Annotated in this window: 57 protein-coding genes and 2 pseudogenes (1 of these 59 running past the window's edge); 21 read left to right on the top strand and 38 right to left on the bottom strand. The window is 61.5% G+C overall.

Annotated features, from left to right (window positions below; all coding sequences use genetic code 11):
• The 10 genes from MJ643_RS12840 to MJ643_RS12795 form a co-directional block, all read right to left on the bottom strand.
• A protein-coding gene (locus tag MJ643_RS12840) for a TIGR03756 family integrating conjugative element protein (RefSeq protein WP_247726829.1) crosses the window boundary here: on the bottom strand, positions 1 to 83 show its 5' end (the start). The gene continues 889 nt to the left of window position 1, outside the view; the window shows 83 of its 972 coding nt (coding positions 1–83); the start codon lies at positions 81 to 83; its stop codon lies beyond the left edge, outside the window.
• A 222-nt stretch (positions 84 to 305) separates the two neighbouring features.
• On the bottom strand, positions 306 to 3,047 hold the full coding sequence (locus MJ643_RS12835; RefSeq protein ID WP_247726828.1) for a conjugative transfer ATPase: 2,742 nt from the start codon (positions 3,045 to 3,047) through the stop codon (positions 306 to 308).
• Entirely contained in the window at positions 3,047 to 3,466 is a 420-nt protein-coding gene (locus tag MJ643_RS12830) for a TIGR03751 family conjugal transfer lipoprotein (RefSeq protein ID WP_247726827.1), read from the bottom strand. Before MJ643_RS12830 ends, MJ643_RS12835 begins: the two co-directional genes overlap by 1 nt.
• On the bottom strand, positions 3,429 to 4,937 hold the full coding sequence (locus MJ643_RS12825; protein WP_247726826.1) for a TIGR03752 family integrating conjugative element protein: 1,509 nt from the start codon (positions 4,935 to 4,937) through the stop codon (positions 3,429 to 3,431). The genes MJ643_RS12830 and MJ643_RS12825 overlap by 38 nt, the downstream gene beginning before the upstream one ends.
• Positions 4,927 to 5,733 carry a TIGR03749 family integrating conjugative element protein gene (locus tag MJ643_RS12820; RefSeq protein WP_103469189.1) on the bottom strand — a complete coding sequence of 269 codons (807 nt, stop codon included), beginning with the start codon at positions 5,731 to 5,733 and terminating at the stop codon, positions 4,927 to 4,929. The genes MJ643_RS12825 and MJ643_RS12820 overlap by 11 nt, the downstream gene beginning before the upstream one ends.
• Entirely contained in the window at positions 5,730 to 6,371 is a 642-nt protein-coding gene (locus MJ643_RS12815; RefSeq protein ID WP_103469188.1) for a PFL_4703 family integrating conjugative element protein, read from the bottom strand. Before MJ643_RS12815 ends, MJ643_RS12820 begins: the two co-directional genes overlap by 4 nt.
• The gene (locus MJ643_RS12810) at positions 6,368 to 6,769 is read right to left on the bottom strand and encodes a TIGR03750 family conjugal transfer protein (RefSeq protein ID WP_103469187.1); all 402 of its coding nucleotides are present in this window, start codon (positions 6,767 to 6,769) and stop codon (positions 6,368 to 6,370) included. Before MJ643_RS12810 ends, MJ643_RS12815 begins: the two co-directional genes overlap by 4 nt.
• A gap of 7 nt (positions 6,770 to 6,776) precedes the next feature.
• Complete coding sequence (locus tag MJ643_RS12805) at positions 6,777 to 7,154, bottom strand: TIGR03745 family integrating conjugative element membrane protein (protein ID WP_247726825.1); 378 nt, start codon at positions 7,152 to 7,154, stop codon at positions 6,777 to 6,779.
• A 15-nt stretch (positions 7,155 to 7,169) separates the two neighbouring features.
• Complete coding sequence (locus tag MJ643_RS12800) at positions 7,170 to 7,409, bottom strand: TIGR03758 family integrating conjugative element protein (RefSeq protein ID WP_247726824.1); 240 nt, start codon at positions 7,407 to 7,409, stop codon at positions 7,170 to 7,172.
• Entirely contained in the window at positions 7,396 to 7,731 is a 336-nt protein-coding gene (locus MJ643_RS12795; RefSeq protein WP_103469185.1) for an RAQPRD family integrative conjugative element protein, read from the bottom strand. Before MJ643_RS12795 ends, MJ643_RS12800 begins: the two co-directional genes overlap by 14 nt.
• Before the next feature lie 347 nt (positions 7,732 to 8,078).
• On the opposite strand from MJ643_RS12795, the gene MJ643_RS12790 reads away from it, so the two are divergent.
• Positions 8,079 to 8,588: a TIR domain-containing protein gene (locus tag MJ643_RS12790; RefSeq protein ID WP_103469184.1), complete on the top strand. Its 510-nt coding sequence runs from the start codon at positions 8,079 to 8,081 to the stop codon at positions 8,586 to 8,588.
• Positions 8,589 to 8,658: 70 nt separating this feature from the next.
• Here MJ643_RS12790 and MJ643_RS12785 read toward each other — a convergent pair whose 3' ends face one another.
• The 15 genes from MJ643_RS12785 to MJ643_RS12715 all read right to left on the bottom strand — a co-directional run bounded on the left by MJ643_RS12785 (position 8,659) and on the right by MJ643_RS12715 (position 22,177).
• Positions 8,659 to 9,582 carry a macro domain-containing protein gene (locus MJ643_RS12785; protein WP_247726823.1) on the bottom strand — a complete coding sequence of 308 codons (924 nt, stop codon included), beginning with the start codon at positions 9,580 to 9,582 and terminating at the stop codon, positions 8,659 to 8,661.
• Positions 9,564 to 10,685, bottom strand: coding sequence for a DUF3800 domain-containing protein (locus MJ643_RS12780; RefSeq protein ID WP_103469182.1), 1,122 nt, complete (start codon positions 10,683 to 10,685; stop codon positions 9,564 to 9,566). The genes MJ643_RS12785 and MJ643_RS12780 overlap by 19 nt, the downstream gene beginning before the upstream one ends.
• Positions 10,686 to 10,914: 229 nt before the next feature.
• A complete protein-coding gene (locus MJ643_RS12775) occupies positions 10,915 to 11,643 on the bottom strand; it encodes a TIGR03747 family integrating conjugative element membrane protein (protein WP_103469181.1) in 729 nt (242 codons plus the stop codon).
• A 38-nt stretch (positions 11,644 to 11,681) separates the two neighbouring features.
• Positions 11,682 to 13,805 carry a type IV conjugative transfer system coupling protein TraD gene (traD, locus tag MJ643_RS12770; RefSeq protein ID WP_103469180.1) on the bottom strand — a complete coding sequence of 708 codons (2,124 nt, stop codon included), beginning with the start codon at positions 13,803 to 13,805 and terminating at the stop codon, positions 11,682 to 11,684.
• A gap of 9 nt (positions 13,806 to 13,814) precedes the next feature.
• The gene (locus MJ643_RS12765) at positions 13,815 to 14,234 is read right to left on the bottom strand and encodes an integrating conjugative element protein (protein ID WP_103469179.1); all 420 of its coding nucleotides are present in this window, start codon (positions 14,232 to 14,234) and stop codon (positions 13,815 to 13,817) included.
• The gene (locus MJ643_RS12760) at positions 14,231 to 14,785 is read right to left on the bottom strand and encodes a transglycosylase (protein WP_103469178.1); all 555 of its coding nucleotides are present in this window, start codon (positions 14,783 to 14,785) and stop codon (positions 14,231 to 14,233) included. Before MJ643_RS12760 ends, MJ643_RS12765 begins: the two co-directional genes overlap by 4 nt.
• Complete coding sequence (locus tag MJ643_RS12755; RefSeq protein WP_103469479.1) at positions 14,767 to 15,486, bottom strand: TIGR03759 family integrating conjugative element protein; 720 nt, start codon at positions 15,484 to 15,486, stop codon at positions 14,767 to 14,769. Before MJ643_RS12755 ends, MJ643_RS12760 begins: the two co-directional genes overlap by 19 nt.
• 10 nt (positions 15,487 to 15,496) lie before the next feature.
• Positions 15,497 to 16,168: a hypothetical protein gene (locus MJ643_RS12750; protein WP_103469177.1), complete on the bottom strand. Its 672-nt coding sequence runs from the start codon at positions 16,166 to 16,168 to the stop codon at positions 15,497 to 15,499.
• Positions 16,165 to 16,674 (bottom strand): PilL N-terminal domain-containing protein, encoded by a 510-nt coding sequence (locus tag MJ643_RS12745; protein WP_177410016.1) that lies wholly within the window; start codon positions 16,672 to 16,674, stop codon positions 16,165 to 16,167. Before MJ643_RS12745 ends, MJ643_RS12750 begins: the two co-directional genes overlap by 4 nt.
• A 130-nt stretch (positions 16,675 to 16,804) precedes the next feature.
• The gene (locus tag MJ643_RS12740) at positions 16,805 to 17,521 is read right to left on the bottom strand and encodes a hypothetical protein (protein ID WP_103469176.1); all 717 of its coding nucleotides are present in this window, start codon (positions 17,519 to 17,521) and stop codon (positions 16,805 to 16,807) included.
• Between the two features lie 65 nt (positions 17,522 to 17,586).
• Positions 17,587 to 18,081 (bottom strand): JAB domain-containing protein, encoded by a 495-nt coding sequence (locus MJ643_RS12735; protein ID WP_103469175.1) that lies wholly within the window; start codon positions 18,079 to 18,081, stop codon positions 17,587 to 17,589.
• A gap of 66 nt (positions 18,082 to 18,147) precedes the next feature.
• Entirely contained in the window at positions 18,148 to 18,405 is a 258-nt protein-coding gene (locus MJ643_RS12730) for a hypothetical protein (RefSeq protein ID WP_103469477.1), read from the bottom strand.
• 67 nt (positions 18,406 to 18,472) lie between these two features.
• On the bottom strand, positions 18,473 to 19,012 hold the full coding sequence (locus tag MJ643_RS12725) for an STY4534 family ICE replication protein (RefSeq protein WP_103469174.1): 540 nt from the start codon (positions 19,010 to 19,012) through the stop codon (positions 18,473 to 18,475).
• Between the two features lie 742 nt (positions 19,013 to 19,754).
• On the bottom strand, positions 19,755 to 21,722 hold the full coding sequence (locus MJ643_RS12720; protein WP_247726822.1) for a DNA topoisomerase III: 1,968 nt from the start codon (positions 21,720 to 21,722) through the stop codon (positions 19,755 to 19,757).
• 110 nt (positions 21,723 to 21,832) lie between these two features.
• The gene (locus tag MJ643_RS12715; protein WP_247726821.1) at positions 21,833 to 22,177 is read right to left on the bottom strand and encodes a helix-turn-helix transcriptional regulator; all 345 of its coding nucleotides are present in this window, start codon (positions 22,175 to 22,177) and stop codon (positions 21,833 to 21,835) included.
• Between the two features lie 139 nt (positions 22,178 to 22,316).
• On the opposite strand from MJ643_RS12715, the gene MJ643_RS12710 reads away from it, so the two are divergent.
• The gene (locus MJ643_RS12710) at positions 22,317 to 22,544 is read left to right on the top strand and encodes a hypothetical protein (protein ID WP_247726820.1); all 228 of its coding nucleotides are present in this window, start codon (positions 22,317 to 22,319) and stop codon (positions 22,542 to 22,544) included.
• A 92-nt stretch (positions 22,545 to 22,636) separates the two neighbouring features.
• Here the strand turns inward: MJ643_RS12710 and MJ643_RS12705 are convergent, their stop codons facing one another.
• The 9 genes from MJ643_RS12705 to MJ643_RS12665 form a co-directional block, all read right to left on the bottom strand.
• Positions 22,637 to 23,065 (bottom strand): single-stranded DNA-binding protein, encoded by a 429-nt coding sequence (locus MJ643_RS12705; protein ID WP_247726819.1) that lies wholly within the window; start codon positions 23,063 to 23,065, stop codon positions 22,637 to 22,639.
• Positions 23,066 to 23,070: 5 nt separating this feature from the next.
• Positions 23,071 to 23,565 carry a DUF3158 family protein gene (locus MJ643_RS12700; RefSeq protein WP_103469170.1) on the bottom strand — a complete coding sequence of 165 codons (495 nt, stop codon included), beginning with the start codon at positions 23,563 to 23,565 and terminating at the stop codon, positions 23,071 to 23,073.
• Positions 23,562 to 24,317 (bottom strand): PFL_4669 family integrating conjugative element protein, encoded by a 756-nt coding sequence (locus tag MJ643_RS12695; RefSeq protein ID WP_103469169.1) that lies wholly within the window; start codon positions 24,315 to 24,317, stop codon positions 23,562 to 23,564. The genes MJ643_RS12700 and MJ643_RS12695 overlap by 4 nt, the downstream gene beginning before the upstream one ends.
• A 151-nt stretch (positions 24,318 to 24,468) precedes the next feature.
• Positions 24,469 to 25,686, bottom strand: a complete 1,218-nt coding sequence (locus tag MJ643_RS12690) for an STY4528 family pathogenicity island replication protein (protein ID WP_103469168.1) — start codon at positions 25,684 to 25,686, stop codon at positions 24,469 to 24,471.
• The gene (locus tag MJ643_RS12685) at positions 25,680 to 26,231 is read right to left on the bottom strand and encodes a DUF2857 domain-containing protein (RefSeq protein ID WP_103469167.1); all 552 of its coding nucleotides are present in this window, start codon (positions 26,229 to 26,231) and stop codon (positions 25,680 to 25,682) included. The genes MJ643_RS12690 and MJ643_RS12685 overlap by 7 nt, the downstream gene beginning before the upstream one ends.
• Positions 26,232 to 26,247: 16 nt before the next feature.
• Positions 26,248 to 27,786 (bottom strand): ParB family protein, encoded by a 1,539-nt coding sequence (locus MJ643_RS12680; protein ID WP_103469166.1) that lies wholly within the window; start codon positions 27,784 to 27,786, stop codon positions 26,248 to 26,250.
• A 14-nt stretch (positions 27,787 to 27,800) separates the two neighbouring features.
• Positions 27,801 to 28,679, bottom strand: coding sequence for a ParA family protein (locus MJ643_RS12675; protein WP_103469165.1), 879 nt, complete (start codon positions 28,677 to 28,679; stop codon positions 27,801 to 27,803).
• A 2-nt stretch (positions 28,680 to 28,681) separates the two neighbouring features.
• Positions 28,682 to 28,897, bottom strand: coding sequence for an AlpA family transcriptional regulator (locus MJ643_RS12670; RefSeq protein WP_103469164.1), 216 nt, complete (start codon positions 28,895 to 28,897; stop codon positions 28,682 to 28,684).
• A 113-nt stretch (positions 28,898 to 29,010) separates the two neighbouring features.
• The gene (locus MJ643_RS12665; RefSeq protein WP_103469163.1) at positions 29,011 to 29,748 is read right to left on the bottom strand and encodes a hypothetical protein; all 738 of its coding nucleotides are present in this window, start codon (positions 29,746 to 29,748) and stop codon (positions 29,011 to 29,013) included.
• Positions 29,749 to 30,049: 301 nt separating this feature from the next.
• Here MJ643_RS12665 and MJ643_RS31565 point away from each other — a divergent pair.
• Positions 30,050 to 30,239 (top strand): annotated as a pseudogene (locus MJ643_RS31565) (aldehyde dehydrogenase family protein); the annotation flags it as partial.
• A gap of 324 nt (positions 30,240 to 30,563) precedes the next feature.
• Here the strand turns inward: MJ643_RS31565 and scpB are convergent.
• Both scpB and MJ643_RS12655 read right to left on the bottom strand, forming a co-directional pair.
• Positions 30,564 to 31,364 (bottom strand): methylmalonyl-CoA decarboxylase, encoded by an 801-nt coding sequence (gene scpB, locus MJ643_RS12660; protein WP_103469162.1) that lies wholly within the window; start codon positions 31,362 to 31,364, stop codon positions 30,564 to 30,566.
• A gap of 35 nt (positions 31,365 to 31,399) precedes the next feature.
• A complete protein-coding gene (locus MJ643_RS12655) occupies positions 31,400 to 32,587 on the bottom strand; it encodes a CoA transferase (protein WP_103469161.1) in 1,188 nt (395 codons plus the stop codon).
• Between the two features lie 267 nt (positions 32,588 to 32,854).
• On the opposite strand from MJ643_RS12655, the gene MJ643_RS12650 reads away from it, so the two are divergent.
• From MJ643_RS12650 to MJ643_RS12630, 5 genes and pseudogenes are all read left to right on the top strand, one after another.
• Positions 32,855 to 33,766: a LysR substrate-binding domain-containing protein gene (locus tag MJ643_RS12650; RefSeq protein ID WP_103469160.1), complete on the top strand. Its 912-nt coding sequence runs from the start codon at positions 32,855 to 32,857 to the stop codon at positions 33,764 to 33,766.
• 318 nt (positions 33,767 to 34,084) lie between these two features.
• On the top strand, positions 34,085 to 35,155 hold the full coding sequence (locus MJ643_RS12645) for a carbon-nitrogen hydrolase family protein (RefSeq protein WP_103469159.1): 1,071 nt from the start codon (positions 34,085 to 34,087) through the stop codon (positions 35,153 to 35,155).
• 80 nt (positions 35,156 to 35,235) lie between these two features.
• Complete coding sequence (locus MJ643_RS12640) at positions 35,236 to 35,526, top strand: hypothetical protein (RefSeq protein WP_103469158.1); 291 nt, start codon at positions 35,236 to 35,238, stop codon at positions 35,524 to 35,526.
• Complete coding sequence (locus tag MJ643_RS12635; RefSeq protein ID WP_103469157.1) at positions 35,516 to 37,081, top strand: cation acetate symporter; 1,566 nt, start codon at positions 35,516 to 35,518, stop codon at positions 37,079 to 37,081. The genes MJ643_RS12640 and MJ643_RS12635 overlap by 11 nt, the downstream gene beginning before the upstream one ends.
• A 397-nt stretch (positions 37,082 to 37,478) precedes the next feature.
• Positions 37,479 to 37,811, top strand: a pseudogene (locus MJ643_RS12630) (OprD family outer membrane porin); the annotation flags it as partial.
• 64 nt (positions 37,812 to 37,875) lie between these two features.
• Here MJ643_RS12630 and MJ643_RS12625 read toward each other — a convergent pair.
• The gene (locus MJ643_RS12625) at positions 37,876 to 39,441 is read right to left on the bottom strand and encodes an IclR family transcriptional regulator C-terminal domain-containing protein (RefSeq protein ID WP_103469155.1); all 1,566 of its coding nucleotides are present in this window, start codon (positions 39,439 to 39,441) and stop codon (positions 37,876 to 37,878) included.
• Between the two features lie 175 nt (positions 39,442 to 39,616).
• Between MJ643_RS12625 and MJ643_RS12620 the strand changes: the two genes are divergently transcribed.
• The 10 genes from MJ643_RS12620 to MJ643_RS12575 all read left to right on the top strand — a co-directional run bounded on the left by MJ643_RS12620 (position 39,617) and on the right by MJ643_RS12575 (position 49,222).
• The gene (locus MJ643_RS12620) at positions 39,617 to 40,426 is read left to right on the top strand and encodes a ribonuclease activity regulator RraA (protein ID WP_103469154.1); all 810 of its coding nucleotides are present in this window, start codon (positions 39,617 to 39,619) and stop codon (positions 40,424 to 40,426) included.
• 3 nt (positions 40,427 to 40,429) lie between these two features.
• Positions 40,430 to 40,876, top strand: a complete 447-nt coding sequence (locus MJ643_RS12615; protein WP_103469153.1) for a nuclear transport factor 2 family protein — start codon at positions 40,430 to 40,432, stop codon at positions 40,874 to 40,876.
• Positions 40,877 to 40,987: 111 nt separating this feature from the next.
• Positions 40,988 to 42,394, top strand: coding sequence for an aldehyde dehydrogenase (NADP(+)) (locus MJ643_RS12610; protein ID WP_103469152.1), 1,407 nt, complete (start codon positions 40,988 to 40,990; stop codon positions 42,392 to 42,394).
• A 13-nt stretch (positions 42,395 to 42,407) separates the two neighbouring features.
• Complete coding sequence (locus MJ643_RS12605) at positions 42,408 to 42,701, top strand: Dabb family protein (protein ID WP_103469151.1); 294 nt, start codon at positions 42,408 to 42,410, stop codon at positions 42,699 to 42,701.
• An 86-nt stretch (positions 42,702 to 42,787) separates the two neighbouring features.
• The gene (locus MJ643_RS12600; protein WP_103469150.1) at positions 42,788 to 44,077 is read left to right on the top strand and encodes an MFS transporter; all 1,290 of its coding nucleotides are present in this window, start codon (positions 42,788 to 42,790) and stop codon (positions 44,075 to 44,077) included.
• 34 nt (positions 44,078 to 44,111) lie between these two features.
• A complete protein-coding gene (locus MJ643_RS12595; protein WP_103469149.1) occupies positions 44,112 to 44,921 on the top strand; it encodes an NAD(P)-dependent oxidoreductase in 810 nt (269 codons plus the stop codon).
• The gene (locus tag MJ643_RS12590) at positions 44,918 to 46,006 is read left to right on the top strand and encodes a mandelate racemase/muconate lactonizing enzyme family protein (protein WP_103469148.1); all 1,089 of its coding nucleotides are present in this window, start codon (positions 44,918 to 44,920) and stop codon (positions 46,004 to 46,006) included. Before MJ643_RS12595 ends, MJ643_RS12590 begins: the two co-directional genes overlap by 4 nt.
• Positions 46,007 to 46,087: 81 nt before the next feature.
• Complete coding sequence (locus MJ643_RS12585) at positions 46,088 to 46,957, top strand: aldose 1-epimerase (RefSeq protein ID WP_103469147.1); 870 nt, start codon at positions 46,088 to 46,090, stop codon at positions 46,955 to 46,957.
• 39 nt (positions 46,958 to 46,996) lie between these two features.
• Positions 46,997 to 48,277 carry an OprD family porin gene (locus tag MJ643_RS12580; protein WP_103469146.1) on the top strand — a complete coding sequence of 427 codons (1,281 nt, stop codon included), beginning with the start codon at positions 46,997 to 46,999 and terminating at the stop codon, positions 48,275 to 48,277.
• A gap of 15 nt (positions 48,278 to 48,292) precedes the next feature.
• A complete protein-coding gene (locus MJ643_RS12575; protein WP_247726818.1) occupies positions 48,293 to 49,222 on the top strand; it encodes an alpha/beta hydrolase in 930 nt (309 codons plus the stop codon).
• Positions 49,223 to 49,234: 12 nt separating this feature from the next.
• Here the strand turns inward: MJ643_RS12575 and MJ643_RS12570 are convergent, their stop codons facing one another.
• On the bottom strand, positions 49,235 to 50,272 hold the full coding sequence (locus tag MJ643_RS12570; RefSeq protein WP_103469145.1) for a LacI family DNA-binding transcriptional regulator: 1,038 nt from the start codon (positions 50,270 to 50,272) through the stop codon (positions 49,235 to 49,237).
• A 281-nt stretch (positions 50,273 to 50,553) separates the two neighbouring features.
• Here MJ643_RS12570 and MJ643_RS12565 point away from each other — a divergent pair, with 281 nt between their 5' ends.
• The 3 genes from MJ643_RS12565 to MJ643_RS12555 all read left to right on the top strand — a co-directional run bounded on the left by MJ643_RS12565 (position 50,554) and on the right by MJ643_RS12555 (position 54,741).
• On the top strand, positions 50,554 to 51,939 hold the full coding sequence (locus MJ643_RS12565; protein ID WP_103469144.1) for an MFS transporter: 1,386 nt from the start codon (positions 50,554 to 50,556) through the stop codon (positions 51,937 to 51,939).
• A 16-nt stretch (positions 51,940 to 51,955) separates the two neighbouring features.
• Entirely contained in the window at positions 51,956 to 53,143 is a 1,188-nt protein-coding gene (locus MJ643_RS12560) for a mandelate racemase/muconate lactonizing enzyme family protein (RefSeq protein WP_103469143.1), read from the top strand.
• A gap of 65 nt (positions 53,144 to 53,208) precedes the next feature.
• The gene (locus tag MJ643_RS12555) at positions 53,209 to 54,741 is read left to right on the top strand and encodes an altronate dehydratase family protein (RefSeq protein ID WP_103469142.1); all 1,533 of its coding nucleotides are present in this window, start codon (positions 53,209 to 53,211) and stop codon (positions 54,739 to 54,741) included.
• Positions 54,742 to 54,805: the final 64 nt, after the last annotated feature.

The following is a 54,805-nucleotide window of genomic DNA, read 5'->3' as shown; positions in this document are numbered from 1 at the left end:
ATGAGCAACGCGATCGCGAGGAAGGTGCGACCTCGGCCAGGTTTGCTCGGCTGTGGCGTTCGGTATGGGGCGGTCAGGTTCATCGGCAGCGCTCGGCAAGGGGCAACGGTGTGCATCCATGCGCCGAGTTGCAGCATCGCGGATCAGGCAGCGGAGAGGGACGGACAAACCGAGGCTGGTGCCTTCGGTTTCTGCAACGGCCGGGATAAGGGCTGCGACCTGTCTAAAATCACTGCGGGAGTACAAATGTACTCCTGTCGATTTTTATGCATCGGCCGGCTGCAGAGCATCATGGGCTACGAGGTTCAGGACATGCCGCGCAGGCGATCGATTTCCGCTGCAATCTGCAGCGCAGCCTCCAGTTCGGATAACTGATGCGCTTCCATCAACCGCCAGCGCTGGGCTTTCTCCTCGGGCTCGGTCATGGCCAGGGCGAGGTACAGGCTCGGTGGTACCGCGCGAAACAGCGTCTCCAGCTGCTTCGACAAGACCACGCCCTCGGTGTATTTGCCCGAGGCCTTACTCGCCGACAGGAGCAGAGTCTTCTGTGCCGGCGTGAGCTTCTTGAAGCGCGCGATTTCTTCGATCTCCGCCGGCGGCATGTTCAGGCAGATCCACCACTCGATCATGTTGAGCATGGTCTGCGCCGCATCGGGGAAATCGGCCAAGTTCTGCGTTGCCAACCAGAACCAGGCACCGAGCTTGCGCCACATCTTGGTGCCCTTGACCACGAAGGGCGCCAGCAGCGGGTTTTTGGTGATGATGTGGCCTTCGTCCGTGACCATGATGATCGGGCGACCAAGATACTGGTCGCGTTCGGCAATATTGTTCACCGTGTTCATCAGGCTGATGTAGCTGATCGACATCTGCGCCTCATAGCCCTCGCGGGCATAGGTGGCGAGGTCGACGATCGTGACATCGCTTTCCGGCCAAGGCGTGCCTGGTCGGTCGAACAGCGCACCTTCGAAGCCTTGGCAGAACAGATCGATGGACTCGGCCATTTCCTGCGCCCGCTCGCGACGCTTATCCGGCAGGTGGGTGTCGCTGGCCACAGCTCGAAGGGCATCACGGACATGGCGCGTCATGACCTGCTGGTCGTTGGCCGCACAGTGCCTGGCCGCGTCGAGAATGCACTCGCGAATCAGGCTGCGGTCTGCCCGGGTGAGGCGTGCTTCCTCCTTGGCTTCGCCGCCGGTGATCATCAGGCGGGCGGTGATCTCCAGCTCGCCCAGCACATCGCGTTGCTCGTCACTGCCCGAAGTGTCTTCATCCAGGTCCTCGGTCGACAGACTGGCGTCCTGGTCGGGGCGCTCGATCAGCCGGCGGGCATCGGCGAAGGGGGCCAGGCTCAAGCCGCTGCCCGGTTTGAGCTGGACCTTGTTGACGGTCAGGCCAAGAGTGGCGAAGTAGTCGCCCTGCAGGCCAAAGGAGTTGCCGGCCTCGACGATAAATAGCCGCGGCCGATACACCGCCATGACCTGCATCAGGATCGAGACCAGGGTGGCCGACTTGCCAGCTCCAGTCGGGCCGAACAACAGCAGGTGGCCATTCATGGAGCGGTCGAAGCGTGACAGCGGGTCGAACGACAGCGGCGCTCCACCTCGGTTGAAAAAGGTGATGCCCGGGTTGCCAGTACCGATGCTGCGTCCCCACAGCGGCAGCAGGTTGGCAACATGCTGGGCAAACAACAGCCGGGTATACCAGTTGCGTTTATCCCGCGCGGGGTTGTAGACCATTGGCAGCCAGCGCAGGTAGCTGTTGCACGCGGCGACTTCATCGCCCTCGCGCACCGGCTGCAGGCCGGCACCGAGCAGCACATTGGCCGCCTGGATCGAGCGTTGGCGCAATTGCTGTTTATCAGCGCCGCGCAGGTAAAGGGCCAAGGTGCCGCGGTACAGCTTGTGCTGGCGACCGATCAGCGCGCGGGCTTCTTCCACGTCCTGGCGGGTCTGGGTCGAGGCTAGGTTCTCGCCGATGGCTTTGCGCGCCAGGCGGTTGAGCTGCTCCTCGAGCACATCCTGGGGCGTGATGACTAAGGTCAGGCTCAGGACGGCCTGCTCGGGCAACTGGTCGAACAGGGCGTTAAGCGCCTCGCCTTTGCGGGTTTCGCCGGTCAGCTGGCCGATATGGGGTGGCCTGCGCAGTTTGTCGACCACCATCACCGCGTGCGGCTGCTGATCGAAGTACCACAGCCCCTGTTCGCTCTCCGAGCGTGGCTCGTGGAAGAACAGCCGTTCGGCAAAGTCGTGGTCGAACGGCAGCGACAGCCCATCGCCGTCATCGGTCTCCGGGTAGGGCACGCGTCGATAGAATGCCGCTGGTGAGTCGTCCGTGAGGGTGGGGGCTGGGTTGAACCAAGGCAGCAACCAGGCGTAGAAGTCTCGACCGTTCAGCCGACGAGGATTGACCCCGCAGGCCTGCAACGATGTCATCAGGCGATCACAGGTTCTTTCCAACAGCTGAGCGGGGTTTTGCCCGTCGTCGTCGGCCTGGTCACCGAGCCAGCGATAGACCACCAGGCGAATCCGTCGATTGCTGCCGCGCCAGGGCAGGTGCGACACGACATGGTCGTCGAACAAGCCGCCGGGCTTGGCAATGGCATCGAGGTGCTGCTGCATCGACGCGATAAAGGCGGTGGTGAAGGGTGTGCCTGTCGCCCGCGGTGCGACGTACAGTGCCAGGCGCTCCAGGTACGGCGAAAAATCACTGTCGTCCTGACAGAAGAACTGCACCACCCAGGGTGCCTGGTCGAGTTCGTCGAAGCTGTCCTGCAGCGCATCTTCCAACGCGTCGCGCGCCGCCATCAGCCATTCGGGCTCACGACCTTCGGTGCCGATCGGCTGCAACTCGAACACGGCGCCAACCGAGCGATTGTCGTCGAGCAGAAAACACTGCTCCTCCTCGAGGTATTCGACCCAGGGCAAGTGGTCGGTGAAGCTGGGGTTGGGTGCGTACTGGGCGGCCTCATCCGCATACGTGGCGCGCTGACGCTGTGCCGCGCGCCAGGGCTGCCAGTGTGGCGGGACTCGATCTGCATCATCGTCCATCACAAATCGTCCAGGCGTTCGCCGGGCAGTGCGTACTGGACCTTCTCGTACAACGGGAACACGGTCGAATAGCCGGGCACCGGCGACTGCTGGGTGCCGGCCAGGTGCGGGTAGACGTACATCACCAGATCAGGATTGGGCAGGCGCGGGAACTGGGTGCGGATCTCGTTGGCGGCCGTGCGGGTGTAGGCGCTCTGGTCCTTGATCAGGCGTTCGGGATCGAGCACCGGCCGGCGCAGTTCGCCGCGAGCCTCCTGCAACTGCTGCTGCGCGCCGACCGCGCCGCCGCTGTTCCAGATATCTAGCATGGTGTGATCGCCGTGGGGCAGCATTTCGTCCTTGCGGGTGGTGCAGCCTGCCAGGTGTAGGCACAGCAGCAGGCTAATCCAGGTCCAGTACCGAAACGGATGGGCGTTCATGATTCACTCTCCGGCCTTTGGGTTTGTAGTCGATGCTGATTTCGTGATCCAGGTGCAGGGCCACCTTGGCCCCAGGGGGCACGTAGATGGCGGCGAAGGCTTCGCCGTAGAGCTTGTTGATCCACTCACGGATGTCGCCAATGCCACCGCTGATCACCGAGTTCAGCGCGCTGTTGCCGCTGTTCTGGCTCAAACCCAGGCTGCCGCTGGCCGAATTAATGAAGGAGGTGTTGGTTTGCTCGCTGCCCAAGGCCGCGGCGAAGCCGGCGCCGGCCGCAGTGATCAGACTCTGGCTGCCCAGGTACTGCTGGGCGTTGGAGCGGCGCTCACCGGAAATGCAGGGGATGCCGTAGGGGTCGGAAATGTAGCCCAGGCCGCCGCGGATCTTCTCGGTGTCAGAGGTCTGGGTGCTGCTGCGATTGCGGCTGACGACCTTCTGCGGCTGCGGCACCGTGCGAACGGTGCCGTCGCCGAAGACAAAGGTGATCGACTCGACCTGACCACGCACGCAGGACAGCGTCCAGTCACCCGCAGCGGTGCCGCTCATTACCGCGCCGACCACGTCCGGCAGGTCGATGCCGTTGGCAGTGAGGTTGTCTGGCCCCACCAGCACCTTGAACGGATAGGGATCGTTCACTGTGCCGTCCACCGGCACCCGGCCAATCAGCGCGGTCATGGCGATCGAGCCCATCAGCGTCGAATTCTCGGGGATGGTGTAGACGGGGCGGGCACCTTCGGTACGGTCCTGGGCGTTCTCCAGGTCACGTTCGCCTTTGGCGACGGCACGCAAGCGATCCTGGCCACGGTCGATGGCGTTGTCGTCCAGACCGTGCAGATCCTTGAACTTCGAGGTCAACGACGACAGCGGTCCCTCGGCTTTGCCGGTGTTCTCTTGGCCGGCGCGGGAATTCGATGGTTCGATCCACTGCACCGCATCTGCCGGTGCCTGAGGGCCTGCAAACTGCTGCTCGTCGCCTGGCTCAAGACCGAAGCCCGCAGGAACATCCGACTTTACGGCGGGCTTACCGGTGAGCTGATCCTTGAGCCTGGAGAGTAGCCCCTGGGTCTCGCGGTGCTGTTGCTCGGCCTTCTGCCGTGCATCGTTGGCCTGCTGGCGCTGTTCGGTAACCTGTTGGGTGACACTGCTCAGCGTGCTCTGGATGCGCGTATCGATATTGCCTTCGCGCGTGCGCAGCCGGTTGTTCTCGGTCTGCAGGGCATCGTTGCCTTTCTTCAACATCTGCATTTCGCTGCGCATCGCTTTTACCTGGCCGATCAGCGTGGCCACGGTGTCGCGTGGGGTGTCGCCGGCGATGCCCAAGGCTTTGGCCTGTTCCGCGCTGAGCGTGGCATTCTCCGGATCGTGAGTGGGCTGGCCATCCGGCGCGGTCACCCAGGACTTGATGATGATCAGCACGATGCCCAGCAGGACCGCAGGCACAAACCATTTCAGCAGGCCGTTAGCTTTCATGATCGGCAGCCTCCGGTTTTGGCGGGGGCAACAGCAGCGCGTGCTTCAGGTCGCCGCCGCGGGTGACGAGGTATGCCACGGTGGTGTCTTCAGGCGTACCGGTGAGACCTAGGTCCGCATGCTGGAAGGTTGCGGCGTACAGCGTGGCCTGTAGGTGACGCGGGTCCAGCGCGACCTTGCCAGGACCGCGGTTCACGATCTTTACCGCCGTCACCCAGTAGTCGCCCAGCCGCCAGGCCGCGAGTGCCTTGATCGAAACCCGCTCGGTGGGCAGCAACGAACTGAAAGCAACGGCGTCGCTTAGCGGCACCCGTCGCACACCGGGCAGTGGTGCCACGGTACGCAGGGGCGCATAGAGGTTCTGCGCCGCATAGCGGGTGAGCACCACAGGTACCGGCGTAGCTGCCGGTGCCGCCTCCTTCGCAGCTTCCACGCCCGGTACCGAAGCCTGGCCCACGATCCTGACCGGCTCCAGTGCCTCGCTGCCCTCGAGCGCCTCGATGTCGATCAGGATGATGTCACCTGACTTCACCGACTGCAGTTGCAGCCGGGTAGGGGGAAGGGTTTCAGCGGCGCGCAGATAGACCGTGCCGCCGACGGACTGCACGCGCAGCTTGCCAGCGATCGCACTGGGCAGCCCGACACGCACATCCTCATCCAGCATCAAGACCCGCTCCTGGCCCACCGTAAGCGGTACGGCCAGCGGCAGGCGGTCCCAGTATTTGACCTCGATCGCACCGACTGCAGAACACCAACCTGCGGCAACCGCCAGAATCATGATCAAGACACGCATCATCCCGCACCTCCAGGCAGCGTCAGTTTCTGCGGTGTGCCTTCGTAGCAGTCCAGGGCCAGGCCCCACTTGTTGTGCTCGGGGTCGACGTCGAAGCGCACCACACGCAGCGGGTAGCGCACGACGACGCGTTTCACCGGCTCGGCGGCGTAGTACTCGTCGGCATTGAGGTCGAGTTTGACCAGCCAGCTGTGCTTATCCAGCTGCTTCACGCGCAAGTCGGGATCGTCGCTGTAGCCGCGGCCCAGCACCTCGTACACCCCGCGCACCCGGCCGCGCAGTTCGCCGGCGGCCTTGCGGTACTCGAAGTCACCGTCGAAGAAGGTCTTGCACGCCGGTGTCAGGTAGGGCTGCAGAGCAAAGATGGCACGGTGGTAGTCGACCTCACCGTCGGTTGGCCAGCGGTTGAGTTGGCCGAAGATGTACAGAGCGAAGCCGTAGATGTTTTCCGGGGGTACATCCCACCACTTGCGCGTACTGCCGGAGCGCAGATCGGGCGGCACATGAATGGTCAGCTCGGAGGGTGCGGACTGCCAGCCGTACCACAGCCCGCAGCACAGCAGTGCCAGGATCGATACGGCCAGACGCAGGCTGAAGATATGCGCCTGCTGCGCGTCGACTTTGTTGCGGAAGCGGCTCATTCAACAGCCCTCACATGTCGACGTGTACGGCGGACGGTCCAGGGCCCCGAATGCAGGATCAGCTGATGAGTGCCGATGCCCCAGTGCACTGCCAAGTGCCACTGTAGACGCCGGTACAACCAGGTTTCCGGCCGGGCGCGCTTGGCTCGGCGCATCAGCTTGCCGCCGCCCAGCAACACCAAAGCCATGCAAATGAACATGCAGGTGGGGAGGGTAGCGATGGAGGCGGTGGCCACCGCCAGCGGCGCACCGAGAATCACACCTAGCCCTGCGCCGACGATCAGCGCGACCCACATCTCGTCGTTGGTGAGCCCGCGAAGAACGGCCGGGTCATGGTTGAGGCGCTCCGGGAGGAAGGTCAGCGTTCCGTCAGGCAGAGTGGCTGGGGAGTCGGACATGATGACCTCACAGGATCGTCGCAGCTTTGGTGAGGAACCACAGGATCACCACCACTAGCAGCGCGCCGACGCCGACCACCGCGCCGAGATCCTTCCAAGTCTTACGCTGGTTCTGCACGTCGGCGTAGACAGTGAGCGAATGCCAGGCCACGCCCAGGAAGGCGAGGGTGGCGATCAGCAGGCCGAGTAGGATGCCGCCGTCGTAGGCGTAGTTCTTGATGGTGTCGATCAGCCCTGATCCCTCGCCGCGTGAAGGTGCTTCCATGGTTGGCAGATCGGCCCAGGCCAGGGTCGAGCTCAGCAGCACCAAACCGCCGAACAGGGCTTTTATGCAGGTAGCTTGCAGCAGGAGCAGCGGAAGAAGGCAGCGACTGGAGAGTTTCATGGCGGGGTCTCCTGGTTACGACAGCATGAAAAACATCAGCACGATCAGGGCGAGGGCTAGACGCAGGGTGCTGCCGCCGAGCGAGCCAAAATTGATGTTGCCGGCCGCCCAGCCGCGGTAGCCGGTCCACAGGGCCCAGGTGCACCAGAGCAACGCCAGTACCAGCACCGATGACCGCCAAAGCACCGAGCTGAGCTGCGGGGTGAACCCGGCAACGGCAGAGAACGCGTTTAATTGGGCGTCAGTCATGCTCATCGGAAGGACTCGAGTTAGCCGCTTCAGCCCGGTAGTCACCAGTGAACTCGACCAGATCGGCAGGCTGCGCGCGGGAGGGCGACAGGTAGTTGTGGATTCCTTGACGCATACGCTCGAGGTCCGCAGCGAACCTCGGATAATCGAAGCGATAACGGGGCCCTGCAGCATCGACAGATCTGCTGCTTGCGCTCTTGGCCAATAGCTCGATGGCGGTGATCTGCCGCTGCACCAAGCCCAGACTTGAGCGCTCGCGTACGTCTTGAGCCGCAGCAGAGAGCGTTACAAAACACGCAAGGAGCAATGTGTAGGGAATAGGAGTCATGATTAAATCCAGCCGGGTAACTGGCTTTTACCTTGAAGGCGCAGGCGGGTTATTGCATGACCAAAAGGGATTTTCGGTCATTCACATTCGAGGAGCAGGGGTGGATGCAGGGGGGGGGCGGTTTGCCCTTACGCAGGTTGACTACAGCAGCTAAAGCTCCAGGTATGTTGGGTTGCACATGAATCGGTGCTTGCGTTTGTCGGCTGCTCCGACTGTTCGAGTGACCTTGGTCGTTGTGTTCCTCCTCCAGTCACACTGGGTAATAGATTCGGTTTGGAAAGTAAAGCTTTCGTCAGAAAAGTATGATATTAAAATGCCTTTACGTTGCAGATTAACACGGAGGGTTTATGGCGTATCGAAATAAAACTTACGTCGCTTTCGCAAGCGAAGACATTAACTTGTATCGGCTCATGGAAGCATGGCGCGAGAATGATAAGATAGACTTCGATTTTTTTGATGCTCACGATCTATTCATTTCGAGGGATACAAGTCAGCGGGAAACGATTAAGCGAAATCTTCGCCAGCGTATGAAAAATGCAAAGCAGGTTGTCTTGATTGGCAGTCCAGATGCCAAGAGGAAAGGCGGGGATGGATATTCGTTTTTGGCTCACGAGCTTGAGCTAATTGTGGAGTTTGACTTGCCCGTTGTGGTGGCGAATAAAGGCGGCAGTCGCGAAATTCAACGAGCGTTAATACCGACTCCCCTGCTGAATGCGGACTACTATACAATGTCAGTTTCGCTGCAGCCAGCTATAATAAAGTTTGCGCTGGATGAGTATGTCCCAGCGTTCGCCCAGAAGGTGAGAAAAGGTCCGCATTATTATCCGGCGGATATTTATAAGAAGCTTGGTATCTAGCGGGCAGGTGGAAAGTTATCGCTCCGGCAGAGGTTTTAATCTGCCGGATCTTAATTAATCTTGTGTTAGGTTACAAACCGTTCCTGGCGGACTTTATGTCAAGTAAATTAATTTGACTAATTTTGTCTTTGTGAATTATTATGTTGAGCTTTGCTGGGTGCTTGAAGCGCATCTCGCTTATTCTAAAAGTCCAGAGCATGATCTTTAGTAGTTCTTCGTCGCTTATATTTCGATGTTCTTTAATGCGCGTGATGCCCGATCCGAATATTGGTGTTGAAACGCTTTGCTGTGCGTACACTCTATTGACGTTGTCCCAGAATTTTATCAAAAACCCTAGGTACTCAGGCATCGTTAAATAGGCTTGGTTGCGGTCGTTGAATTTTGAGAAGGCTGCAAGAAGAAAATCCTCGTACACACATATAGTGCCTATGTCGTATCTCTGTTTCTTTCCAGTTGCCCTAGTTTCGTTTAACTCTAAGATTTCACACTCGTCGAATCGATAGGCGGTCAGATGATTTTCAAGGTCTACTAATGCTTTTGGTAAGTGCCTGTCTATGAATATTCCGTTTAAAGAGCTGTGAGAGATTATTTCGTCGTCAACTTGTGTATCAAAGTACTCGTTAAAGGCGATCGCTTTAAGGCCGGGTTGCTTGAATATGTCGCCTACTTTTACGATGACTGTTGTGCTTTCTATCTTTAGTTCTACTTCGGTTAGGTTGTTAGATGTCCACCAAAAGTAAATATAAATTAAAATCAAGAATGCCACACAGGCGATCCCCGCTGTGACCTTTCCAGTTTCAGGTATGGTTACGAAAATTAGTAGTAATGACAGCGCTGTGCCGGTCGCGGCGAGCGCGCCCCAGAATCTCTTGATTATCCGCTGATCAAAAAAGCCTATTTGACTCATCCTGATGCTCCTAGCGTCGCAGGCGGTTATTAGTTTATGGGTGAAGTCAGAATGAGATCCAGTCACGATTAGGAAAAGCGAACGCACTCGCTCAAACCCTCTAAGGTTTCACTTCTTGTGTCGACGCCAAATGCTTCAAGAAATTTCCTCGCGAAAATATCCTTGGGGCCTTCTTTTCCCTCCTCTTTATTCATTATTCTAGAGATGGAGCTAACAAATAAGTCGGAAATTTGCATGAGTGGAGATATGCTGGAGTCTTCCGCCTCAACTATGTCAACATACACGTTTCCTTGGAAGATGTTGCTGGCAGCATTTTTCAATTGTAATTCTATTTCCATTAGCGCAAGTTTGTCTTTTGACGCTTCTTCTGCATCCTTTCTAAATTGCAGGTTTCGTGGGAGAATGGCTCGGCCAGATTTGTTTTCTTCGGTAATTCCTTGGATTACCATATGGTAAAATAGCTTATTGAGCGTGTCGTCGACATTGTAAAGGCCGCTACGATTTACTCCGAGGCCTTTGAATGAGATTGAGGAGGAGTTCTGTACGATAGAGCCAAGCAGCGCCTCGTAGGCTTCGAGATTCCCCTTGTTGATTTCTTTAAAATGCATTTCGCCTTTGAATCCTATCTCTGCCTTCTTCCTGTTAATGGCGGCAGTGATCTTCATGGTTTCGTAGCTTCTTAAAATCCAAAGGCTACCGACTAATAGGTACTTTCCGGTTTTTCCGCTCTCATCGGCATAGATGCAATATACTGGGTGCGAAGGTCGGACCTCAAGAGCACGCTGCTTTTCTTCCTCTTCCAGCTTCCCTCTGTATTTTCTAACTTCAGGTGATGCAATGAATAGACCCAGTATGTTTTGTACCACCGCTCTGGCGCGTGCTATAGAGTGCAATCTCTGCAGTTTGGGGTAATTTTCAAATGAAATATCACCCCCGCTATAGAGGTCGGTTTGGAAAGTCTTCCAATAAATGATTTGGCACTTGATGTCAGAGTCTCGGGCCTGAGGATAGTGATTAAGAATCCACGCAACTCTATCGGTCACACGCGTCGGGCTGTTACTGGCGATTGCAGAAAGTACCCGAATTTTTTCGGACTCTTTGTCGCGATTTTTTCTTTCTGACGCAATTAGAAGCGCTTCCTGCTCCGCACCTTCCTCTTCTTCTTGTGAAATGACAGCAATGTCGTTCATGTGAAGTCCCTTTACTAATCGAGCGTTGGCGATATGCCAGCATTGCCCGAGAGTGGTTGTGTAGTCAACTCTCAAGAGGTGGTGCTGGTCGCGCGTAGATAACCTGCGATCAATGATAGGGAGCCGTGGTTGTGCCGTCGGTGTGGCTACTGCTTGTTTTGCCTCAACCGTGTACGTTCTAAGGCGTTGATTTTAAATAACATATTTCGGCATTCGCCGAGGTGGGCAGTCAAAGGTATTTTTTGAATGTAGTAGCAGTGATGGCCACCATGATGCCAAGTAAAATGGCGCATGGCAGCAGCACCCAGATGGGATTCACCGACCAGGGCAAGGATAAGTAGATCACCCAGGGGCTGACCACCAGCGGCAGTAGTGTCCGCTTTGCTCGGTGGTAGACGAAACTGCTTTCGCGGCCTGCTCCGAACTTACGCAGGTCGCGACGCATCAAGCCATCGATCGCGCCGGTGATCACCGCGAGCAAGAACAGTGGGGTGGCCAAAGTGAGTACGGCCAGCCGCACTGCGAAAGTGAAGGTCGTGAACAGGGCTGCGAGCAGGTAGTCCTGCATCACAACGTAGACTTGCGCGAACTGCCCCTGCATTGAAGGTTCCTGACTGAGCAGTTTCAGCTGGGTATCAGATGTCGCCCATCCAGACCGCACTACGATCCAGTCGTTCAGGTGTTCGAGTACCTTGACGGTCGCTTGCGCCGGCTCTTGCACGAGCAATGACTTCTTGAAGTGATCGCTGAGCCAGCCTAGCTCGCTCAGCCACATGGCATGGCTATGGTGCCAGCCCTGCTCGGACCAGAACCACAGCATGCCCACGAATTCCAGCACAATGGAGAAGATCAGCGAAGCGAACAGCAGGCCGAGTAGCCGCAGACACAGTTCGAGCATGCCGAAGATGAGTCCCGGACTTCGTTGTGGAGGCGGTGGGCTGTCTGGGGCAGTCGGCATATGGGCTCCACAGTACTCGGTTGCTCACGGCGCGCAGATTAGGAGTGCCTGCGCCCTTGTGGAGGCATCTCGGGATCAAAATCGACCGTCGGCGCACCGCCAGCGCTGCTCCACCAACTCCCCGCATTGGCGTTGTAGGACTCGCGCATGCGCGCGGCCAGGGCCTGCAGATCCGCCGGCATCGCATCGTCGCTAGCCGACTTCGGTAGCGGCATGCGCACCTTCCACAGCTGTCCTCCCTCCTGGAACGAGAACATCTGGCCCTTGGGCAAGGCGATGATGTGCGCGGGTTCAATCAGTGGTACCGAAGTGGTGGTGACCCGATCCTGCGAGGAGGAGGTGAAGTCGGTGCGGGCGTCCGGATCGGCGGTGTCCGTCGCGCCGGAGACCAGGGTGCGGGTCTGCACGTTGACCTTGGGCAGTTGTTTGGTCAGCAGTTCTGCGGTCGCGGTTTCCCGCACGCGAAGCATCTGCAGGGTGTTGAAGTTGCCGATGACCTGGCCGGCCTTGGCCCGGTTGCCGATCCGTGCCTCGATGTCGCTCAAGGTCTGGGTGTAGGCGGTGACCTGGATACCGGCGCCACCACCCTTGTTGATCAGCGGAATGAACTCGTCGCCCATCAACTCGTTGAACTCGTCGGCATGCAGATTGATCGGCACCTTGTCCGCAGCGCTGGAGGAGCCTGGCAGGCCATGATCGATGCCATGCTTGTAGATGTGGCCAGCTACGGAGACCAGGTCGGCAAACATCGAGTTGCCGACGGCAGCGGCAACTTCAGCATCGGACAGCGCGTCCAGGCCGACGTAGACGATGCCGCGTTTGCGGATGACCTGCAGCCAGTCGAAGATCGGCCTCGGATCGTCGAGGTCGGTGTAGTTGGGGGCGAGCAACTGTGCGGTCTTGCCGCTGGTGAGTTTTTCCAGCAGCGGCAGCAGCGAAGCCACGATCTTGTCGAAGTAGGTGCGGTCGTAGCGCACGGCCGAGCGCAGGCCGTCCATTACAGGATCGAAAATGCGCTTGGCAGTCAGGTATTGCTCGATCGCCACCACGCGCTTTTCCCGGCCAATCATATGCCGTGGGATGTTCTTCTCGTTCAGGCGGCCTTCGATCTGCACGATCGCTTCCCAGGCCTGAGGATCATGGCGGGCGAAGAAATGCTGAGCGTACTCGATGAACAGCGCATCGATGTTCACCACGTGCCGCTGGATCTGCAGGTAGTCAGGGCGGCGGCCGAGCTCGATCAGCGCCCGGGCGATGATGTTGACGAAGCGCCAGGCAAACTCGCGAAACGCCGCCGAGTTGCCTTCACCGCTGAGCTGGCCAGCGATGCGGGTGGCGACTTCCGAAATGCGGCCAAAACGACCGATGGCGTTGTAGCGGGCGGAGATCTCCGGCCAGCCCAGGTGGAACACATAGAACTCACGCTCGCGGCCGGCGCGCCGCGCCTCCACGTACATGCGCTTGAGCAAGTCGGCATCGCCCTTGGGGTCGAAGACGATCACCACCTCCTGGCTGGTTCGATGGATGTCCTGGGTGATGTACACCTCGGCCAGGCGCGTCTTGCCGACCCGGGTGGTGCCAAGTACCAGGGTATGCCCGACGCGTTCGCCCAGCGGTAGGCTGGCTTCTTGCTCCTTCGGCTCGACGCCATGCAGCAGTGGCGAGCCACCCACCGGTGGCAGTGGCCGCACCGGGTTCAATGGGCTGTCCCAGGCGGTCAGGCGGGGCAGCAGCGACAACCCGGGTGGAGCCTTCTCCAGCAAGTGCTCCATCCGCCGTGCCCACTGGTGGGCCGCCGATTGATTGACATAGCGGGCCAGCGCCGGGTCCTGCGCCTCGAGCAGACGCTGGGTGTGCAGGCGGGTCCAGCGAAAGCCGCGGCCCATGAACAGGCGCTTGCCGCTCACCGGAATCTGGCGACTGGTCAGCGAATAGCGCGGCAGGCGGCGGATGTTGCGTCGATAGCGCAGGACGATCCGTGCCTCATTCAGCCGCTTCAGGCCGAATGCAGTGTAGGCCAGTGCCATGCCGGCCCCCACCTCGGGCGACAGGGCTACCGCCCAAGGTGAGTGCAGACATAGGGCGCCAGCACCCGCGCAGATACCCACGGTGTATAGCTCCACCGCAGGACGCAGCAGAGACTCCATCGCATGTTCGCCCATGATGCACCCTCACTGTTCCAGGCCGGTGGGCGTGATCAGCACCGGGTAGTGCTGCAGCTCTAGGCGTTCGGCGATGTCGTCACCACTCACCGGCCAGATGTTCAGTCCCGGGGCTGCCGCCTGGATACGTCGCAGCGCCTGGGCGTCGGTAACTTCAACGGCTAGACCGCTGGCGCCCAGCTTCTGCAGCGTCTGCGCATGCTGGGCCAACCATTCCAGAGAAGCGGCGTCGTGCCCGACCAGGAACAGCGGCGTGAACCCTGGCAGGCTCAATGCCCTTGGCGACACGGCACCGGGTGAAAGGCGTGTACTGTGTATGGGCAGGGTCCAGGTCAACGCGCGGGGATCGGGCAGTTGGCTGGGGGCCGCGAGCGCGCCAACCGTCCACCACAGGCAGGTAAACAGCGTTATCCAGCACCGATGGGTCATGGCTGCGGCCCTCTCGGATAGGACACGACTGCCTGCACACGCTGCCAGTGCTGGCTGAACTGTCGGCGGTAGCGCGCTGCAGGTTTACCGCCGGCAGGGCGGTGATAGCGGCCCGCCGCCACGACCCAGTCACCGCTGTCGGCGTAGTGGGCGCGCAGCAGATCTGCCGTCACGGCCAGGTTGGCGCGTGGATCGAGGGCCTCGCAGGCACTGTGGTAGCGGTCCGGGTGGTAGCCGAGGTTGGTCTGCCCGAGCCCGACATCGATGCGCTTCGGATCGTGACGGACCAGCGCTTGTTTGAGTGCGGCACACGCCTCATCACGGCGGGCGAAGCGCAGCGATGTGCCGGCGACATTCAGGGTCCAAGGCCAGGGCATTAGGTGACCCCGCAGCGGCGTACCGCTCTCTTGCAGGGCGATGGCGAACAGCACGGAGGCGGGGATGCCGGCGCGCGCGGCTGCCAGTTGATACGCAGGCGGCGGCAGCGCTCCCGCTTGAACGGCCGCGGCACCGGTCAAGGCCAGCGCTAGGATCACTCGATACGCTGCCATTTTCCGTCCACCTGCTGGAAGCGCGCCGGCAAGGGGCGGCTGGCACCCAGGGCGAACCAGCGGCCGCGGTCATGGTTGAGGGTGACCTGGCCACTGCTGACCTGGGCGGGGGTAATGCCCGCGCCACGTGCCCACTGGCGCAGACGCCCGTCGTCACCTTGGCTGCCGACCAGGTACACATCGAGGTGCGTACCGCCACGCAGCCATTGCTGGGTGCTGGAGACGCAGGGCGGGCAGCGTTCCTCCACAAACACGGCAAAGCGGCCAGCAGGCGTAGCCGCTGGATCATCGGCCATGCCCTGTACGGGCAGCATCCCAGGTAACAGGCGTGCCCAGGCGGCGGTGTAGGCCTTCTGGTAGGCCAGCTCGCGCTCGGCACGTTTGGCTTCGAGACGGACCTGCAACTCGGCGTAGCGCTGCCTTTCCTGGTCAGAGTCGGCCTCTACGCCGAGGGTGGTGAGCGGATCGAGTTGCGGCGACCAGTAGTGGCGGGGCCCAGCCTGCAGGCGCTCGAACTTGGCCCACTCATCATCGGTTAGCCCCCAGGCCTTGGCCCGAGCCGTATCGGATACCTGCCGATCCAGCAGCGTTTGTTCGCTGAACTGCGGGGCTGAGTCGACCAGTTTTGGCGCGCTCAACGCCAGTTCTGCGAATAGGCAGCCGGGAAGCAGGATGAACGAGAGAATGGAGAGCCGAGTCATACGCACCTCTTCACGGCAGTGGCAGCGTGCGGTCGCCATGCCCAGGAATGTGGAATACCACCTGGTCCGCACGGATCGCACGCAACTGCCAGCTGTTAAAGCTGTCTCCCGGTTGCAGCAGGTGCACGGTTGTCAGCGAATGGGCGCCGACCGGCAGGGCAGCCACGAACCTGACGTCACCTCGGGTCTCGATACCCAGCAAGGTGAAGGGCGGTGTCAGCGCCTTGGCCTTGGCTTTTTCACCGATGGAGGCCTGTGGCTGCGTGCTGGCGGCCGCAGACACAGAAGGGCGGGCCGACAGTCTCTCTAACGTCGCCTCTGCCGCGGCCAGCCGTTGTTCCAGCGCTGTCATATCGGTGCTGCTTGAACCTGGCGGTGCCGCCTGGAGCGTCTTGAGCGAGGCGGCCAGCTCATCCTGCTGCTGGCCGAGGGCGACCTGCGCCGTGGTGTGTCGACTTTGCGCCTCGCCCAGCGCCACGACCTGCGGCTGTAGCGTCGTGAGCTTGTCGGCCAAAGCATCGATATCGCGGCGCAGGGCTGGCGTTGGATCCGCCGGGGCATTGCGGGCCGCAGCTTGAAGCTCGGCCAACTGTTGGTGATGGTTGTACGTTTCGGCGGCGAGCACCGCGGCGCCCAGGCACAGGGCACCGACCACCAGCGCCTGAAAATGGAGGACCTTCATGGCGCAATCTCCAGTGTGGAGAATGGAGGTGCAGGCGACGGCACGCGCAGGGCGTAGCACACGCTCCGCTCGACCGGATCGATCTCGAGTCGCCAGGCCGGGCCGCCGATGATGGTCAGGGCGTCCAGCAGCGAGATCGGTCCGAGCTGATGCTGTACCGCGGGCAGAGGGCGACGGAACAAGCGATCCACCGCTGGGCTGTCGGCACACAGCGCGTAGCCCGAGCGGTGCAGCACGTGACGTAGGGCTTCACCGACGGTGGCATGCAGGGCTGGCGAGATCTGCACGTTGACCAATTGATACAGCGGCTGGCGCTGCTCCACCGTGGGACGCGTGGTGACCAGGGTGTAACGGTCCTGGCGGACCCAGGCCGGAAGCTGGGTTTTCGGCTTGGGCGATGTCGCCGGCAAAGCGGGTGGTGCTGCGGGTGCAGGAGCCGGAGGTGGGGTGCTGCAGCCAGCCAGGGCGATCATCAGACCGAGGGTGGGAAGTAGGGATGTGTGCATGACCGAGTCTCGACAAATGTTGCCGATACCATGGCGAAGGCGCGAGGCGAGTCCCCACTGGAAAACCGAATCTGTCGAGCTAGTTTTTCTGTCAGCCACCACAAAAAAGGCGCCCGGGAGGGCGCCTTGGTCATTCTTCGGTGAATAGCGGTAGCTCCGAGAGCGGTGCCGCGTCAGGGTCAAAGATCAGCAGGCGGATGTCCGCCTGGCCTGCTAGTAGGAGCAGCTTGAGTAACACTGGGGGAACACGGTCAGCGAGCATCCGCCCACTGACCTCGTCGGCGCTGCAGGGGCTGCCCCGGGCTTCAGCTTCTGTTGCCCAAGGCGTCGAATAGAGTTTGCAGCCGACGGCATGGCTGGCGTTGAGTTCGAAGCACTCGAAGAAGCCCGCCGGTGAATTGCACCAAGCGCGCACCTGCAGGTACTCGAAGTCGTCTGCGGGCAGGTGGGCGCTGCTGATTTCCCAACTGCGGCTGTAGTGCCCGGTGGCAAAGGACAGTTGCTCTATCAGGTTACGCGCGGCTTCCACGTTGCCGAGGTCGCCGATATGCATCGAGCGTCCGAGCTGATTGCCCATGATCTGGTAGAGCACTGTGTTCACCAGGCCATCGGCCGGGCAGCGCATGCGCAGAAACTCGGGTACGCACACACCGTCGGTGATCACCGCGACGTCGTCATCGAACAGGCACGGCTGCAGGTTGATGGCTTCATTGGGCAGCTCGTTCTGAGCCGGGTGCAGTGCGCGGTAGCACGGTGGGCAATCGTTGGCATAGCTGATCTGCAGGACACGCTCGTAGCGCAGGTCTTGGAAGCCGCGAAGAAACGGATTGGGCAGGGAAGGGTGCATGGTGGTTCTCCGAAAGCGCCGAGGTCACCCCGAACGGGCGGTGACCTCAAGGGCAAGGTGGGCTGTCAGATCCAGCCGTATTCGGCCAACGAAAGCGGAGTGCCTTCGCCGACGATGATGTGGTCCAGGACGCATACCTCAACCAGGGCCAAAGCCTCAGTCAGGCGGGTGGTGAGCACCCGATCGGCGCCGCTCGGTTCCGAGCAGCCGGAGGGGTGGTTGTGGCTGAAGATCACGGCGGCGGCATTGTGTTCGAGTGCCTTGATCACCACCTGGCGGGGATACACGGAGGCACCGTCTATGCTGCCGGTGAAGAGGATGTCGAAGCTCAGCACACGGTGGCGCGAGTCGAGGCAGAGCAGGGCAAACACTTCGTGGTGGTAAGGGGCGAGTTGCAGTTTCAAGTAGGCTGCGGCATCGGCGGGTGTGATGAGTACCTCGCCGCGCTGGAAGTGACGTTGGTCCAGCAGCTGCAGGGCCTCGGTGATCAGCGCATCCTCACGGGCGCGTTGAGCCAGTACGGGATCGAGCGGCTCGACGAGGTTCAAGGTGGTGTTCATGGGCAATTCCTCGTGGCTGATGGAGCGCCCCCTTGGGGCTTGCCCCAGGCTGGTTTAGGTGTGTGATCAAAGGCGCGTGAAGCGATTCCGAGTGCCGTGCAGGGGGCTTTGGCAGACTTCGCACGGTTGCGTGGAAAAGGCCTCGATACCGGCGCCGGTATGCGGATCGAAATCGGCGCTCAGGGGCAGCAGGGCCTGCAGTTGTAAGCGCAAGTGAGCGATGCGGTGTTCGACTTCAGCCTCGCTGTAGTACAGCGACAGCGCACTGAAGTCGTCGTAGGCGACCGCCTGCAGGCAGTCTTCACAGAGCCAGAAGCTTTCCATGGCGACCTCCGACATGAAGGTACAACAGGCGCTCATAAGAGCGCCTGCTGCGGGCGGCCAACCTGCCTTAGGCAGACTGACGTGCGGCAGTGGATTTACGTGCAACGGGTGGGGTTGGCTGGCCTTGGTCAGCGTCACCCTCGCTGCTCGCTGTTTCCGATTCTGCTGCTTCAGCAGCCTCAGGGGCGGCGGCAGCGTCGGTCCGAGCCGGCGCACGGTAGCTGAACTGACCGTCGACCTTGATCCACTCGATGAAGATCAGTCGGCCTTTGAGGCTGGCGCCGGGTTGCCCCTTGCGTTCGCCTTTCTCGTACATGAACGGATCGACCCAGAGGTCACCGATGCGAAACGCGATAAGGACCTTGCGTTCGGCTTGGACGTCTTCCAGGTGTTCACGGATCAGCCGGTCGGCTTCACCGCTGGCGACCTTGCAGTCGAAGCGTGTGTACTCGACGTCGTCCGAGGCACCGTGCAGGGCAGCGATGTCACAGGCCATGAACGCTTGGCCGCGGCGAACCGGGACTTCGCGGACACGGTTCAGGTAACCGATGCCTTGGGTGTGCAGGTTGAAGTAGGTGGTGGGGGCGTTATTGCTTGCAGTAGTCATGATGAAGCTCCTGTTCAGCAGAAACGCGGACATCCACCGGCCCTGGCGGCTGGTGAGTTCCGCAAGGGGAGGTGCAAACACATGGTCGGTTGAGAAGGCGCTCATCACCGATGGGGCGGTGACCGTGCGAGCTGCCGAGCGCGAGTCGCACTTTTGGGGAGAACCACCCGAAGCGGGCGTAGCCTTGAAGGTCCTGGCTACCTGGGTGCTGTCAACGACAGCGAGGTACAGGTCATCTATAAGACGCTGCAAAAGGCCCGTCAACCGTGGTTTTCAGGCGGTCTGGGCGGGCGGAGTCGGGTGGCTTTCGGTGGATTCTCGGCGACGAAAAAATAGCCCGACGGTCATCAGGCTAGGAGGAGTTGGACCACCCTTGACCCGGCGATGTGGCACCGAAGTCCGTCGCAGAACTCCACTGCCGATCCACCTGGATCAACCGACCCTTGTCGTGGCCTGGGTCGGAATCAACTGGCACGCATCCGCGCACAAAAGGTGCCCAGTGTTTCGCCGGCGGGCACCGGAGCTGAGCATCGTCGCCGAAGCGGATGACCCCTAAGGCTTGGTACAAGCCGCACGGGTCATCCACCTGGGGGACTTGGAACGCTGAGAAGTCATCCGCAGATGTGCTGAAGTGTGGCTCCGAACTCTAGGAGTCTGACCGAGCTGCCCGGAGCGAATCGGTCTAGGTCGCCAAGCGGCGAGGGGCCAGATCACTACACCAGCGCTGTGGTGTGCCGTCAAGTCATGTGTTTTTCGCCCGCTTGGTCTTGGCCAAAGCTTTAGTGCCCTTGCACTCGGGGTAGCGGATGCACGACCAGAAGCTGCCGGTGCGACCTTTGCGCTGGCGCATGGCGCTGCGGCAAACCGGGCAGAACGGCCCCTTGCTGGGGGGCGGGCGCAGGGTGAGCGTGGCGTTACTGCGCACCAGTCGAGTCAGCCATTCTGCCTGCTTGGCGAGAAAGGTCTCGACGCTCAGCTGGCCCGATTCGATGCGGTCCAGCGCCTGCTCCCACAGCGCGGTCATGACCGGGTCGGCTACTTCTGGCGGCACCGCTTCGATCAAGGTATGCGCCGCGGCGGAGGCAGCCAGGCTGCGTTTCTTCTTGGTCAGGTAACCGTGATCGATCAGGCCCTGGATGATGGCCGCGCGGGTGGCCTCGGTACCGAGCCCGCAGCTCTCCCTGAGCGTCTGCTTGAGCCGCGGATCGGCCACCTGGTTGGCGATGGTTTTCATCGCCTTGACCAGCGTGCCCTCGGTGTAGGCCTTGGGGGGCTGCGTGCGCTGGGCAATGGCGGCGGCGTCAGTCAGCGCCACCGAGGCGGATTCGCGGAGCGTGGGCAGGCGCTGAGTGTGCTCGTCGGGCTCATTGCCGTGGGTCTCGTTGATCACCGCTTTCCAACCGCGCACCAGGATCTGCTTGCCACGAGCGAGCAACTGATCGGCCTGGCTCTGCAGCAGCACCAGGGTCTTCAAGTATTCATGCTCAGGCAAAAACTGCGCGAGGTAGCGGGCGCGGATCAGCGCGTAAACCGCCTGCTCGCGCTCGGACAGCTGAGTGAGGTCGAGCGTGATGGTGGTCGGAATGATCCCGTGGTGCGCAGTGATCTTGCTGCTGTTCCAGGCGCGCGAGCGGTGACAGGGATCCAGCTCTTTGATGACCTGGCCGAGAGCAGGGCTGGCGGCCACCAGGGCATGGAGTATGCGGGGCACCTCATCGAGCATGCTCTCCGGCAAGTAGCCGCAGTCGCTACGCGGATAGGTCGTCGCCTTGTGTGTTTCATACAGGGCCTGGGCAGTGGCCAAGGTCTCCTGTGCACCGAGTCCGAGCTTGGCCGAGCAGATTTCCTGCAGTGTGCCCAGGTCAAACGGCAGCGGCGGGCCTTCGCGCACGCGCTCGACTTCGACACTGTCGATCTGCGCGCTGTCGGCTTGAGTGAGGCGCCTGAGCGCCTGCTGCGCAGCGTTTTCGTCGATGCAGCGTCCAACCGCATCGCTGACGGCGGCGGTGGGCTGCCAGCGCGCTTGAAAACGGATGCCGTCCTGCTCCAGGTGTGCATCGACGGTCCAGAACGGTTGCGGCACAAAGCTCGCGATCGCCCGGTCGCGCTCGACCACCAGGCGCAGGGTGGGCGTCTGCACGCGTCCCACCGGCAGCAGACCGTCGAAGCCGGCGCGGCGGCCGAGCAGGGTGAACAGTCGACTCAAATTGATGCCCACCAGCCAGTCTGCGCGGGAGCGGGCCAGTGCACAGTGGTACAGCGGCAGGGTCTGTTCGCCTGGACGCAAGGCGGCCAAGGCGCGACGAATCGAGGCCTCATCCAGGGCCGACAGCCACAGGCGCAGGATCGGTCCCTGGTACTGACAGCGCTCGAGGATCTCGCGGGCGATCATCTCACCCTCGCGGTCAGCATCGGTGGCGATGACCACCTCGCCGCAGGTACGCAACAGTTGGTTGATCACCTTCAGCTGGCTGGCGACCTTGGGCTTGACCACCAACTGCCAGTGAGCGGGGATGATTGGCAAGTCGTCCAGCGACCAGCGTTTGTAATCACCATAAGTTTCAGGGGGCGCGGTTTCCAGCAGATGGCCGACGCACCAGGTGACGGTGACGTTCTGGCCCTGCAGGCAGCCATCACCGCGCCGGTTGGCCTGCAGTACCCGGGCGATGTCGCGGGCTTGGGACGGTTTCTCGCAGATGAACAGGCGCATACGTGGGCCCTCTCGGTGGTTACCGACAGGGTGGGGGTGTGGTCGTGGAACGCCAGGGTAAAGCCGAAACCGGTGGGGTCGGTTCGACGTTTCAACGCCGGGACAAACCCTTACTTGCGTTGCGCAAGGTGGGTGGCCAGCGTTTGCAGAAACTCCAGGGCGAACTGTTTATCGGCGTCGCCCAGCTCCTTGATGATCGCGGTAATTTGCTGGCCCTGGTCCTGGGGGCGAGGACTGATGGCCAGCAACAGCTCATCGACGGGGCAGCCATAGAGGTCAGCCAACTGCAGCAGTTTCGTCACGGACAGCTCTACCAGGCCACGCTCTAGGCGCGAGACGGCTTCGCCGGAAATGCGCAGGTGCTCGCCGACCTGCTCCTGGGTCAAGCCGCGGTCGCGACGGTACTTCGCCAACTGGCGGCCAATGTGATGTGGGCTAGGCTCTTTGACGGGCAACGGGGCGCTCTCCAATTCGACCCATATGGTTGACTACCCACCCACGGATATGAACGGCTCAAAGAGTTGACTGGCAACCCTATGAGGCGTATCACGAAAAATAACTGCAGGACCCGCCCGTCCACACGGAGGCATCAACTTGCACGGAACCCACCAGAGTGAGGCAGATAAGTTAGCGATCAAGGCCTACGAGCTGTTCATGGCCACGCATCTGGAACCGGAGAATGGGGAGGCGCGCGCGCAGTTGATTTCCTGGGTTCAGGAGAGTCCGGCGCACTGGCGGGCATTCCTTGCCCTGGATCAGTGCCTGACGGAGGTGAAGCAGTTGCTGGAGAGTGAACGGCGGGGTAAATCCCGACCCAATTGAACGCGCTAGAGGGGCCAGTACTGCTCGCCGGCTGAGCGGCGCAGCCCCTGCACTATCGCGTAGGGCGCAGTGATTCCACTGAATTCCACGGCTCACCCGCTCTTGCGCGGGGCTTTCTTGCCAGCGCCTTTACGCGTGGCGCTGGGAGTGTCCTGCGCTTTCTCACGCATCGAGACCGAGGCCAGGCGATGCGGCAGGATACCAATGCGCCGGGCCTCGACCTTGAAGGTCACCCGCGCGTTGTCCTCGCTGTCCTCCCATTCCTCCTTGACCGTGCGCCCTTCAACCAAAACGCGCATGCCTTTCTGGTACAGCGTGGCCCAGTGCTCGGCGTCGCGGTTCCAGAGCTCGACGGGCGCCCAGTAGCCGCCGCGATCCTCGTAGCCGCCTTCGCGCGGTACCGGGTTGTCGAAGTAGACATTCAGCCGCAGCAGGCGCCGCGGCTCATCCGGATTGGTGTTGAACTCCTGATACTCCGGCACGCTGCCGATGTTGCCTTCACCAACAAACAAAGTACTCATGCGGGTTACTCCTCGGTGGGGGAACGGGTTAGGGCGAGCTCGGCGGCCTCGAGCTTGCTGGCGCCAGTGATGGCCTGGCGATACAGCGACTGCAGGCTGCTCATCTGCAGGTTCAGCACCACGCGGTTGGTCTCTAGCTGATACAGCGCCTGCCGCAGTTCAGGGTGTAGCCGCGGCTGAACCAGCGTCTCCTGCCACACCTGCACGCCCATGCGCAGAAAATCCGGGCTGCGCCAGCGCAAGAATTCAGTGCCCGTCGCGCTGTGCTGGACGACCAAACGCAGATCCAGAAACGAGAAGGGTGGTTGGGCCATGATCGCCAACATTACCGCCATCAACTCGGCGACTTGGGTGCGCAGGCGCAGGATCGTCTCGGCGAACTGCTGCAGCTCCCCCTTACCCTTAAAAGGCTTTAAAAGGCCTTTTAGGGAGGCACCTTGTGCAAACTCGCGATAGGCATCGGCTGACAAACGCCGGGCAATGGCTTCGGCCAGGGTCATGCCTCACCCCCGTCGTTCGCGGTGTCCGCTGTAGGCTGCTCCTCGGCTTCCGGCGGATTCGGGCCTTCGATTTCGGAATGCGCGTTGTTACGGGCGATCGGTGGGGCGAATTGTGAGCGGCGTGTCCCTTCAAGAATGTCCTGCGGCAGGGTGCCGAACTTGTCGATGGCTTCGCGGGCGCGGGCGTTGTTGGCGGCCATGTCGTCGCGGCTCACCCCGGCCAGGCGGTAGCGCTGCGCCAGGCCGAACAGGCTGCGCAGCAGATGTGCGCCGCCATCGATCCAGGACTCCATGTCGCCCCGGCCGATCAGCGCTGTGTGGTGGGCGAGCAGTACCCGCCGGACCAGGGTGTCGTAGTCGGTGAGCAGGTAGATCGCGAGAAAGCCCAGCTGGCTGCCGATGAACAGCGGCAGGGTGACTGGGTGGATGTTGAGGTTGTCACCGACGTCGACTTGCGTGGGCAGGGCCCGTTCCACGCGGCTCATTTGCTGCGTCAGCGTGGCCATGTCCAACCTGGCCTGCAGCAGCTTTTCCTCCAGCTGCAGCATGAACCAGTCGGCGTATGGATCGCCCTGGCTGCTGGCGTGCTTGAGCAGGTTGGTGACGCTGATGTAACCGGGCATGCCCAGAATCGGGTGTACCCCGTCGCGGCCGCTGCGCCCCTGCCACAGGCGTGCCGCATGGTGGGTGTGCAGGGTGAGGGTGATGCTGCTGCGCAGGGAACCCAGGTTGAGTTGGTAGTGATCGACCATCGCCAGTACCTCGCCGTCGGAATGACGCCGACGATGGACCGATCCTTGGCTGGCGATGCGGATCTACCTGAAGGTGGATTGCTCGCATTTTCCCGAGAGTGGATCCCCCTGGAACCGATGGCATCGACATTAGATCCACCGAGTTCCAGCCCTATGTAGCCGCAGTGATCCCTCGGCAGCGTTGTTTCAGTTCCTCCAGGCAGGAGAGGGCAAGTGGCGACGCGGTGCGCTGACCGCGGCGCTTGGATCGCTCGCGGGGCGGTTGCTCCGACGCAGGCTTGGTTGTGCGTGAGGGAGGGGTCGAGGATTTCTCTTCCTCGGTACGCGCGGCCCACAGGGTGAACTCGCCCTGGCAGGCGCGCTTGATCAAGCCCATCAGGTAGGCGACGGGTTTTCGGATCTCACCGCGGGCGCAGCGCACCGCCGCTTCATTGATCACCGCTTGTTGCTGTTCCGGCTCGAGCTGACGCATCGCCTGGGAGGCCATGCGCCGCTCGTTCGGGTTCAGCGGTAAATCTTCGGGCCATCGCGCACGACCAAACTCCACCTGCCCCAGTACCGTACTTTTTTTGCTTTGGTCTTTCTGTACTGTACGGCCAGCGTCGGTATTCCGAACCACAGGCAAATCCGGTGCATTGCCGCAGGGTTCGGGATCTGTTGCGCCAGCCGGAGAATTCCGAACGAGGTCGAGTGCGCCAGGTTCGGAATCCTTTGCATCTGATTCATCGCTCATCAGCGGCAGTGTTTGCTGGTGGACCGGCGGCAGCGAGCCGAGCCTGTCCTTGTCGAGCTGGGACAGCTGGGGGTCGGCCTGGATCTCGGCGATCACATGCTGCGCCACGTCTCGGACGCCTTTGGTGGCATGGGAGAGGTTCTGTCGTAGCAACGCCGCGTAGCCGCTGTCCAGCTCCAACTGTTCGGCTGCGGTCAACGGATCGCCGTGCAGCACATAGACGCAACCGCGCAGGCAGCCGTTGGCATCGCGTGAGCGTTCCACCAGACTGAGCCAGCGAGTGGTGCGCAAAACGTTGAGTGCGCGGGCGATGGTTTCGCGTGAGGCCTGAGCGCCGCAAGGACTGGTGGCCAGGTAGGGCTGCAGGTCCTGATAGCGTGGCGTCTTGACCTTACGTTCGGTGATCAGCCAGCGCAGGACCTGCCAGGTATTACGTTCCAGTGGCGTCAGCCGGCGGTCCAGCAGCAAGGTCTGCGGCAGCGGGTTGTTGTCGCCGTAGTAGATCGTCCGCACCGCGGGCTCCTCGGTGGGGACAGCCAGTTTGCCGTTCGCCGCGTACCACTCATTTCGGCGCCGAAGGGCGTCGTAGCATTGACGCACCACGTCCTGCCAGTCGACCTCGTAAAAGCTCAGCATGGTGTGCCTCCGTACAGTTCGATCTGTTGCCAGACCAGGGTCAGGCTGATGTGTTGTTCCTCGGCCAGCATCATCATGGTGTCCAGCGGATCGTTGTCCGGATCCTCCGTGCGCAACTGGCTCCAGCGATTCCACACGGCATGCTCCTGCACTTCACTGAGCTGGACTGGCCGACCGCGGTGCGTCTCGATCTTCAGCACACGGCGGCGCAACGCGGTCTCCGAATGGTCCAGTCCGAAGCAGCGGTACATGATGTTTGAGCTCGCGCCCAACTTGAGCGCCCGGTTGATCAACCGCTCGTTCTGTTCGTCGCGTTCGGCCTGGACGATCAGGCGTCGCAACACGGTGATGTCGACCTTCACTTCGACCCAGGCGATTGACGAGTGCGCCAGGTGGGACAAGGTAGTTGGCGGCAGCGACTGCAGCACCTCAATGTCTTCATCGGCCAGACCTAGGGCCTTGCAGCGCTGTAGGCGGCCATGGCGCAGCTCATGCAGCACCTGGTTCAACATGGCATGGTTCAATAGATTGAAAGTCTTGCTCATGAGGTGGCTCCTCACGTTATCGAGTGGACGACAGCGTCAGTTCGATCAACTGTCGGGCGTGGCGGATCAGCGTGAACAGCTGCTCCAGCTGAGCATCAGGAAGTCGTTCAAGGCCCACCGTCAGGGCTGGGCGGTCGGTGAAGGGCAGGTCGTAGACGCCGATCAGCAGCTGACCAAACAGTGCTGCCGGCAACTGCTGACGTTCCTTCCAGGCCACGTCGTCCTGCAGGCGCAGCAGGGCCGAGAGCAGCAGCTGGATACCGGTGTGCCGCGAGCTGAGTCGCTCGCCATGACCCGGTGAAAGGGTGAAGCCCAGGCCGTCCAAGAGGGGGCTGACCATGTCGCCGGCGTCTGCGTAAGCGGCAAGGTCGGCAGCGAGGGCGGCGCATCTCGCGCGCAAGTCGCTGATATCGTCCAGTGGCTCGGGGCGTGAGGGTGCCGTGTCAACCGGGCTCGGAGTATCCTCGAGCTCTTCCAAGGGCTTGTCTTGCAACGGTTCGTCACCCAGCGCCTGGCGTATTTCGGGTAAGCGTGGAGCTTGCCGTGGCAGGAGCGTTCCACCAGCTTGTTTGGGCTCGGGATTGGACACCGCGGTCGACGTATCCGATGGACGTTCTGGTGTCAACGAGGGGACCGGAGGCTCGCCAGCTTGATTTTTTGGAGGGACCTGAGTGCTGTCCGCTGGAGGCAGTGAGGGACGTTGCCCCTGATGTAGTTCTAGTGCCAGCAGACGAGGTGTCTGCTCCAGGCTCACTGCCATCCTGGCAATCAATTCGTCCTGCAGCTCACTCAAATCGAGCTCGGGCTTTTCACCGTCGAATGCTGACAGCGCTTCAAACCACAGCAGCGGGAACTGCTCGGGGCTGCCGAAGTACTGGTTCCAGATCGACTCTGTCCGCCGTCGCAAGCTGATGAGGCGCCCGATGGCAGGTTTGCCCAGGCCCGCATACAGTTTCTGCGGGATGACGGGGAGCAGGTGCTCGAGCGCGTCGAACATGCGACTGATGTGTGACTGCGAGATGGGATAGCCACCCTCACTCAAGCGCGTCGCGAGCTCACGCTGGGTGAGGTGGGTATCGCCGAGCTGAAACATGTCCTGGAGCTTCGCTACCGCGAGAGCCCGCTCGATAAACGTCAACTGGCCGTGCAGGTCACTCTCGGCCAGGTGCCCAAGCAACGTATGCGCTTCCGAATGCCAAGGGCGGAACAGGCAATGGATACGGAAGAAGCGCTCTTGGCGCGTTTCCTGCCAAAGTTCACCGAGAATGCTCAGACGAGTGTTGCCGCCGTTGCGGATGACGAAATGCGACTCATCGGGGCGGCGGGTGATGGCGGGCGGCTGATCCAGGCCGCGCTCGCGAATTGAAGCCTTGATATCGTCATACAGTGGGTTGCGCACCACACGCGGGTTCAGCTCGTAGGGCCGCAGTTGCTCGAGACTGACCACCATCGGTGTATCGCCAACTGGGGCCGCCGCTAGGTCGCGTCCGTGCTTGTGCGGAAAGTGCGCCTGCTGCAGTTGGCGTGTGATGTCTTCGGAGGTCGGCGGCTTCATCACTTATTCTCCGGTCAGCCGCGACGGATCAACTGGTGCTCGGCAGTGGCCGGGCGACCAGATGCAGGCGCGGCAAGAGCACCGAGCTGCTCGGCCCATTGCGGGAACAACTCAATGGCCAAGCCGCGCATGATCTCGGCGGCACAAGGGCTGCGGCTGCCGGGCGGTGGAACTGGCTCTACGCGGTGCACAGGCAGGCCGAGCGAGGCGGCATTGGGATAAGCCACGCGGTCGGGGAGCAGCGAACGGCAGACGCTGACATGGGTATCGTCCTGAAAAGAGGCTTGCAGGCTTTGCATGATCAAGCGCGTATCACGGCGATTGGCGTTGACCTGGTTGAGCAACAGCTTCACCGACGGCAAGGCAACGCCCAAGTAGCGGTAGGGCTCCAGCTCTTCGAATAGGCCCAGCGTTCCGCGACGCAGTTCGCGCGCGGCAAGCATTTCTGGAAGGACCGGGCACAGAGCGCAAGCGGAGGCGAGGATGACCATCTCCACCACTACGCTGCGTGCGCCTTGGGTGTCGATGATCAGCACATCGTAATGATCCTCGAAGGCGGGCAGGAGGTTGCGCAGGCGCAGACGGCCATCGGCCGCGTGCAGCAGCAAGGTGCTGATGTGTCCGGCGCGGTCGTTGGAGACGATCAGGTCTAGGTGCTGAATAACGGTCGTCGAGACTATCTGCTCCGGCGCTGTGAGTTGCTGAGCGATCAGCTCGTAGCTTCCGGCGTCCTTGGCATCGCACAAAGCGTAATAGCTGGACAGCGTCGGTTGGCTGTCCAGATCCAGCAACAGAATGCGAAGGCCAGCATCGGCGAGCACACCGCCCAGGTTGGCGGCGACGGTAGTTTTACCCGCGCCGCCCTTGGTCGAGATCAGCGAGAGGACGTCCATGGTCAGTCTCCCGTGGACAGTCGGTCCTGGACCCATTGTTCGATCTCCATTGAGTCCCAACCGACGGCGCGCATACCGATGCGCCGGCATTGCGGGAACTGGCCGGCCTTCATCAGGTTGTAGATGTGCGAGCGTTTGAAGCCGGTTTTCTGCTCCACTTCATCGCGGCGCATGATGTGGCGGTCGGCTGGCAGAGGGGCAAGGTTGGTCGGTTGCATGATGTCACTCCGTAGCGCCGGGTGGCGCGTGGTGGGAAGTGACAGTCAGTGAAGGTCGGAAGAGGGTAAAAAACATTGTCAGGCAATGCCCGGCATCGCCTGACAATGCGGCGTCAGCCCCGTTTTACCTGGGCTATAAGACGGCGCGCGTCGGCAAATCGCCGATCAATGGTACTTTTGCTAAGGCCATCCACTCCTGGGAATCGCAGCAGAATGGCTTGGACCAACTCTGCCTGGCTGGGGTAGATTGACTGAACCTTGCCGTTTTGGTTTTTCCCGAGCGTGGTCATGAGCATCGCGCCGATCAGCCTGTTCTGCATGGCTTCAGACGTCTCGGACGGGATGCCAAGTGATTCGAGTCGCACTTTTAGCTTGTCGTTGAGCGTGGTGAGCGCCGCCACTTCATCAGCGGTGACAGCATAGGTTTGCTGCAACTGCTGAAGCGTACTCAGGGCAAAGTCGAGCTCGGCTTGTTTCGCCAGATGCGCAGTCAGGCTTACGCATCCTGAGTGATCAACATCTTGGGAAAACAGAAAGGGGGGTTTCTGATCTGGCAGGCTGCGTAGGAACCAGAGCAGGAGATCGGCGCGCCGAACGGAGTAGTACACCCGGTGAATGTGACTATCCGACGTAATCGGCTGCCCCAGGTAGGTTGCGGGCAATTCGCCGCTGAGAATGGCGTCGTAGATGCACTCGAGGTGTTCGAGCAGACCTGGCCACTGTAAAAAATGCTTTCGTAGGCTGCTAGGGTGGGAAAACTCTACCTGCAGGATCTCTTCTTCATACTCTGAAAGGCCACACCACAGAATCGCGGCGTCGATCGGATGGTACGAGCTTCTTATCGAGATCATGGCACACAGCCTCCTGCTGCGTTCGTCCTAGAATCGCTGGCCGGGGCTGCTGTGCTGCGCCTCTGTCGAGCGAGCCAGATTCCGAAGTCGGTTTCGGATCCAATGAAAGTGACATCGCCACTTTCAATTTGTTCTGCACGCATTTTTTCATTGCGACAGGTTTTGACGTTCTGGACGCGAACGTTCCGCCTGCCAAAGCATGAGTGCGCCAGTGTTGAGCGAGGACAGTTGTTAAGTCTTCAAAGGCGCTATCAGGTGTGCACCGTGTCTGCTGAAAAAACGTGTTGCATATTGCATTATCCGCGACATCGGCCACGTACTGCGCGTCAGACAGTACTTGAATTACGGCATGCTCGGAGTCGGCAATCGCCAACGAGATGGCGCCGTTCGGCGATGTCAAGCAAACGGGCCTTGGCCGCGGAGGACCTCGCTACGCCATCGAAGAGTATCTTGAGTTCAAGTACAGGTGCCTCGGTGGCGTTGATCGCTGAGGACTGGCACAGGGGGGCAGGTACTGCCCCCTTTTAGGTCGGTTCGTTTTTTATCGTTTTTGTCCTAGGCGGTGACCACGAGTCGGTGTCTTTGGTGAAGCAGATCACTGATAAGATTCGATTGAACCTGTTTCTCCGTTGATGCTATGGATATAGTTACCGAGTCGCGGTTGGCCATCGCCATCGAGCGTGAAGGCGGTACCATTCACAACAATCTCCCCCTTAGCAGCAGGCGGATAAAGTGGCACTTGTGAAGCGATACGAGGCGGGTGGGGCCTTGCGGTGAAACGCTCATGTATTTCACAAGCAAGGCCCTCGATCGAATCACTGGCCGATGAACTGAGGAGGCCGGCGCTCTGCGAACGCGGTGAGCCCTTCAGTGAAGTCTCTGCCTTCGCAGGCTTGCTTGCGCAGCTCGGCAATGCGCTCCATCACATGAACCGGTACCGGCTGCATGTCCTCAAGCATGCGCAGTTGCTCTTTCACTGATTGCACCGCCAGAGGTGCTTTGGTCGCCACAACTTGGGCAAACTCAACGGCAGTCGACTCCAGGTGTTCTACGTCGACCAACTTGTTCACCACCCCAAATTGGGCCGCCCGAATGGCGTCCAGCTTTGAGGCGGTGAAGAACATTTCTTTGAGCAGGTGGATCGGCAGATTGTTGAAGAAGCGCAGCAAACCGCTGGTGCTGTAGGGGAGGCCGATGTTCGCCGGTGTCATGGAGAAACTGGCGTTCTGATCGGCGATAACCATGTCACAAGTCATCGCGAGATCCACCGCACCTCCCCATGCGGAACCACCGACCATCGCAATGACCACGCCCGGGTAGGTGCGGATGTTCCGGAGCACTCTTTCGAGGGGCTTGTCGTATGCGATCGGGTCGCGGTCGTGGCTGAGCTCCTGGATGTCATGGCCAGCACTCCAAACACTTTGTCCTGGTTCGCTGCCGATGATCACCACGGGGACACGCTCTGCCGCGAGCGCTGCCAGGCTCTCCTCGAAGAGGCTGAGCAGTTTTGCGCTGAGCGCGTTACGTCTGGCGGCGTTGCTAAAGGTGAGTCGAGCAATGCGCTCATCCACCATTTCTACTTTCACGAATTCAGTTGGGGTGTCGGTCGTTGCCATGATCTGACTACTCTCTGGATTTGTTGTAGGGCGGGTCAGCCTTGGAAGGCCGCTTTCGAGGTCAATAGGGAGTCGATGGTTGATGGGTCAATACCGGCCTCACGCAGCACTTCGATCGTGTGCTCACCCAGCAGTGGTGGAGCACGGTGCACCTCGGGTTCTTTGTTGCCAAATACGGGCGTGATCACCTGGCGTACCGGCCCGAGAGAGGGGTGTTCGAGCGTGCGGGTCAGCTTGCAGTGCTGCACCTGTGGGTCTTCGAACACTTCGTCCAGCGTGTTGATTGGGCCTGCCGGCAGACCGGCATTGATAAAGACTTCAGTCCATTCTCGCTTACCCCGGGTTTTCAGGCGCGACTCCAGGATCTGTTTGAGTTCGTCGCGATTGGCGACCCGGTCATCGTTGGACAAGAACCGAGAATCTTTTGGCAGTTCTTGCAAGTCCAGCAGGTCGCACAGGCGCTCCCACATCGCAGTCGTGATAGGAGCCAGGTTCAACGGGCCATCCTGAGTTTGGAAGACGCCATACGGGGCGATGACAGAGTGGGCATTGCCGGTGCGGCGTGGTATGTCACCAACGCTCAGGTACCGCTGGCCGTGGACGCTGAGTAGGCCAACCAGGCTCGACAAGAGTGAGGTGCTGACATGTTGCCCACGACCGGTATGTTCGCGCTCTACCAATGCCGCCAAGACTGCCATGGTGAGCCACATACCGGACGAGAGATCGCCGATCGCTGTCCCAGTCCGAGTCGGGTCACCATCCGGATAGCCGGTGAGGCTCATCAAGCCTGAGTAACCTTGAGCAATCTGATCAAAACCAGGCCAATGGCTCATCGGGCCGTCAGTGCCGAATGCATTGATGCTGCCCATGACAAGGCGTGGATTGCGGGCACTCAGCGTGGCGTAATCGAGGCCCATGGCTTCGGCGGTGCCGGGTTTGAAGTTTTCCAGGAGGACATCGGCGCAGTCGACGAGCTTGTGAATGGCGGCCATGCCTTCTGGGGTGCGGAAGTCCAGGCAGATCCCGCGCTTGTTACGGTTGCAGGAGAGGTAATAGGTGCTGACACCGCGATCGAATGGGCCCCAATCACGGCTCATGTCACCCTTCGGGCCTTGCTCAACTTTGACCACATCAGCCCCGAGATCGGCGAGAGCCATGGCACTGAAGGGCCCAGACAAGGCACGGGTGAGATCTACAACCTTGATCCCTTTTAAAGCTTGCATGTTATTACCCTCATTATTCTTGTGGGATTAGGTGGTTGACCCTGCACAGGCTTCAAATGTGAGCGGAACGAGTAAGGGCTAAGCAGCTTCGAGCGGGTGGCCTGGGTAGCGGCCTAGTAGGGTGGTGACCCTCATGAGGCAACTTGGGGCGCTGCTTGTGGCAGACCTGTGCGGAGGTCGTGATCTCAGTCTATGAGCCGTTTGCCATAGGCTTCAAATATGATATTCCTCTAGAAAGATCATAAAAATGTATGGCAGGGGGTGAGTATGGATCTTCGGCAGCTTCGCTATTTTGTCCGTGTAGTCGAGTGTGGAAACATCACCCGAGCTAGCGAAGGTCTGCATATTGCTCAGCCCGCGATCAGCCAACAGATCAGAAACCTCGAGGAAGAGATGAGCATGAAGCTCCTGGAAAGGAGTGTTCATGGTGTCGAGCCGACTGCAGCAGGACGGACGCTCTACAGGCATGCTATCGAGTTGCTACGGCAGGCTGACGCCACTCGAGAGTTACTCTTGCAGGATGCGGAGTACCCGCAAGGTAGGGTTAGTGTTGGTATGCCCTCCAGCACCGCACGCATGCTCGCTATGCCACTGGCGCGCATGATTCGAAGCAAGTTTCCCGGGATCAAGCTTGAGCTCTTCGACGCTCCCAGTGCTGACATCGAAGGTCTCATCACCACGGGGAGGGTGGCCATGGCAGTCATGGTCGATGCCGTGGAAACCCGGGGCATCGCCACACAACATCTGCTCACTGAGCGTTTGTACTTGATGTCGTGGCCAGAGCTTCAACTTCCTGACACACCCATCTCCATTGAAGCGCTGTCCAGGCTACCTCTGGTGCTCCCGTGCGCGCCCAATGGCATACGGAGCAGAGTCGAATTCGCTCTTCAGGAGGCTGGTCAAGCATGCCAGGTGGAGTTTGAGGTCAACTCAACAGACATGCTGCTGCTGGCGGTGAAAAATGAACTGGGGGTTACTGTTCTGCCATGGGCGGCAGCGCAGGATAACCTGGAACCTGGTCGGATCACGCTAAGGGAAATTGACCATCGGCTCTTCGTGCGTGAGCTGTCCCTTTGCTGGCATGAAGCAGGCGTTCAGAGCAACGCGGTCGACAAAGTGCGGCAAACCATTGTGTCGCTTTTCGCCGGCTTCAAGGAAACGGGTGGGTGGTCGGTGTGATCCAAATGGCCCAATAGCCATACGAAATTCTGATGAATGATCATCGAAAAGCTTTGGGGTTGAGTAATTTTTTTTGCATGCTTAAAGTGCATTTGAGCCTTCTGCGCCCTGGCTTGGGGCGCCATGGCGCTAAGTGAATTAAGGAAGGAAAAGCCCCCTTCAAGGCAGCATTGAGCGTTTAGCTGATTCCATCGTAAAAAGTGATCGCTTCATCATTAAATGCTAGTAGCGCCCCTATAGACCTGGGCTTAGATTGGAGACCGCAAGGTGAAAATAAATCCAATCTAAGCAACCTGGCTGTTCGAGGCTCGACTCAAAATGAAAGCGAATGAAAACTATAAAGTGGCCGCTGCTCATGTCGCTCCTATCTACCACGATACTCAAAAGACCGTAGATAAAGCCTGCTCCATCATTGAGGAGGCTGCGCGAAAAGGCGTGCAGTTGATCGCTTTCCCTGAAACGTTTATCCCTGGTTTTCCTGTGTGGGCTAACGTCGGGGCGCCAATCCACACGCATCGCTACTTTGAAGCACTTACCCAAGGGGCGATCAGGCTGGATGGCCCGGAGATCCAGCAGCTGCGTCGTGCCGCTCGCAAGCACGGCATCATCGTTTCCATGGGCTTCAATGAACTGGCCTCGGCCAGCAGCACCTGCATGTGGAACGCCAATGTCCTGATCAACAATGACGGGGAGATCATCGGACATCGGCGGAAGCTGGTACCTACGTTCTTCGAAAAACTCGTGTGGGCCAATGGCGATGGAGCGGGGCTACGAGTTGCCGATACGGATGTGGGTCGAATCGGCATGCTGATCTGCGGAGAGAACAGTAATCCTCTGGCACGCTACTCCATGATCGCTCAGAACGAGCAACTGCATATCTCTACCTATCCTCCGCTCGCCGTCATGCGGCCTTTGTCTGAGGCCGGTGGTTATGACCTGGAGCAGGCGATTCGCATCCGGGCAGCTGCTCACTCATTCGAAGGCAAAGTTTTCAACATCGTAGCGTCAGGCTACTACGACACGACCATGCGCAAAGAGCTTGAGGGTATGGGGGATGAGGTGCTCGAGCTCTTGGACAAGTCCCCGAAATCCGTATCGATGATCCTGGGGCCGGATGGCAACGTCATCGGCGACACCTTGTGTGATACGGAAGGTCTCTGCATCGCTGAGATCAATTACTCGCCTGTCGCTGAGCTGCGGCGACTGCACGACGTGGCGGGGTACTACAACCGCTTCGATATCTTCCGTTTGGAAGTGAATCGGGTAGCACTTGAGCCGATCCACTTTGTTGAAGGCCAGTCGACTCCGTCAGCAGGGCAAGAGCAGTTTGATTCCCGCCTGAAGTCTATTCAATCGTTCGTCGAGTCGAGTGAGATGGAATCGCTGTAACTCAGCGAAATAGCTTCCTCTCATCTATTCATAATGATATTTTCCTGGCCACGTTGCGTGGCCGAGGAAGAGGAGGAGTCATGTCTGATTCTTTGTACTATCCGTATGGCTTGAATACCCAGGTAGGCCCTAAAAAAAAGGGTGGTATGCATTTGATTATGGCGCTGATCGTAAGTGCCTTTTATTCGGTGTTTGTAATTCTCTGCGTTGCATTTCCAAGAACACTGACGTACGAAGTTTTTCCGGATATTCCATTGAGCCTGGTAATGGGCCCCTCCGTGATCCTCGTTGCGATCTCGGTGGCTGTTTTGAGCCTCAAGACAAAGTCCGATCACACTATGGTCGGCAAGGTGGTACATCATGCAATCTAACCAAGCGGTTTCCATTGCATTCTTCCTGCTCTTTCTCTGTGTGACGGTAGGCATTACCGCCTGGGCCTCCCGACGCAACCGGTCTGCTGGGCAGTACCTTGTGGCATCTGGTGGTATCAAGGCTTGGCAGAATGGCCTGGCCATGTCCGGCGAGTACATGAGTGCGAGTGCTATGCTAGGGATGACCGGGCTTTTGGCGACGATGGGATTCAGCAGCTATGTGTATCCCGTGGCGGCTGTCGTAACCTGGCCGCTCATCCTGCTGTTGCTTGCAGATCCAATACGACGCTTAGGCCAGTTCACGCTCACAGATGTCATCGCGTGGCGTTTGAAGCAAAAACCGATCAGGCTAGCCGCTGTGCTCGTCAGCATACCCATGACCCTGCTCTACCTCGTCGCGCAGCTGGTAGCGGGTGGAATCTTGATCAAGGTTCTGTTCGGAATTCCCTACAGCGCCTCTGTAATCTTTGTTGGTTTGCTGACCATGAGCTACGTCCTGTTCGGGGGCATGCTGGCAACGACCTGGGTGCAAATTATCAAGGCGATACTTCAGCATCTGACGGTGTGCGTGCTGACCATGCTCGTGCTGAGCCATTTCGACTACAGTCCCTTCGAACTCTTTCGGAGGCTTGGGGAAACCGAACAGGCACACATGCTCGTGCCTCGCGATATGGACCCGGTGGGCCGCTGGGAAATGATTTCGCTGGCTATCGCGCTTGTCTGCGGCGCTATCGGGATGCCCCAGATTCTGACGCGCTTCTTCACAGTCCCTGATCCGATGTCGGCCAAGAAGTCTGCTGTCTACGCCACGATGATCGTTGGTTCGTTCCACCTCATGGTGTTGGTCGTAGGGTTCGGCGCTTTGGCTTTGCTTGGGCGCGAGGCCATCTTGGGAGCAGGGGCCAGCGGTAACATGGCAGTGCCAATGCTAGCAAAGTATGTCGGCGGTGACACCTTCTTCGGCATCGTTTGTGGCGTGGCGTTCGCCACTGTTATTGCAGTGGTGGCAGGTTTGACTCTCACGTCTGCGACCACCTTTGCACACGACTTGTGGTCACGCGTAGTGCATGCTGGCAAGCAAGGAGGGGAGGCTTCGTTGTCTGTGGCGCGGATCGGCGCGGTGATTGTTGCCTCTATCGCAACACTGCTTGCATTGATGTTTGAAAGCATCAACGTAGCTTTCCTGATTGGTTTATCCCAAGCGATTATTGCTGCGACAAACTTTCCACTCCTGATGCTCACGTTGTTCTGGAGCCGCCTTACTACGGCTGGAGCTGTTTCTGGGATGGTTGTAGGTTGTGTTTCATCAATGCTGTTGATATTTGTATCACCGGCTGTTCAAGTTGCCCTGATGAAACTTGATCGTTCAGTGCTTGATGGTGTCTGGTGGTTCTATCCTTTGAATAGCCCGGCCATTGTTTGTGTGCCTCTTGCATTCGTGGTAATGATATTGGTTTCACTTCTCAAGCGAGAGCCAAGCTCGGAGAATAAGTTTTCGGAAATGCAGGGTTTGCTAATGGAGCATGAAGGTAAGACCTTTGCGGTCAATCATTAGTGATTGCGTGAAGTGGTGTCTATTGTAATTATTTGGTCGCCCTGTCACTTATCTTGGGTGACCTTTTAGCCCAAGCTCTGCTTGGGTTTTTCTCTTATTTATCTTTCATTGTTGCCTATTTTTTTTGGTGGGCATCTTTGGCCTAGGTCGATGCTCTGCGGGTTACGTCAGTCCTTCTTGAACTGGCAATTTTTTCTAACCGCTTATGCAAAGCCATCACAACCTTCAAAGCAGGAGTTGTCCGTGGCAGCTCGAAAGCCGACAGCTTACTTGAAATGGACAACAAGTTGCTTGGCAAAACTGGTATCAGATCGCCGGGTTACCAGCAGTCGGTCGGCGATACTCCTTTCATCTACCTTAACGCCAGCGACACCTACATTTTCGGTCAGTTGGTGGCAAGCAATTTCGCCCAGCCAGCGAAAAGGTCTGGCACACCCGTTATGACTACGACTTCGCGACATTGGGTATGCCTTGCCTGAGTTTCAGCGTGCACTACAACCTTGGTCATGAGGTTGCCCCACAGATCATCAGCGAGCCCAAGGTGGCGAGTTTGAGGGCCGCTGGCGATGACGGCCATGAATGGGAGCGCGATACTGACCTGATCTACACCGTACAGAGCGGGCCGTTACGTCACCTGTCGCTGCGCTGGCGCAATGCCGTGAGCCGCGCCACATTTACCGATGATGCCGACGAGAATCGGTTGATCGTCAGTTATCAGGTCAAGTTCTGATACGTTTTACTCGGCTATTGCTCTGGTGACATCACGAACGGGTGGAGTTACCGGGCATACCCATTCAAGTCTGCATTTGCATCAGGCATCCCGAGTTCGGCGCACTGGCCAAGGTTTCCAGCTGAAGTGCGTGGCGGGCACTGGTAATGAACAGGGTGGTGCCTTCCTCCCCGCCAAAGCACAGGTCGGTCGGGCTCGGCACCGGCAACCCGATCATACGGTCCAGGTTGCCCTCGGCATCGAAGCGCGCCAGGCTCCAGCCTTCCAGTTGTGTGGTCCACACCCCCCCTTTGCCATCCAGCGCGAGCCCGCCCAGGCTGCCGCCACCACGGGGCAGTGAAGCCAGCCGGCGCACGCTGCTGCTGCCCGGTTGCAGCAACAGGATGTCCCCGGCCTCAGGTGCCAAGGCATAAACCGCGCTGCCCTTGGCATCCCAGCGAAAGGCACTGACCGGCTCCGGCAGTGACCAGCCATGGCGCAGCTCGCCCTCGGCGCTGAGTTCGCCGATCAAGCAACCATTGCCACTTTTGGCGCACGCCCACAAATTGCCGGACGGGTGTGTGGCCAATGCCAGCAGGCGGCTGCCGAGCAGGTCCTGGCGGGGATGCTCGTTGCCTTGCCAGTCGATCAATGACCAGCCCCCGGCCTGGGCCACCAGTAGGCCGTCGGGGTGCAGCTCCATGCCGCGTATCGGCAGGTCGAGGCGAGTCAACAAGCGACTGGACTGGCCGTCCCAGCAATGGATGGCCGGCGCCAGGGTGTCGGCCCAGTACAGCACGCGCTGGCCCGCGTGCCAGCGCGGGAACGCGCCGTGAAACGCCCAAGGGCCGGGCAGCACGCTGAGCTCGCCGGCAGCGCGTGGGGTGGCGTCCGGGCGCAGCTGCTCACCGACCCGGCGCGCCGCGTCAGCCAGTTCCGGGCCGAGCAGGGTCAGCCGCTCCAGTGTCAGGCGGTAGGCGGGTCCGGCCACGCTCAGTGCCCCGCGCACCAGGCCCTGCTTGTCGACGATCGGCGCGGCGACGCAGCGGATGCCCAGGCGAATTTCCTCGTCGTCGAGGGCGTAGCCACGCACTTGGGTAATCTGCAATTCGGCCAGCAGACGGCGGCGGTCGGTGATGGTCAGCGGTGTCAGTGGCGTCAGCACCAGGCCCTTGAGGATTTCGTCGCGGGCCGAAGGGGAGAGGGCGGAGAGGATCGCCTTGCCCTGGCCGGTGCAGTACACCGGCTTGCCTTGGCCAAGGCTGGCGGCCGAGCGCTGTGTGTGGGCGCCTTCGCAACGCTCCAGCGACAGCACTTGATTGCCATCGAGCACTGCCAGGTAGGAGGTTTCGCCGGTGAGGTCGCGCAGGGCACGCAGCTCGGCGCTGGCGGCAGCCACCAGGTCCGGTTCCAGGTAGGCGTTACGGACCATCTCCAGGTAGTTGAAGCCCAGGCGATAGACCTTGCGCGTCGGGTCGCGGCGGATCATGCCGCGCTCCACCAGCGTGGCGATGATGCGGTACAGGGTGGTGCGCGGCAGCGGCACCTGCTCGGCCAGCTCGGCCTGGCTGATGCCGGTGGCGGTTGCGCCAATGGCCTGGAGCACGTCCAGGGCCTTTTCCAGTGCGGCGGTGCCTTCACCTGTTTTCATTGTTTGTTTCCCACCTGTTGGAACTCGACTGCCTGAGTACCGATTCTGCCCCTTTTCCTCCCAGTTTTCCGCCATAGAATCGGCCTCAACAGGGCTTGCAGTGAACGCATGTTTCATATGTTGGGAATTTGCCCTGGCCGCCCATCGGATGAACCCGCGAGGAGAACCTACAACAATGTCCGTCATCCACAACTACGCCGATGCCCATGAGAGCGTTTCCGGTAAACAGGTCGTCGTCAGCGACGAAGTACTGGCCAAGCTCGCCACCTGCAGCAGCGGCTCGCTGACCACCCAGCTGTTCAAGCGCGGCTTCCGTCAGCCAGCCCTGGTCGGCCTGCGCGCCATGTGCCCCGATGCCAAGCCATTCGCCGGGCGTGCCTTCACCATGCGCTTCATTCCCGCCCGTGAAGACATCGACACCTATTCGACCATGACCACCAAGCCCAACGATGACAACCTGCAATGGGTGGGTGTGGAGCAGATCCAGCCGGGCGACGTGCTGGTGATCGACAGCCGCAACGACCCGGCTGCCGCGTCGGCAGGCAACATCCTGGTGACCCGCCTGCTGGCCCGTGGCGCCAAGGCCATCGTCACCGACGGCGCACTGCGCGACGGCAGCGAGATCGCCGCCATGCGCCTGCCGGCCTATGCCCGTGAGATCACCGCGACCACGCGTATTTCCTACCACCATGTGGCTGACCTGCAGGTGCCGATCGGTTGCGCCGGCGTTGCCGTGTACCCGGGCGACATCATCGTCGGCGATGCCGATGGCCTGACCGTGGTCCCGGCGCACCTGGCCGAGGAACTGGCCGAAGTGTGCAGCGTGCAGGACGACATCGAAGGCTACCTGGCCATGCGCATTGCCGCCGGCGAAGCGCTGTGGGGCGTGTACCCGCCAAGCCCGGCGTCGGTGTCCGACTACCACGCCTGGGTCGCCGCCGGCCGCCCGGCCATCCCTTCGATCATCGACCGCGAGGAGGGCTGAGTCATGGCCGAGCACAAGCATGCACAACTGATCCGTCGCTACTTCGACGCCTGCAACGAAGGCGACTACGACAAGCTGGTGTCCTGCTTCACCCCGGACGCGGTGCACTACTTCCCCTCGGGATTGCCGGAAATCCCGTGGCGCACTGCCGACACCATCGCCCGCAAGTGGGTCTGGTGCGTGGAGAACTTGGGGTCGCAGTGGACCATCGAGAAGATCCTGGTCAGCCACGACAGCAACGAAGCGGTGATCGAGTGGACCCACTGGAAGAGCAAGCTGGGCACGGCCTTGCGCGGTGACGAGTGGTACGTGTTCGACGAGCAGAGCGGATTGATCAAGGAGATCCGCGCCTATTACGCCTCGCCGGCCGAGAAGGACGTGGTGATCAACGAGCTGGTCGACTTCGACTATGTCGGCCGGGGGTATCACCTGGAGCCGAAGGCGCGTTAAGGCCACTGGCCTCTTCGCGGGGCAAGCCCGCTCCCACAAGGGCCGCGCTGTACCTGTAGGAGCGGGCTTGCCCCGCGAATGGCCGCACCGCAATTTTTGAAGGAGTGCCCCATGACCACCCCGCAAAACCCGAATTTCGCTGCCATCGACGCAGTCGTCGCCCAAGCGGCCGCCGCCGCCGACTTCTGGGTCGATTCCAGTGCCACCCAGCGCGCCACCCTGCTGCGTGGCCTGGCCGATGCCCTGGAACAGCAGCAAGCCGAACTGGTCGTCATCGCCGACCGCGAAAGCGGCCTCGGCGAAGCCCGCCTGAACGGCGAAGTGGCCCGCACCGCCTTCCAGCTGCGTGGCTTCGCCAGCGAAGTGGAAGCCGGTGTGCCGTACCGTCAGGTCGATGATCACGCCATTGCCGGTGCTCCACCTGCCGGCCGTCCACGCCTGACCCGCGTGCAGCGCCCGCTGGGCCCGGTGGCGATGTTCTCGGCCAGCAACTTCCCATTCGCTTTCTCGGTACTGGGCGGCGATACCGCCTCGGCCTTGGCCGCCGGTTGCCCGGTGGTGATCAAGCCGCACTCCGGTCACCCGGAGCTGTCCCGCGCTGTGTTTGCCTTGGCCGCTGGCGTGGTCCGCGCCCAGGGTCTGCCGACAGGCCTGCTGACCCTGGCCGAAGCGCCCAATCGTGCCGCCGGCACCTACCTGGTCCAGCACCCGTCAATCGCTGCCGTGGCCTTCACTGGCTCCTATCAAGGTGGCAAAGCCTTGTGGCAGGCCGCTAATGACCGCGAACGCCCAGTGCCGTTCTTCGGCGAGCTGGGTTCGATCAACCCGCTGGTGGCTTTGCCGGCTGTGCTGGAAAAAGACAGCGAAGCCTTGGCCAAGACCTTGGCTGGCTCGATCACCCTCGGCTGCGGCCAGTTCTGCACCAGCCCCGGCGTGATCGTGCTGCTCGACTCACCCCACAGTCAGCGTTTCGTCGCCCAGCTGGCCGAGGTCATTGCGCCGATTGCCACGCACCGTATGCTCACCCCGGGCATGCAGCAAGGCTTCGAGGCGGCAGCTGCCACGGTAGCTGCTAACGCCGCAGCAGTGTTCGCCCCGCAGGCCGATGGCGCTGGCCCGGCGCCACGGCTGTTCGCCACCGATGCCGCATCGTTCATTGCCAACGCTCACCTGCGTGAAGAAATGTTCGGCCCGGCGGCGCTGATCGTTACTGCGCATTCCGTGGCCCAGGCGGCCGAGGTGCTGGACGCCATCGGCGGCACCCTGACCACTACCCTGTGGGGCCTGGACGCCGACAGCGCCGACAACCGCCAGTTGCTGCGCGCCGCCCAGCGAGTGTCCGGGCGCGTGCTGTTCAGCGGTGTGCCGACCGGCGTTGCCGTGTGCCACGCCCAGCAGCATGGCGGGCCATGGCCGTCGTCCACCGCGCCACAGTCCACTTCGGTCGGTTTTGCCGCCATCGAGCGCTTCCTGCGCCCGGTGGCATTGCAGGACGCACCGGACTGGGCACTGGGCTGAGGAGGGCAGGGCGATGATGCGACATATCGTGCTGTTCCGCCGCCTGCCGGGCGTCGAAGCGCAGCCTGAACGGGAAGCGGTGCTGGTGGCGCGGATGCGCGACCTGACTGCAGAAATCGACTTCATCCGCGACTGGCGCGTCGCGGCCAACGAACTGGATCGGCCGATCTGCTGGGACTACATCCTCGAGTCCAGCTTCGACGACGCCGACGCGGTACAGCGTTACCTGCCACACCCGGCGCACCAGGCCCTGGTCGCCGACCTCAAGCAGTACTTCGAGTGGGTGGCAGTGGACTACAGCGTCTGATTGACCCCAGAGGCACCTGGCCCTCTGCGGGGCCAGGCGTTATAACAAAAAAGATCCGGCATCACAGGTGCCGGGCGGAGTCGTACATGAACAAGAAAAACAACTACCGCTGGACGATCCTGACCATGTTGTTCCTGGCCATGATCATCAATTATGTCGATCGCGCTGCCCTGTCGATCGCCATGCCGTTCATTACCCAGGAGTACCACCTCACGCCCGCCGAGAAGGGCATGATCTTCAGCAGCTTCTTCTTTGGCTATGCGCTGTTCTGTTTCGTCGGTGGTTACCTGGCCGACCGCTTCGGGCCCAAGCGTGTGCTGACCTGGTCGATGAGCTTCTGGTCGCTGCTGTGCGGCTCCACCGCGCTGGCCTTCAACTTCTGGTCGCTGCTGATCGTGCGCGCGCTGTTCGGCGTCGGCGAAGGCCCGGTGTCGACCACCGCCAACAAGACCGTCAACAGCTGGTTCCCGATCAAGGAGCGCGCCCGCGCCATCGGCATCAACCAGGCTGGCGGCCCGCTGGGCGGCGCCCTGGCCGGCCCGATCGTGGGTTTTCTTGCCCTGTGGCTGGGCTGGCGCGTGGCCTTCGTGGTGATCGCGGTGATCGGCGTGCTGTGGGCCATCGCCTGGTACCGCCTGGCGGCCTCGACGCCCAAGGAGCACCCGCAGGTGTCGGCCGAAGAGCTGGCGCTGATCAACGAGGGCCGTGAAGCCCCGGTCACTGCCGTCGCAGACGCCCCGCGCACCCCGGTGCTGCAGATCATCCTGCAGCGCTCGGTACTGGTCACTGGCGTTTCGCTGTTCTGCTACAACTACATCCTGTACTTCTTCATGACCTGGTTCCCCAGCTACCTGATCGAGGCCAAGGGCATCGACCTCAAGGCCATGAGCATCGTCACCGCACTGCCGTGGCTGGTGGGTACCGTCGGCTTCATCTGTGGCGGGCTGCTGATCGACTGGGTGTACAAGCGCACCGGCAAGCAACTGTTTTCGCGCAAGGTGGTGCTGGTCAGCTGCCTGCTGGTGGCTGCGGTATGCATCGGCCTGACCGGCCAGGTACAGAGCGTGACCAGCACCGTGGTGGTGATGACCGTGGCCATCGGCTTCCTGATGCTGACCGCGCCCGCCTACTGGTCGCTGATCCAGGACGCCGTGCCGGACCATCAGGTAGGTACTGCCGGCGGCTTCATGCATGGCCTGGCCAACCTGTCCGGTATCGTTGCGCCGACCGTGACCGGCTTCATCATCCAGTCCACTGGCACCTACAGCAGCGGCTTTGGCCTGGCTGCCGTGCTGGGCATTGTCGGCGCGCTGATCGTGGCCTTGTTCGTCGGCCAGAAACCGGCCCGGCAAGCCAATGTCATCGCAGCCGCTTGAACTGAATGCAACCCACGTTTTACGGGACTACACCATGCCTACGCTTCTAGTCACCGGCGCCGCCGGAATCGTCGGAACCGCCCTGCGGCCGTACCTGCGCGAGCGCTTCAGCCTGCGCCTGCTGGACCGCCGGCCGGTCAGCGAGCTGGCCGCCAATGAAACCGCCCTGGTCGGCGACCTGACCGACCCGGCCTTCGTCCGCCAGGCCTGCGAGGGTGTCGACGCGGTGCTGCACCTGGCCTGTGCCCACGGCACCGATATCCAGTTCCAGGCCACGGTAGAGCCCAACTACCACGCCACCCTGTACCTGCTCGAAGCCGCCCAGCGCGCCGGGGTGCGGCGTTTCGTGTTCGCCAGCAGCCACCATGTGCTGGGGCAGTACCGCACCCAGGCTGGCGAACAGTTCGACGACCACCCGGTGGCGCCGGACAGCTACTACGCGTTGAGCAAGGTGTTCGGTGAAGCGGCCTGCGCGACCTTCTCCCAGCGCAGCGAGCTGGCCACGTTCATCGTGCGCATCGGCAACGCCGACGCCAAGGTCGCCGATGCCCGTCGTCTGCGCCTGTGGACCAGTGCCCGCGACCTGGCCCAGTTGGTGCTGATCGGCCTGGAGCACCCCGAGGTGCGCCACGAGATCGTCTACGGCGTGTCGGAATGCCCCCAGGCGCTGTTCCACAACAACCGTGCCCGCGCCCTGGGCTACCGGCCACAGGACCATGCGGCCGAGCACCTGGCCGACAACTTCCTCGCCTATGACGCCATGGCTCCGGTCGGTTCCGGCCGTGACCATGTAGGTGGCGCCTATGCCGGGGTGGCCCTGGCCAGTGTTCTGGAGCAAGCATGAAGATCGTCCGCATCGATACCCAGATCGTCGAAATCCCCTTCCACGACGGCGGTCGCGGGGTGGGCGGCACGCCTTCGGCCTGGCGCACACTGGAGAACGTGCTGGTGCGCGTCGAAGACGAACTGGGTAACGTTGGCTGGGGCGAGGCGTTCGGCTACTTCGTCGCCGACGCCACCAAGGCCCTGATCGACCGCCTGGTGGCGCCCCAGGTGCTGGGCCGCGAGGTCACCGACATTGCGGCGTTGAACATGGAGCTGCAGCAACGCCTGCACCTATTCGGCCGCTACGGCGTGACGATGTTCGCCATTTCCGGCCTCGACATCGCCCTGTGGGACCTGGCCGCCCGCCGGCAGCGCTTGCCGTTGCACCGCCTACTCGGCCAGGCCTATCGCGAACAGGTACCGGCTTATGCCAGCCTGGTGCGTTACGGCGATGACCAGGTGGCCCCGGCCACCTGCGAAAGGGCGCTGGAACAGGGGTTCAGCGACATCAAGCTGCACGAGGCCACCCTGCATGACATCGGCGCTTGCCGGCGTGCTGTCGGCGATGATGTGCCGCTGTCCACCGACGTCAATTGTTCCTGGACCGTGCAGGGCACCCGCGACTGGCTGCCGGCGCTGGCAGAGCTGAAGCTGGCCTGGCTGGAAGAGCCGATCTTCCCGCCCGAGGACTTCACTGCCCTGGGCAGCCTGCGCGGGCAGGGCGTGGATATTTCTGCCGGGGAAAACTGGTGCACCGCCGTGCAGTTCGAACAGGCCCTGGTGACCGCTGCGGTGGATTCCATACAGCCCAGTGTGACCAAAGTCGGTGGCATTTCCGAATGCCTGCGCATCGACCGCCTGGCCGAGCAGCATGAGGCGGTGATTCTGCCGCACTGCCCATACTTCGGCCCGGGCCTGATCGCCACCCTGCACCTGGCCGCCGTACAGCGTCGGGTGCCGCAGGTGGAGTACCTGTTCGTCGAGCCGGCTGGCTGGTTGTACCCGGTGGAGCAACTGCGCCAGGGTAACCAGCTGCAGATCCCTCAGGGCCCAGGTTTAGGCCTGGACATCGACCTGCAAGTGGCCGAGCGCTTCCGCCGCTAACCCGCCCCGTTAACGCCTCACCGCCGGGCCTCGGCACGGCGGCAGAGGCTGTGCATGCCTGAAAATGGCATTGGAGGTTCTATGCACACCGTGGTTCTGAGCAATGCCACCTGGTCGCTGGGCGTGCTGCCGGCCTGGGGCGGGCGCATCGCCCACCTCAATGCCGAGGGGCTGGACATCCTGCTGCCGATCAACGCCAACCGGTTCAACCCGCTGGACTGGCCACGGGCTGGCGCCTACCCGCTGATGCCGTACTCCAACCGCATCCGCAACGCGCGGTTGCAGTTCACCGGCACCGAGTACGCGTTGCCCGCACATCCGGCGGCACTGCCCCATACCTTGCATGGCGTGAGCCACACCCAGCCTTGGCAGGTAGTGGACAGCGGCAGCGATCGCTTGAGCATCACCTGCGACTACTTAGGCGAGCACTGGCCCTGGGCGTTTCGCGCCGAACAGCACTTCGCACTCGACGGCGCACGCCTGCGCATCACCTTGGTGCTGATAAACCTGGGGCAAACGCCCATGCCTGGCGGCCTCGGGCTGCACCCGTACTTCCAGCGCCACCCCGGCATGCGCGTGCAGTACCGCACCGGGCGCGAGTGGCAGATCGATGGGGAGTACATGGCGACCGGCGCGTACCAGGAGGGCGCCAGGGACTGGTCGATCAATGCGGATGCCGGCGAACCGCTCGCGCATTACCAATCACGCTGGAATGGCCAGATGCAGATCGATTACGCCAATGGCCATGTGCACCTTCAGGCCTCGCCGGTGCTGAACCACTTCGTCGCATTCGCCCCGGTCGGCAGCGCGTACCTGTGCCTGGAGCCGGTATCGCATCTGGCTGACGCGTTCAACCAGCCCCGCGACAGCTGGGCCGAAACCGGCACCCATGAACTCGCCCCGGGCCAGCGCCTGGAGGCCACCCTCGAATTCACCTGGCAACACCGCTAACGCAACACCTCACATACCTATAAGAAGAGCACAACAACAATGAAACACTCCTCGACTGGAGCGGGCTTTGCTCGCGTTGCAAAACCCTTGTCCCTGCTGCTCGGGCTCGGCCCGCTGTATGCTCAGGGAGCATTCCTCGAAGACAGCAAGGCCAACCTGACCTTTCGCAACTTCTACTACAACCACGACCTGCGCGATTCGACCAAACCTGCCCAGTCGAAGCTGGAGGAGTGGGCCCAGGGCTTCATTCTCAAGGGCGAGTCGGGTTATACCGATACGGCTGTCGGGGTGGGCGTGGATGTATACGCAGGCCTCGGCCTGAAGCTCGACTCGTCGCCCTCGCGCAGCGGCACTGCGCTGCTACCCGGGGCCTACAATCGCGCCGGCGGGCCGCGCAATGCCGACCCGCGCTCGGTGGACGAGTTCTCCGAGGCCACGGCGGCGGTCAAGTTCAAGTACTCGAAGAGCGAGCTCAAGGTGGGCGGGCTGTTCCCGAAGATTCCGCTGGTCAGTTCTGGCGACGCACGCCTGCTGCCGCAGTTCTTCGAAGGGGCGATGCTGGATATTCGCGAACTGGACAACGTCGATATCGGCCTGGGCCAAATGCGCAAGGTCAATCAGCGCGAGTTCGCCGGGGCCCGGGATATCCAGGTGGGCAACTACTACAGCGTGTTCAGCGACCGCTTCGATTACCTCGGTGGCACCTGGCGCGCCACGCCGCAAACCTCGTTGGGGGTATGGACCGGCCGCCTGGCGGATGTCTACCAGCAAACCCTGTACACCGGCACCCACACCCTCAAGGCCGGTGACTGGAACCTCTCCGGCACGCTCAACTACCTCGACACCGGCGAATCCGGCAGCGAAAAGGCCGGCCAGCTCGACAGCCGCATGACTTCGGCAATGCTCAGCGCCAACCTGCGTGCCCAGACGTTCCGCCTTGGCTACCAGTACAACGCTGGCGACAGTGCCTTGCCGTTCATCCACGACACCGACTTGCCCGGGGTGGCCAACGCCGTGCAGGTGCTGCGCTTCGACCGCGCCCAAGAGCGCTCCTGGCAGGCCCGCTACGACCTTGACTTCGCTGCCCTTGGTGTACCGGGGCTGACGGCATTCGCCCGCTACGTGAAGGGCGACAACTTCAAGGTGGCCGGCGAGGACGGCAGCGAATGGGAGCGCAATGTGGACATTACCTACGTGATCCAGAGCGGGCCCCTGAAGAACCTGGCGCTGCGCTGGCGCAACGTCCAACTGCAGGGCGATGCCACCGGCCGGCGTGATGAAAACCGGGTGATCATCGCCTACACCTTGCCTTTGCTCTGACCTGGAGGATTGCCCGTGGTATCCCGTCCGCTCGACCCTGCCATGCAGGCCTACATCGACAACAGCCAACGCTTCGCTCCGCATGACGGCAGCCTGGCGGCCCGGCGCGAAGCCTTTCTCGCTGCCTGCCTTGCCTGCACGCCGCCGCGGCCGGCGGGCTGGCAGGTTGCCGATATCGACCTGGAGGGCTTGCGCCTGCGCTGTTACACCCCCCCGGGCGCAGTGCCGCCCGGGGGGTGGCCGACGCTGCTGTACCTGCACGGCGGCGGCTGGGACCTGGGCAATCTCGACACCCATGACTGGTTTGCCCATGCCCTGGCGCGGCGGGTGCCACTGGCGATCGTCGCCGTGGAGTACCGGCTGGCGCCGGAGCATGCCTATCCGGCGCCGCTGGAGGACTGCCTGAACGCATGGCTCGGTTTACGGGCCGGGGTTGTCGACCCCCGTCTCAGCACGGCGTGCCTGATGGTGGCGGGGGACAGCGCGGGTGGCACGCTGGCTGCGGGCTTGTGCATGGCATTGCGCCGTGACGGGTTGGAGCAGCCGCGGGGGCAGTTGCTGGTGTATCCGGTGCTGACGGCTCGGCAGCACTTGCCATCGATGCGCGAACAGGCCGAGGCGCCGATGATGACGGTGGCGGGGTTGATGAAGTCATTGGCAGGCTTCGTGCCCGCAGCGCCGCAGCGTAATGACCCCTGCGCCATGCCGCTGGAAGCTGAAGACTTTTCCGGGCTGGCACCGGCGTTGGTGCTGGTGGCGCGAGTCGACCCGCTGTGCGATCACGGGCTGGCCTATGTCGATGCGCTGGCGGCGGCGGGCGTGGCGGCCCGTGCTTGTGTGGGCGAGGGCATGGTGCACTCAAGCCTGCGGGCATTCGGGGTGGCCGAAGTCGAACAGGCCTGGGATCACATGGCGGCGCAGCTGCAGCGCTGGGCTGGCGATTGACGCGCGCAGCCCTCAGGTGCTTTCGCGAACCACCAGGTTGAAGCCCACATCTTCCACCTGTTCCCCACGCCCCAGGCTGCCTTCGATCCGCTGCAGCAGCAACTCTGCCGTACGCAAGCCAATGCGCCCGCCGTCAACATTCACCGTGCTCAAGCGCGGATGGGTGTGTGCGGCGAATTCCAGGTTGCCAAAACCCATCACTGCGAGGTCCTGAGGCACCCGCAGGCCGTTGGCCTGGGCCTCGGCCATGACCCCCTGGGCGAGCAGGTCGATACTGCAGATCACTGCATCCATCGGCACCTTGGCCGCCAGCAGCCGGGCCATGGCTTCACGGCCGTGGCCCATATCCACCGGCACGGCTTCGAGCTCGCAGGCGACCACTTTGACGCCTGCCTTGCGCAGGGTATCGGTACACGCCTGGCGCCGTCGGGTGGCGCGGGCGTCGTCGCTCCAGACCAGGCCGACGCGGCAGTGGCCGCGTTCGATGATGTGCTCGGCCATGGCCTGGCCGACGGCCTCGTGGGAAAAACCGACCACAGTGTCGATCGGGTCCTGCGCCAGCTCCCAGGTTTCCACCACCGGAATGCCACGGGCGATCAGCTTTTCCCGCGCTTCAGGGCTTTGCAGCTGGCGGGTCAGCACGATGCCGTCGGGGCGGCGGGCGAGTATCGCATCGATCAGTTCCGCTTCACTGCTGTTTGCCAGGTCTGACTGGCTCAGCAGCAACTGGTAGCGTGCCGTGGCCAGGCGCTGGCCGAGCTGGGTGATGGTGTCGACGAAGGCACGGTTGGCGATGTTCGGCACCACCACAATGACCAGCCGACTGCGCTGCGAAACCAGGGCGCCCGCGAGCATGTTCGGCACATATCCGGTCTTGCGGATGGCATTGCGCACCTTTTTCTGGGTTTTCTCCGACACCAGTTCCGGCCGGTTGATCACTCGGGAAACGGTGATGGGCGAGACCTTGGCCATCTTCGCCACGTCATCGAGGGTGGCAGGGGCAGCCAGCAGTGGTTTCGGATCAGCGACGGTAGCGGGCGTTTCCAGCATGGGGGCCTCTGGACGGGAGCTTTGAGCATATTGCCGATTCTACCGGAACGGCGCGCGTTTTTTTGCATTTCCTGCTAATTCCCAATGCATGGGAATTCACTGCGAACAGCGATTTGCAAAGCCCGCCAGCTCAGGCCTAGGATTAATGACAGCGCTGTCATTTGATAACGCTGTCATTGGTCGGAATCAGCTCTTCAAAAGGGCTGCGAGCTGCCAGAATCCGAAGCAGGTGCCGGTGCAAGGCCCTGCACGACGCCAATAAAAACAATGAGGCTACCGCGATGCACAACCACGACACCTACGCCGCCGGGCCTGCCCCTGGCGCCGTGGCCGCGTCCACCACGGCTACCCGCTATCGTTATTTGATCCTGGCCCTGATCACCATGGTCTTGGCCCTGAGCAGCGGTGATCGCGCCGCCCTGTCGGTGGCCGGTTCCGACATGAGCAAGGAGCTCGGCATCAGCTCGGTGGAAATGGGCTACCTGTTCTCCATCTTCAGCTGGGCCTACGTGATCTTCCTGATCCCTTCCGGCTGGCTGGCTGACCGCTTCGGCTCGAAGAAAACCATGGCCCTGGCCATCTGCGTGTGGTCGGCATTTACCGTGTGCATGGGTCTGGTGCACTTCGTCGGCATGATCGTGCCGCTGCTGCTGGCTCTGCGCTTTCTGCTGGGTGTGGCCGAGGCGCCAGTGGGGCCGGCCTCGACGCGGGTGATCGCGTCCTGGTTCCCGTCGGCAGAGCGGGGCATGGCCGGGGCCATCTTCAACAGTGCGCAGTACATCTCGCTGGCGTTCTTCACCCCGTTCATGGGCTGGCTGTGCTACGCCTTCGGCTGGGAATACGTGTTCATCGTCATGGGCATCGTCGGCTTCGGCATCGCCGCGATCTGGTGGAAAAACTACTACCTGCCGGTCAGCCACCCAAAGATGAATGGCGAGGAACTCGACTACCTGCGCAAGGGTGAAGCGCTGGTCGACCTCGAAGCCCAGGCCTCGCTGCCCAAGGAAAAGCGCCGCAGCTCGCTGGCGGAAGTCGGCCTGCTGTTCAAGAGCCGCATGCTGATCGGCATGTTCATCAGTCAGTACTGCGTCAGTGCGGTCACCTGGTTCTACGTCACCTGGTTCCCGATCTACCTGGTCAAGGAGCGTGGCTTCGACATCCTCCAGGCTGGCCTTGTCGCTTCGATTCCGGCCCTGTGCGGGCTGATCGGCGCGGTGTCGTCGGGCTTCTTCTCTGACTACCTGCTGCGCCGCACGAAGTCTCTGAGCATTGCCCGTAAAACGCCAATCATCACCGGCGTGCTGCTGAGCTCGACCATGATGCTGTGCAACTACGTCGATGCCCAGTGGCTGGTGATTGCGGTGATGAGCCTGGCGTTCTTCGGCAAGGGCTTTGGCAACCTCGGTTTCAGCGTGGTGGCCGACACCGCGCCGCGGGAAATGATCGGCATGACCGGCGGCGTGTTCAACGCCCTGGGCAACACCGCCGGCATCGTCACTCCGGTGGTGATCGGCTACCTGCTGCACTCCAGCGGCTCGTTCAACAGCGCACTCATCTATGTCGGCGCCCACGGCCTACTGGCGGCGTTCTCCTACCTGGTGATCGTCGGCCGCATCCAGCGTTTGCAGCTCTCCGACCTGACCGGCAAACCGGCCAATGCTCAGTGATTCAGAGGACCACGCCATGATCGAAAGCAACGTCTACATCGACCCGAAGATCGCCGCCCTGCAACCTGGGCCAGCGACCACTGACAGCATCGCCTGGATCAAGCTGTCGTACACCGTGCTGCTGCTCGGCGCGCCAATCAGCGATGCCAAGGTACTGACCGGGCGGCAGAAGCCGCTGACCGAAATCGCGTTCATTTTTGCCGAGATCCGCACCCGCGAAGGCCATGAAGGCATCGGCTTCGGTTACTCCAAGCGCGCCGGTGGCCCAGGCATGTACGCCCACGCCCAGGAAATTGCCCCGACCTTGCTGGGCGAGGACCCCAACGACATCGCCAAGCTCTACAACAAGCTGCTCTGGGCCGGTGCCTCGATGGGCCGCAGCGGCCTGACCACCCAGGCCATCGCGCCGTTCGACATCGCCCTGTGGGACTTGAAAGCCAAGCGCGCCGGCTTGCCATTGGCCAAGCTGCTGGGCGCTCACCGCGACTCGGTGCAGTGCTACAACACCTCCGGCGGCTACCTGTCGACGCCGCTGGAAAAGGTTCTGGAAAACGTACAGACCTCCCGTGGCAATGGTATCGGCGGCATCAAGATCAAGGTCGGCCAGCCGGACACCAGCATCGACTTCAATCGCGTGCAGGCGGTGCGCGAGCAACTGGGCGAAGGCTTCCCGCTGATGGTCGACGCCAACCAGCAATGGGACCGCGTCACCGCCCAGCGTTTCTGCCGCAAGCTCGAACAGTTCGACCTGACCTGGATCGAGGAGCCGCTGGACAGTGCTGACGTCGAGGGCCACGCCGCCCTGGCCGCATCGCTGGACACTGCCATCGCCACCGGCGAGATGCTCACCAGCTTCAACGAGCACGCCCAGCTGATCACCGCAAACGCCTGCGATTTCGTCCAGCCCGATGCGCCGCGGGTCGGCGGTATCACGCCGTTCCTGCAGATCATGAGTCTGGCCAGCTTCAAGGGCCTGAAGCTGGCGCCGCACTTCGCCATGGAAATCCACCTGCATCTGGCCGCGGCGTACCCGGAAGAGCCATGGCTGGAGCATTTCGAATGGCTCGAGCCGATGTTCAACGAGCGCCTGGAGCTGCGTGAAGGCCGCATGTGGGTACCCAATCGCCCGGGCCTGGGCTTCTCCCTCAGCGAACAGGCCCTGGCCTGGACCCAGCACAGCATCGAGTTCGGCAAACGCCCTTGAGCAAGCCATGGCGGTGGCGCTTGTGTCGCCACCGCCATGGGTGACAACACCCACAGGAAAACACCATGAGTCACCGTGAAGTCAGTCCAGTCATTCGCCTCGATGCCGCCGACAATGTCGTGGTCGCGCGTATCGAAATCCCTGCCGGCACCGCCATCACCGGTGAAGGTGTCACCACCCAGCAAGCCGTGCCGCTGGGGCACAAGGTCGCTGCCCGGCTGATCGCCAAGGGCGAGCCGGTGCTCAAGTACAACACGGTGATCGGTTATGCCGCCGAGGACCTGCCGCCTGGCACCTGGATGCACAGCCACAACATCGCCTTCGGCGAAACCGACCGCGACTACCGCTACGGCCTGGACTACATCCCCACCGACCTGCTGCCGGCCGAACAGCGCGCGACCTTCCAAGGCATCGTCCGCGAGGACGGCCGCGTGGCCACGCGCAATTACCTGGGCGTGTTCGTTGTTGGCAACTGCGGCGCCACGGTGGCGCGCAAGATCGCCAACCACTTCGACGAGCGCCGCCTGGCCGGCTTCCCCAACATCGATGCCGTGGTGCCCTATGTGCACGAAATCGGCTGCGGCATGGAAATGACCGGCGAGCCGATGGACCTGCTGCGGCGCACCATCGCTGGCTACATCAAACACCCCAACACCGTGGGCGCGGTGGTAATTGCCCTGGGCTGCGAGCGCAACAACATCCATGGCTTCTTCGAGCAGGAAGGGCTCGTGGAAGGCGATATGCTGAAGAAGCTGGTGATCCAGGACGTTGGCGGGGTCAAGAGCGCCACCGACCAGGGCATCGCGCTGATCGAAGGCATGCTGCCCAAGGCCGACCAGGCGCGGCGCGAGCCGGTGTCCGCCGAGCACTTGATGATCGGCATGCAGTGCGGTGGTTCAGATGGTTTCTCCGGCCTTTCGGCCAACCCGGCGCTGGGGGCGGCGGTGGATATCCTGGTGCGCCATGGCGGCACCGCGATCCTTTCGGAGACTTCGGAAATCTTCGGTGTCGAACACACCCTGACTGCCCGCGCCGCCACCCCGGCGGTGGGCCGAAAGCTGATCGAGCGCATCGAGTGGTGGCTGGAGTACAACCGCGGCCGCGATACCCAGATCAATGGCCGGGTCAGCCCCGGCAACAATGCCGGTGGCCTGGCCAACGTGCTGGAAAAGTCCCTGGGCGGCGCGAAGAAGGGCGGCAACGCGCCGCTGATGGACGTGTACGAGTATGCCCACCCGGTGAAGACCCACGGGCTGGTATTCATGGACACTCCCGGCTACGACCCGGTCTCGGCCACCGGCCAGATCGCCGGCGGTGCCAACCTGATCGCCTTCACCACCGGCCGCGGCTCGTGCTTTGGCTCGGTGCCGGCGCCGACCTTCAAGCTGGCAAGCAACTCGCCCATGTACCAGCGCATGAGCGACGACATGGACATCAACTGCGGGCAGATCATCGACGGCGACAAGACCATCGCCCAGATGGGCCAGGAAATCTTCGAGCGCCTGCTCGCCCATGCCTCGGGGGAGGCAACCAAGAGCGAACTCAACGGCCTGGGCGAGGATGAATTCTGCCCGTGGCAGATAGGCGTGCTCGCCTGACCCGGCCTCTTCGCGGCTAAAGCCGCTCCCACAGGATTCACCTTGATCCCAGGGGCTGCACAGT

The organism is Pseudomonas sp. PNPG3, from assembly GCF_023093815.1.
Taxonomy (GTDB): domain Bacteria; phylum Pseudomonadota; class Gammaproteobacteria; order Pseudomonadales; family Pseudomonadaceae; genus Aquipseudomonas; species Aquipseudomonas asiatica.
This window is presented reverse-complemented; position numbering and strand designations above follow the sequence as displayed.

Bases quoted from the DNA above. Each gene is read 5' to 3' on its own strand.
- MJ643_RS12835 (WP_247726828.1), bottom strand. From the start codon at position 3,047: ATGGACGATGATGCAGATCGAGTCCCGCCACACTGGCAGCCCTGGCGC.
- MJ643_RS12830 (WP_247726827.1), bottom strand. From the start codon at position 3,466: ATGAACGCCCATCCGTTTCGGTACTGGACCTGGATTAGCCTGCTGCTG.
- MJ643_RS12825 (WP_247726826.1), bottom strand. From the start codon at position 4,937: ATGAAAGCTAACGGCCTGCTGAAATGGTTTGTGCCTGCGGTCCTGCTG.
- MJ643_RS12820 (WP_103469189.1), bottom strand. From the start codon at position 5,733: ATGATGCGTGTCTTGATCATGATTCTGGCGGTTGCCGCAGGTTGGTGT.
- MJ643_RS12815 (WP_103469188.1), bottom strand. From the start codon at position 6,371: ATGAGCCGCTTCCGCAACAAAGTCGACGCGCAGCAGGCGCATATCTTC.
- MJ643_RS12810 (WP_103469187.1), bottom strand. From the start codon at position 6,769: ATGTCCGACTCCCCAGCCACTCTGCCTGACGGAACGCTGACCTTCCTC.
- MJ643_RS12805 (WP_247726825.1), bottom strand. From the start codon at position 7,154: ATGAAACTCTCCAGTCGCTGCCTTCTTCCGCTGCTCCTGCTGCAAGCT.
- MJ643_RS12800 (WP_247726824.1), bottom strand. From the start codon at position 7,409: ATGAGCATGACTGACGCCCAATTAAACGCGTTCTCTGCCGTTGCCGGG.
- MJ643_RS12795 (WP_103469185.1), bottom strand. From the start codon at position 7,731: ATGACTCCTATTCCCTACACATTGCTCCTTGCGTGTTTTGTAACGCTC.
- MJ643_RS12790 (WP_103469184.1), top strand. From the start codon at position 8,079: ATGGCGTATCGAAATAAAACTTACGTCGCTTTCGCAAGCGAAGACATT.
- MJ643_RS12780 (WP_103469182.1), bottom strand. From the start codon at position 10,685: ATGAACGACATTGCTGTCATTTCACAAGAAGAAGAGGAAGGTGCGGAG.
- MJ643_RS12775 (WP_103469181.1), bottom strand. From the start codon at position 11,643: ATGCCGACTGCCCCAGACAGCCCACCGCCTCCACAACGAAGTCCGGGA.
- traD (WP_103469180.1), bottom strand. From the start codon at position 13,805: ATGGGCGAACATGCGATGGAGTCTCTGCTGCGTCCTGCGGTGGAGCTA.
- MJ643_RS12765 (WP_103469179.1), bottom strand. From the start codon at position 14,234: ATGACCCATCGGTGCTGGATAACGCTGTTTACCTGCCTGTGGTGGACG.
- MJ643_RS12760 (WP_103469178.1), bottom strand. From the start codon at position 14,785: ATGGCAGCGTATCGAGTGATCCTAGCGCTGGCCTTGACCGGTGCCGCG.
- MJ643_RS12755 (WP_103469479.1), bottom strand. From the start codon at position 15,486: ATGACTCGGCTCTCCATTCTCTCGTTCATCCTGCTTCCCGGCTGCCTA.
- MJ643_RS12750 (WP_103469177.1), bottom strand. From the start codon at position 16,168: ATGAAGGTCCTCCATTTTCAGGCGCTGGTGGTCGGTGCCCTGTGCCTG.
- MJ643_RS12745 (WP_177410016.1), bottom strand. From the start codon at position 16,674: ATGCACACATCCCTACTTCCCACCCTCGGTCTGATGATCGCCCTGGCT.
- MJ643_RS12740 (WP_103469176.1), bottom strand. From the start codon at position 17,521: ATGCACCCTTCCCTGCCCAATCCGTTTCTTCGCGGCTTCCAAGACCTG.
- MJ643_RS12735 (WP_103469175.1), bottom strand. From the start codon at position 18,081: ATGAACACCACCTTGAACCTCGTCGAGCCGCTCGATCCCGTACTGGCT.
- MJ643_RS12730 (WP_103469477.1), bottom strand. From the start codon at position 18,405: ATGGAAAGCTTCTGGCTCTGTGAAGACTGCCTGCAGGCGGTCGCCTAC.
- MJ643_RS12725 (WP_103469174.1), bottom strand. From the start codon at position 19,012: ATGACTACTGCAAGCAATAACGCCCCCACCACCTACTTCAACCTGCAC.
- MJ643_RS12720 (WP_247726822.1), bottom strand. From the start codon at position 21,722: ATGCGCCTGTTCATCTGCGAGAAACCGTCCCAAGCCCGCGACATCGCC.
- MJ643_RS12705 (WP_247726819.1), bottom strand. From the start codon at position 23,065: ATGAGTACTTTGTTTGTTGGTGAAGGCAACATCGGCAGCGTGCCGGAG.
- MJ643_RS12700 (WP_103469170.1), bottom strand. From the start codon at position 23,565: ATGACCCTGGCCGAAGCCATTGCCCGGCGTTTGTCAGCCGATGCCTAT.
- MJ643_RS12695 (WP_103469169.1), bottom strand. From the start codon at position 24,317: ATGGTCGATCACTACCAACTCAACCTGGGTTCCCTGCGCAGCAGCATC.
- MJ643_RS12690 (WP_103469168.1), bottom strand. From the start codon at position 25,686: ATGCTGAGCTTTTACGAGGTCGACTGGCAGGACGTGGTGCGTCAATGC.
- MJ643_RS12685 (WP_103469167.1), bottom strand. From the start codon at position 26,231: ATGAGCAAGACTTTCAATCTATTGAACCATGCCATGTTGAACCAGGTG.
- MJ643_RS12680 (WP_103469166.1), bottom strand. From the start codon at position 27,786: ATGAAGCCGCCGACCTCCGAAGACATCACACGCCAACTGCAGCAGGCG.
- MJ643_RS12675 (WP_103469165.1), bottom strand. From the start codon at position 28,679: ATGGACGTCCTCTCGCTGATCTCGACCAAGGGCGGCGCGGGTAAAACT.
- MJ643_RS12670 (WP_103469164.1), bottom strand. From the start codon at position 28,897: ATGCAACCGACCAACCTTGCCCCTCTGCCAGCCGACCGCCACATCATG.
- MJ643_RS12665 (WP_103469163.1), bottom strand. From the start codon at position 29,748: ATGATCTCGATAAGAAGCTCGTACCATCCGATCGACGCCGCGATTCTG.
- scpB (WP_103469162.1), bottom strand. From the start codon at position 31,364: ATGGCAACGACCGACACCCCAACTGAATTCGTGAAAGTAGAAATGGTG.
- MJ643_RS12655 (WP_103469161.1), bottom strand. From the start codon at position 32,587: ATGCAAGCTTTAAAAGGGATCAAGGTTGTAGATCTCACCCGTGCCTTG.
- MJ643_RS12650 (WP_103469160.1), top strand. From the start codon at position 32,855: ATGGATCTTCGGCAGCTTCGCTATTTTGTCCGTGTAGTCGAGTGTGGA.
- MJ643_RS12645 (WP_103469159.1), top strand. From the start codon at position 34,085: ATGAAAGCGAATGAAAACTATAAAGTGGCCGCTGCTCATGTCGCTCCT.
- MJ643_RS12640 (WP_103469158.1), top strand. From the start codon at position 35,236: ATGTCTGATTCTTTGTACTATCCGTATGGCTTGAATACCCAGGTAGGC.
- MJ643_RS12635 (WP_103469157.1), top strand. From the start codon at position 35,516: ATGCAATCTAACCAAGCGGTTTCCATTGCATTCTTCCTGCTCTTTCTC.
- MJ643_RS12625 (WP_103469155.1), bottom strand. From the start codon at position 39,441: ATGAAAACAGGTGAAGGCACCGCCGCACTGGAAAAGGCCCTGGACGTG.
- MJ643_RS12620 (WP_103469154.1), top strand. From the start codon at position 39,617: ATGTCCGTCATCCACAACTACGCCGATGCCCATGAGAGCGTTTCCGGT.
- MJ643_RS12615 (WP_103469153.1), top strand. From the start codon at position 40,430: ATGGCCGAGCACAAGCATGCACAACTGATCCGTCGCTACTTCGACGCC.
- MJ643_RS12610 (WP_103469152.1), top strand. From the start codon at position 40,988: ATGACCACCCCGCAAAACCCGAATTTCGCTGCCATCGACGCAGTCGTC.
- MJ643_RS12605 (WP_103469151.1), top strand. From the start codon at position 42,408: ATGATGCGACATATCGTGCTGTTCCGCCGCCTGCCGGGCGTCGAAGCG.
- MJ643_RS12600 (WP_103469150.1), top strand. From the start codon at position 42,788: ATGAACAAGAAAAACAACTACCGCTGGACGATCCTGACCATGTTGTTC.
- MJ643_RS12595 (WP_103469149.1), top strand. From the start codon at position 44,112: ATGCCTACGCTTCTAGTCACCGGCGCCGCCGGAATCGTCGGAACCGCC.
- MJ643_RS12590 (WP_103469148.1), top strand. From the start codon at position 44,918: ATGAAGATCGTCCGCATCGATACCCAGATCGTCGAAATCCCCTTCCAC.
- MJ643_RS12585 (WP_103469147.1), top strand. From the start codon at position 46,088: ATGCACACCGTGGTTCTGAGCAATGCCACCTGGTCGCTGGGCGTGCTG.
- MJ643_RS12580 (WP_103469146.1), top strand. From the start codon at position 46,997: ATGAAACACTCCTCGACTGGAGCGGGCTTTGCTCGCGTTGCAAAACCC.
- MJ643_RS12570 (WP_103469145.1), bottom strand. From the start codon at position 50,272: ATGCTGGAAACGCCCGCTACCGTCGCTGATCCGAAACCACTGCTGGCT.
- MJ643_RS12565 (WP_103469144.1), top strand. From the start codon at position 50,554: ATGCACAACCACGACACCTACGCCGCCGGGCCTGCCCCTGGCGCCGTG.
- MJ643_RS12560 (WP_103469143.1), top strand. From the start codon at position 51,956: ATGATCGAAAGCAACGTCTACATCGACCCGAAGATCGCCGCCCTGCAA.
- MJ643_RS12555 (WP_103469142.1), top strand. From the start codon at position 53,209: ATGAGTCACCGTGAAGTCAGTCCAGTCATTCGCCTCGATGCCGCCGAC.